At 64.9% G+C, this 55,137-nt stretch carries 56 protein-coding genes and 1 pseudogene (2 of these 57 only partly in view); 21 read left to right on the plus strand and 36 right to left on the minus strand.

The genetic code is table 11. The annotated features are described in order from the left end of the window. On the minus strand, positions 1-314 hold the 5' portion of the coding sequence (locus N0B31_RS18635) for a site-specific integrase (protein WP_260593114.1). Its footprint begins 280 nt before the window's first position; the window shows 314 of its 594 coding nt (coding positions 1-314); the start codon lies at positions 312-314; the stop codon falls past the left edge of the window. Between the two features lie 211 nt (positions 315-525). On the opposite strand from N0B31_RS18635, the gene N0B31_RS18640 reads away from it, so the two are divergent. Continuing rightward, the gene (locus N0B31_RS18640; protein ID WP_260593115.1) at positions 526-1,554 is read left to right on the plus strand and encodes a PD-(D/E)XK nuclease domain-containing protein; all 1,029 of its coding nucleotides are present in this window, start codon (positions 526-528) and stop codon (positions 1,552-1,554) included. Between the two features lie 143 nt (positions 1,555-1,697). Here N0B31_RS18640 and N0B31_RS18645 read toward each other — a convergent pair whose 3' ends face one another. After that, positions 1,698-2,621, minus strand: a complete 924-nt coding sequence (locus N0B31_RS18645) for a hypothetical protein (RefSeq protein ID WP_260593116.1) — start codon at positions 2,619-2,621, stop codon at positions 1,698-1,700. A gap of 458 nt (positions 2,622-3,079) precedes the next feature. On the opposite strand from N0B31_RS18645, the gene N0B31_RS18650 reads away from it, so the two are divergent. From N0B31_RS18650 to N0B31_RS18660, 3 genes are read left to right on the plus strand one after another with little or no spacing between them, the layout of a single operon-like run. Then, positions 3,080-5,071 (plus strand): type I restriction-modification system subunit M, encoded by a 1,992-nt coding sequence (locus N0B31_RS18650; protein WP_260593117.1) that lies wholly within the window; start codon positions 3,080-3,082, stop codon positions 5,069-5,071. Then, positions 5,068-6,384, plus strand: coding sequence for a restriction endonuclease subunit S (locus N0B31_RS18655; protein ID WP_260593118.1), 1,317 nt, complete (start codon positions 5,068-5,070; stop codon positions 6,382-6,384). Before N0B31_RS18650 ends, N0B31_RS18655 begins: the two co-directional genes overlap by 4 nt. Further along, positions 6,381-9,344 (plus strand): type I restriction endonuclease subunit R, encoded by a 2,964-nt coding sequence (locus N0B31_RS18660; protein WP_260593119.1) that lies wholly within the window; start codon positions 6,381-6,383, stop codon positions 9,342-9,344. Before N0B31_RS18655 ends, N0B31_RS18660 begins: the two co-directional genes overlap by 4 nt. Positions 9,345-9,435: 91 nt before the next feature. Here N0B31_RS18660 and N0B31_RS18665 read toward each other — a convergent pair whose 3' ends face one another. From N0B31_RS18665 to N0B31_RS18690, 6 genes are all read right to left on the minus strand, one after another. Next, on the minus strand, positions 9,436-9,726 hold the full coding sequence (locus N0B31_RS18665; protein WP_260593120.1) for a hypothetical protein: 291 nt from the start codon (positions 9,724-9,726) through the stop codon (positions 9,436-9,438). Beyond that, positions 9,723-9,872: a hypothetical protein gene (locus N0B31_RS18670; protein WP_260593121.1), complete on the minus strand. Its 150-nt coding sequence runs from the start codon at positions 9,870-9,872 to the stop codon at positions 9,723-9,725. The genes N0B31_RS18665 and N0B31_RS18670 overlap by 4 nt, the downstream gene beginning before the upstream one ends. A gap of 486 nt (positions 9,873-10,358) precedes the next feature. Continuing rightward, positions 10,359-11,282 (minus strand): hypothetical protein, encoded by a 924-nt coding sequence (locus N0B31_RS18675; RefSeq protein ID WP_260593122.1) that lies wholly within the window; start codon positions 11,280-11,282, stop codon positions 10,359-10,361. 399 nt (positions 11,283-11,681) lie between these two features. Continuing rightward, positions 11,682-12,218 (minus strand): hypothetical protein, encoded by a 537-nt coding sequence (locus N0B31_RS18680; RefSeq protein ID WP_260593123.1) that lies wholly within the window; start codon positions 12,216-12,218, stop codon positions 11,682-11,684. 123 nt (positions 12,219-12,341) lie between these two features. After that, complete coding sequence (locus N0B31_RS18685; RefSeq protein ID WP_260593124.1) at positions 12,342-12,560, minus strand: hypothetical protein; 219 nt, start codon at positions 12,558-12,560, stop codon at positions 12,342-12,344. Positions 12,561-12,624: 64 nt separating this feature from the next. Continuing rightward, complete coding sequence (locus tag N0B31_RS18690; protein ID WP_260593125.1) at positions 12,625-13,584, minus strand: tyrosine-type recombinase/integrase; 960 nt, start codon at positions 13,582-13,584, stop codon at positions 12,625-12,627. A 461-nt stretch (positions 13,585-14,045) separates the two neighbouring features. Here N0B31_RS18690 and N0B31_RS18695 point away from each other — a divergent pair, with 461 nt between their 5' ends. Further along, the gene (locus tag N0B31_RS18695; protein WP_260593126.1) at positions 14,046-14,177 is read left to right on the plus strand and encodes a hypothetical protein; all 132 of its coding nucleotides are present in this window, start codon (positions 14,046-14,048) and stop codon (positions 14,175-14,177) included. Between the two features lie 481 nt (positions 14,178-14,658). Here the strand turns inward: N0B31_RS18695 and N0B31_RS18700 are convergent, their stop codons facing one another. The 7 genes from N0B31_RS18700 to N0B31_RS18730 form a co-directional block, all read right to left on the minus strand. Next, positions 14,659-15,750, minus strand: a complete 1,092-nt coding sequence (locus N0B31_RS18700; RefSeq protein ID WP_260593127.1) for an aminopeptidase — start codon at positions 15,748-15,750, stop codon at positions 14,659-14,661. Positions 15,751-15,808: 58 nt separating this feature from the next. After that, the gene (gene hemL, locus N0B31_RS18705; RefSeq protein ID WP_260593128.1) at positions 15,809-17,149 is read right to left on the minus strand and encodes a glutamate-1-semialdehyde 2,1-aminomutase; all 1,341 of its coding nucleotides are present in this window, start codon (positions 17,147-17,149) and stop codon (positions 15,809-15,811) included. Positions 17,150-17,694: 545 nt separating this feature from the next. After that, entirely contained in the window at positions 17,695-18,060 is a 366-nt protein-coding gene (gene glnK1, locus N0B31_RS18710; RefSeq protein ID WP_260593129.1) for a nitrogen regulatory protein GlnK1, read from the minus strand. 1 nt (position 18,061) lies between these two features. Continuing rightward, positions 18,062-19,381 (minus strand): ammonium transporter, encoded by a 1,320-nt coding sequence (locus tag N0B31_RS18715; protein WP_380628491.1) that lies wholly within the window; start codon positions 19,379-19,381, stop codon positions 18,062-18,064. Between the two features lie 500 nt (positions 19,382-19,881). Next, complete coding sequence (locus N0B31_RS18720; RefSeq protein ID WP_260593131.1) at positions 19,882-20,280, minus strand: Lrp/AsnC family transcriptional regulator; 399 nt, start codon at positions 20,278-20,280, stop codon at positions 19,882-19,884. Positions 20,281-20,282: 2 nt separating this feature from the next. Continuing rightward, a complete protein-coding gene (glnK1, locus tag N0B31_RS18725; protein WP_260593132.1) occupies positions 20,283-20,642 on the minus strand; it encodes a nitrogen regulatory protein GlnK1 in 360 nt (119 codons plus the stop codon). Then, positions 20,639-22,042, minus strand: coding sequence for an ammonium transporter (locus N0B31_RS18730; protein ID WP_260593133.1), 1,404 nt, complete (start codon positions 22,040-22,042; stop codon positions 20,639-20,641). Before N0B31_RS18730 ends, glnK1 (N0B31_RS18725) begins: the two co-directional genes overlap by 4 nt. Positions 22,043-22,536: 494 nt before the next feature. Between N0B31_RS18730 and N0B31_RS18735 the strand changes: the two genes are divergently transcribed. Further along, positions 22,537-23,559 (plus strand): sensor histidine kinase, encoded by a 1,023-nt coding sequence (locus N0B31_RS18735; RefSeq protein WP_260593134.1) that lies wholly within the window; start codon positions 22,537-22,539, stop codon positions 23,557-23,559. 7 nt (positions 23,560-23,566) lie between these two features. Here N0B31_RS18735 and hemB read toward each other — a convergent pair whose 3' ends face one another. Continuing rightward, positions 23,567-24,556, minus strand: coding sequence for a porphobilinogen synthase (gene hemB, locus N0B31_RS18740; RefSeq protein ID WP_260593135.1), 990 nt, complete (start codon positions 24,554-24,556; stop codon positions 23,567-23,569). 246 nt (positions 24,557-24,802) lie between these two features. Here hemB and N0B31_RS18745 point away from each other — a divergent pair, with 246 nt between their 5' ends. The 3 genes from N0B31_RS18745 (at position 24,803) to N0B31_RS18755 (ending at position 26,797) form a co-directional block, all read left to right on the plus strand. Beyond that, complete coding sequence (locus N0B31_RS18745) at positions 24,803-25,417, plus strand: DedA family protein (protein ID WP_260593136.1); 615 nt, start codon at positions 24,803-24,805, stop codon at positions 25,415-25,417. 54 nt (positions 25,418-25,471) lie between these two features. Further along, a complete protein-coding gene (locus N0B31_RS18750; protein WP_260593137.1) occupies positions 25,472-26,023 on the plus strand; it encodes a GNAT family N-acetyltransferase in 552 nt (183 codons plus the stop codon). Positions 26,024-26,104: 81 nt separating this feature from the next. After that, positions 26,105-26,797: a DUF502 domain-containing protein gene (locus N0B31_RS18755; RefSeq protein WP_260593138.1), complete on the plus strand. Its 693-nt coding sequence runs from the start codon at positions 26,105-26,107 to the stop codon at positions 26,795-26,797. Between the two features lie 53 nt (positions 26,798-26,850). Here N0B31_RS18755 and N0B31_RS22635 read toward each other — a convergent pair. Beyond that, a pseudogene (locus N0B31_RS22635) lies at positions 26,851-27,237 on the minus strand (gamma-glutamylcyclotransferase). 53 nt (positions 27,238-27,290) lie between these two features. On the opposite strand from N0B31_RS22635, the gene N0B31_RS18765 reads away from it, so the two are divergent. Continuing rightward, a complete protein-coding gene (locus N0B31_RS18765; protein WP_260593140.1) occupies positions 27,291-27,824 on the plus strand; it encodes a hypothetical protein in 534 nt (177 codons plus the stop codon). A 44-nt stretch (positions 27,825-27,868) separates the two neighbouring features. Here the strand turns inward: N0B31_RS18765 and citZ are convergent, their stop codons facing one another. Then, a complete protein-coding gene (citZ, locus tag N0B31_RS18770; RefSeq protein WP_260593141.1) occupies positions 27,869-29,002 on the minus strand; it encodes a citrate synthase in 1,134 nt (377 codons plus the stop codon). Between the two features lie 250 nt (positions 29,003-29,252). Here citZ and N0B31_RS18775 point away from each other — a divergent pair, with 250 nt between their 5' ends. Then, entirely contained in the window at positions 29,253-30,476 is a 1,224-nt protein-coding gene (locus N0B31_RS18775) for a potassium channel family protein (RefSeq protein WP_260593142.1), read from the plus strand. Between the two features lie 5 nt (positions 30,477-30,481). On the opposite strand, the gene N0B31_RS18780 is transcribed toward N0B31_RS18775, so the two are convergent. Further along, the gene (locus tag N0B31_RS18780; protein ID WP_260593143.1) at positions 30,482-30,775 is read right to left on the minus strand and encodes a DUF7536 family protein; all 294 of its coding nucleotides are present in this window, start codon (positions 30,773-30,775) and stop codon (positions 30,482-30,484) included. A 123-nt stretch (positions 30,776-30,898) separates the two neighbouring features. Between N0B31_RS18780 and N0B31_RS18785 the strand changes: the two genes are divergently transcribed. The 3 genes from N0B31_RS18785 (at position 30,899) to N0B31_RS18795 (ending at position 33,462) form a co-directional block, all read left to right on the plus strand. Further along, positions 30,899-31,855, plus strand: a complete 957-nt coding sequence (locus N0B31_RS18785) for a succinylglutamate desuccinylase/aspartoacylase family protein (RefSeq protein ID WP_260593144.1) — start codon at positions 30,899-30,901, stop codon at positions 31,853-31,855. A 253-nt stretch (positions 31,856-32,108) separates the two neighbouring features. Continuing rightward, positions 32,109-32,351, plus strand: a complete 243-nt coding sequence (locus tag N0B31_RS18790; protein WP_260593145.1) for a hypothetical protein — start codon at positions 32,109-32,111, stop codon at positions 32,349-32,351. Positions 32,352-32,400: 49 nt separating this feature from the next. Continuing rightward, positions 32,401-33,462, plus strand: a complete 1,062-nt coding sequence (locus N0B31_RS18795; RefSeq protein ID WP_260593146.1) for a pyridoxal-phosphate dependent enzyme — start codon at positions 32,401-32,403, stop codon at positions 33,460-33,462. 152 nt (positions 33,463-33,614) lie between these two features. Here N0B31_RS18795 and N0B31_RS18800 read toward each other — a convergent pair whose 3' ends face one another. The 3 genes from N0B31_RS18800 to N0B31_RS18810 all read right to left on the minus strand — a co-directional run bounded on the left by N0B31_RS18800 (position 33,615) and on the right by N0B31_RS18810 (position 35,244). Beyond that, positions 33,615-34,157 (minus strand): CDP-2,3-bis-(O-geranylgeranyl)-sn-glycerol synthase, encoded by a 543-nt coding sequence (locus N0B31_RS18800; protein ID WP_260593147.1) that lies wholly within the window; start codon positions 34,155-34,157, stop codon positions 33,615-33,617. Between the two features lie 88 nt (positions 34,158-34,245). Beyond that, on the minus strand, positions 34,246-34,524 hold the full coding sequence (locus tag N0B31_RS18805; RefSeq protein ID WP_368389256.1) for a YgaP family membrane protein: 279 nt from the start codon (positions 34,522-34,524) through the stop codon (positions 34,246-34,248). A 117-nt stretch (positions 34,525-34,641) separates the two neighbouring features. Further along, positions 34,642-35,244: a conditioned medium-induced protein 4 gene (locus N0B31_RS18810; RefSeq protein ID WP_260593149.1), complete on the minus strand. Its 603-nt coding sequence runs from the start codon at positions 35,242-35,244 to the stop codon at positions 34,642-34,644. Positions 35,245-35,360: 116 nt separating this feature from the next. On the opposite strand from N0B31_RS18810, the gene N0B31_RS18815 reads away from it, so the two are divergent. The 5 genes from N0B31_RS18815 to N0B31_RS18835 all read left to right on the plus strand — a co-directional run bounded on the left by N0B31_RS18815 (position 35,361) and on the right by N0B31_RS18835 (position 40,736). Beyond that, positions 35,361-35,948 carry a biotin transporter BioY gene (locus N0B31_RS18815; RefSeq protein WP_260593150.1) on the plus strand — a complete coding sequence of 196 codons (588 nt, stop codon included), beginning with the start codon at positions 35,361-35,363 and terminating at the stop codon, positions 35,946-35,948. Positions 35,949-35,958: 10 nt separating this feature from the next. Continuing rightward, positions 35,959-36,687 (plus strand): energy-coupling factor ABC transporter ATP-binding protein, encoded by a 729-nt coding sequence (locus N0B31_RS18820; RefSeq protein WP_260593151.1) that lies wholly within the window; start codon positions 35,959-35,961, stop codon positions 36,685-36,687. A gap of 1 nt (position 36,688) precedes the next feature. Next, entirely contained in the window at positions 36,689-37,417 is a 729-nt protein-coding gene (locus tag N0B31_RS18825) for an energy-coupling factor transporter transmembrane component T family protein (RefSeq protein ID WP_260593152.1), read from the plus strand. A gap of 129 nt (positions 37,418-37,546) precedes the next feature. After that, a complete protein-coding gene (locus tag N0B31_RS18830; RefSeq protein ID WP_260593153.1) occupies positions 37,547-39,784 on the plus strand; it encodes a heterodisulfide reductase-related iron-sulfur binding cluster in 2,238 nt (745 codons plus the stop codon). Positions 39,785-40,007: 223 nt separating this feature from the next. Continuing rightward, positions 40,008-40,736: a sporulation protein gene (locus N0B31_RS18835; protein ID WP_260593154.1), complete on the plus strand. Its 729-nt coding sequence runs from the start codon at positions 40,008-40,010 to the stop codon at positions 40,734-40,736. Between the two features lie 6 nt (positions 40,737-40,742). Here the strand turns inward: N0B31_RS18835 and N0B31_RS18840 are convergent, their stop codons facing one another. Next, complete coding sequence (locus N0B31_RS18840) at positions 40,743-41,402, minus strand: DUF4382 domain-containing protein (RefSeq protein WP_260593155.1); 660 nt, start codon at positions 41,400-41,402, stop codon at positions 40,743-40,745. A gap of 82 nt (positions 41,403-41,484) precedes the next feature. On the opposite strand from N0B31_RS18840, the gene N0B31_RS18845 reads away from it, so the two are divergent. Further along, on the plus strand, positions 41,485-42,135 hold the full coding sequence (locus tag N0B31_RS18845) for a CRISPR-associated protein Cas4 (protein WP_260593156.1): 651 nt from the start codon (positions 41,485-41,487) through the stop codon (positions 42,133-42,135). 2 nt (positions 42,136-42,137) lie between these two features. Here N0B31_RS18845 and N0B31_RS18850 read toward each other — a convergent pair whose 3' ends face one another. From N0B31_RS18850 to N0B31_RS18860, 3 genes are read right to left on the minus strand one after another with little or no spacing between them, the layout of a single operon-like run. Beyond that, a complete protein-coding gene (locus N0B31_RS18850) occupies positions 42,138-42,737 on the minus strand; it encodes an L-threonylcarbamoyladenylate synthase (RefSeq protein ID WP_260593157.1) in 600 nt (199 codons plus the stop codon). A 3-nt stretch (positions 42,738-42,740) separates the two neighbouring features. Continuing rightward, positions 42,741-43,259, minus strand: coding sequence for a redoxin domain-containing protein (locus N0B31_RS18855; protein WP_260593158.1), 519 nt, complete (start codon positions 43,257-43,259; stop codon positions 42,741-42,743). Then, complete coding sequence (locus N0B31_RS18860; RefSeq protein ID WP_260593159.1) at positions 43,256-43,558, minus strand: glutaredoxin family protein; 303 nt, start codon at positions 43,556-43,558, stop codon at positions 43,256-43,258. Before N0B31_RS18860 ends, N0B31_RS18855 begins: the two co-directional genes overlap by 4 nt. Before the next feature lie 164 nt (positions 43,559-43,722). On the opposite strand from N0B31_RS18860, the gene N0B31_RS18865 reads away from it, so the two are divergent. After that, positions 43,723-45,123 (plus strand): hemolysin family protein, encoded by a 1,401-nt coding sequence (locus N0B31_RS18865; protein WP_260593160.1) that lies wholly within the window; start codon positions 43,723-43,725, stop codon positions 45,121-45,123. Positions 45,124-45,136: 13 nt separating this feature from the next. Here N0B31_RS18865 and N0B31_RS18870 read toward each other — a convergent pair whose 3' ends face one another. The 10 genes from N0B31_RS18870 to N0B31_RS18915 all read right to left on the minus strand — a co-directional run. Then, positions 45,137-46,327 (minus strand): inorganic phosphate transporter, encoded by a 1,191-nt coding sequence (locus N0B31_RS18870; protein ID WP_260593161.1) that lies wholly within the window; start codon positions 46,325-46,327, stop codon positions 45,137-45,139. A 74-nt stretch (positions 46,328-46,401) separates the two neighbouring features. Beyond that, entirely contained in the window at positions 46,402-47,094 is a 693-nt protein-coding gene (locus N0B31_RS18875; RefSeq protein WP_260593162.1) for a DUF5828 family protein, read from the minus strand. Positions 47,095-47,199: 105 nt separating this feature from the next. After that, positions 47,200-48,489 carry a DUF7405 family protein gene (locus tag N0B31_RS18880; RefSeq protein ID WP_260593163.1) on the minus strand — a complete coding sequence of 430 codons (1,290 nt, stop codon included), beginning with the start codon at positions 48,487-48,489 and terminating at the stop codon, positions 47,200-47,202. Between the two features lie 64 nt (positions 48,490-48,553). Then, on the minus strand, positions 48,554-49,621 hold the full coding sequence (locus N0B31_RS18885; RefSeq protein ID WP_260593164.1) for a DUF7350 domain-containing protein: 1,068 nt from the start codon (positions 49,619-49,621) through the stop codon (positions 48,554-48,556). A 68-nt stretch (positions 49,622-49,689) separates the two neighbouring features. Beyond that, positions 49,690-50,193 (minus strand): winged helix-turn-helix transcriptional regulator, encoded by a 504-nt coding sequence (locus N0B31_RS18890; RefSeq protein ID WP_260593165.1) that lies wholly within the window; start codon positions 50,191-50,193, stop codon positions 49,690-49,692. Then, the gene (locus N0B31_RS18895; RefSeq protein WP_260593166.1) at positions 50,186-50,515 is read right to left on the minus strand and encodes a DUF7471 family protein; all 330 of its coding nucleotides are present in this window, start codon (positions 50,513-50,515) and stop codon (positions 50,186-50,188) included. The genes N0B31_RS18890 and N0B31_RS18895 overlap by 8 nt, the downstream gene beginning before the upstream one ends. A 57-nt stretch (positions 50,516-50,572) precedes the next feature. Continuing rightward, positions 50,573-51,583 carry a DUF7282 domain-containing protein gene (locus N0B31_RS18900; protein WP_260593167.1) on the minus strand — a complete coding sequence of 337 codons (1,011 nt, stop codon included), beginning with the start codon at positions 51,581-51,583 and terminating at the stop codon, positions 50,573-50,575. Positions 51,584-51,691: 108 nt separating this feature from the next. Next, positions 51,692-52,663 carry a DUF7282 domain-containing protein gene (locus N0B31_RS18905; protein WP_260593168.1) on the minus strand — a complete coding sequence of 324 codons (972 nt, stop codon included), beginning with the start codon at positions 52,661-52,663 and terminating at the stop codon, positions 51,692-51,694. A gap of 53 nt (positions 52,664-52,716) precedes the next feature. After that, positions 52,717-53,802, minus strand: coding sequence for a DUF7350 domain-containing protein (locus tag N0B31_RS18910; RefSeq protein WP_260593169.1), 1,086 nt, complete (start codon positions 53,800-53,802; stop codon positions 52,717-52,719). Positions 53,803-53,889: 87 nt separating this feature from the next. Next, positions 53,890-55,137, minus strand: the 3' portion of a protein-coding gene (locus N0B31_RS18915; protein ID WP_260593170.1) for a hypothetical protein. 144 nt of this gene lie beyond the right edge of the window; the window shows 1,248 of its 1,392 coding nt (coding positions 145-1,392); its start codon lies beyond the right edge, outside the window; the stop codon is at positions 53,890-53,892.

Consider the following 55,137-nt stretch of genomic DNA (forward strand, 5'->3'; position numbering starts at 1 on the left):
TCGTCTTGATGAAGGCTCTGCGCAGAAGTGAGAGCGTAGGCTGTTGTCTTGGTCGAAGCGGATACTGGACATTCTCTATGTCCCGTCTTCCCTTCTCGGATTGTCAGCATCCACCCTTCCTGTTCAGTCTCCATTCTGCGGAAGTCTTCTTTTCTAACTTGGATTACTTCATCAGCACGGAGACCGTCGAGGAGAAGCTCCACGGCAAGCTGTCGCTCTAAGTTTTCCGAGTAGTAGTTCTCAATCTGTTCTTGTTCGTCTTGGGAAAGCCAGCAGCGATAGCCAGCTTTCTCGTCGTAGGGTTCTAGTTGCATTCAATTATCCCTAGCTCTAGGTAGGTTCGCTTATTGCTTAAGATTTATGCGAAGACGAAATTCATCTTGCTCTGAGCGCTCAAACCCTACCCTTCAGGGAGGAGAAGTCGGGAAAACAGGGGTGTTTGAGAAGGTCGGTTCGTAGAATAGCCTACTCTCGGAAACACCGCCCTACACCACAATTATGTCTCTCGACCACAACCACAATCTGATGCATAAGCAGCTTTTCTCATTTGAAGAAGGGGGGAGTGAGAACGACAAGGGGACCGAAATTAATGTTAGTCTTTTTGAATTCGATAACGGCATCAGCCTTACAATTTCTCTCGAACACGTAGAAGACGAGTACGGTTCATTTTCAACAAAGTCTGAAGAAGAGATCGAGATTACAGGTTTGACTGAGGAGCAGCTTCATTCGATTCAAAACCTAATTGACGAGTTCCTTGAATCGGTGTCCAGAGCCACTATAATGGAATCTGTCCAAGGAATTGAAGGAGAGTATGTAGAACTAAATAACCTGTCGGGTCGGAATGGAAAGCCACGAGAACGAGATTTTCAGTTTGATGAGTTGCTAGTAAATGTAGGTGAGGTCTCTCTTAGTCTGAGTGGAAAAAAAGAGGACGGAGACTATGAGGGTGTGAAAGTACCTTCCGCTAAGAGACTTGAATCAGTCCCTCAGGATGTGGAAATTCTAAGAACAATCAATAATGTCTTCTATGAATTTCTTATTAACCGCTACTCTGGTGATATCACTGGCTTAGACATTGAACAGCCCGACGACATGGAAGTTGGTGCGGTCAGTCATGTCGAACTGATTTTCGATAGGTTTGGAGAGATATGTGACCAATTGAGGGAGCGAGACCGAGGTCGAGATCCCCTCACTATGGATGATGAATACGATGTTCAGTATCTCCTGCATGGGTTGCTCAGACTCTACTTTGATGATGTTAGAGACGAGACATACCTTTCGAGAGTAGCGACGAAATCACCGCGCATTGATTTCTTACTTGAGGAACACGATATTGGTATTGAGGTTAAACGAGCCTCGGAGACCCGTCCAGTACGACGGCTTCTCACGGAAATTTCAGAGGATAAGGAAGTGTACCGGAAAGACCCCCTCTGTGACACTCTATTAGTATTCATTTACGACCCTGAGCGCACGGAAACGAATCCAGCAGAAGTAGAGAAAGACCTCTCAGAAGCAACGAAGAACCTTACAACACGAGTCAAAGTAACTCGATAGAATCGACACTGCCGACAACGAAATACGAACCAGCCGGTGCGGGTCAGCGTAGATTGGCCACAACGCGGGCACTCCTTACCATTTGGAGGGACGCAAGCAAGATTTCTCGCGCTCGTTCAGAGACATAAGAGTACATCTCCTGATCAGTTTGGAGAACTGGACTCCCGATAGCGCAGTTTCCTCAGCGTCCAATCTAAATCACGCAGTTGATAGGGGTCGTATCCCCGCGTCTCTCCGAAGTGCTGCTGGCACAGTTTCCATTCCCCATCAGGATAGCCATTAGGGGCGGGGAGACCTCGAGATGCTACCGCTGTACACCCTTTTGCCTGACACACCGGCTCTGGGGATTGCTCAGGGAGGACAGTCTCGTCACCTCGGGCAGCATCTTCCACTTCTCTAGCGTAGTCCTCTTGACTAATTGGTGGGTGGTTACGTACGAAGTGGTGAAGGGCGGCGGAATGCTCGTCTGGTATCTGGTCTGGAGCATAAAACCGCCAGTTCGGTTCTGCCATCGGGCCACGTCTGCAATGGAGGCGGTAGTCACGGAGGCGTGATTTCACCACAGCTTCGGCATAAAGAATAGTCTCCTCCTTGTCCACCCAAGTCGTGAGTACCTCGATCTCGCAACCCAATGCCTCTGCGCGGCGAAGCAAACGTTGGCGCTTCATCATGACCGCTTCGCGAGATGCCTCAAATACCGACTGGTAGAAATCGTCGGGGACGGGCAGGAAACAGGGGGGCATCTCGTATTCAGTGACGGACTCTCCCGCTCCCATTTGGATTTCGTATGTACTGTACTCCTCCTCATTTTCTTGTACAATTGGATGCCCAGCCGGAAGCTCGGGGCGTGCCATCCACTCTCCTTCACTCCTGACCGTGGCCTCTGGCTCGACCGTCCCGTCAATGGATAAGCGACCTTCCAATTCGACAGCGGGCGCATTACTGGGCTTGGAGACGAGAACAACATCAATTTCGAATTCAACAGGGTGATCTCGCACTTGATACGCCGTCTCAAACGAGTCAATTTTTGTTCGTCCGTCAAGCCCATCGTCGTTCTTGGTAGACATCGTACAAACAAGTCGGAGATGTGGTAATATAATTGTTTCGGCTATCTGGGGTGAGAACTAATAGAATATGGTTCTCAGACGGGTTTTTGAGAACAATTCTGGGCACATTAAGTTGTTTTGCGTATTATATTTCGAATATTGTCGTCTTCACGTCTCCGCTAGAACTCCCGTCAACGAATATATGTCTGATTTAGAAAGGTTACTTCGAAAGCATATCCGAGCGATTCGTTTGGGTATTGCTACATCTCTCGTGATTTCGGATCCGAGCAATCCTACAACATCGATTCCCCCCAAGCTACGCCGCCGCGAACGGGAATCTGTAGCCGAGACGGGGTGGCTCAGAGCAGGCTTCTGCACAACGGACTATCCGTAGATGCGTCGAGTATCATCAGCTCAGTTTTCGGCTAAACCGAACTCTCCACACCACTTATGAGCCTCTCTTTCCACGTGTGCTGTAGATGGTCGATAACTTCAACGAGAAGGCTGATTTCATTTGGTCTATTGCGGATCTTCTCCGTGGGGATTACAAGCAGTCCGAGTATCAGAAGGTCATCCTCCCGCTGACGGTTCTGCGCCGTCTCGACTGCGTGACCGAGCCGAGCAAAGAAGAAGTGCTGGAGCGATACGAGATGCTCCAAGAGCAGGGTGTAGAGAACGTCGCCCCCTCGCTCAAGCGTGTCTCCGGGCAAGAGGTCTACAACACGAGCGAGTACACGTTCGAATCGCTCTGTAACGACCCGGACCAGATTGCCAGCAACCTCCAGTACTACATCAACTCCTACGACGAGGACACCAAGGAGATTTTCGAGAAGTTCGACTTCGGCCACCAGATCCAGCGCCTCGACGAGGCGGACCTACTCTACAAAGTCGTTCGGAACTTTGCCGAAATCGACCTCCACCCCGACGAAGTGCCGAACGAGGAGATGGGCTACATCTACGAGGAACTCGTTCGGAAGTTCAACGAACTCAGCAACGAGACTGCCGGGGAACACTTCACCCCGCGTGAGGTCATCGAGCTGATGGTGAACCTCATCTTCGACAAAGACGACGAAGTGTTGACCGAAGATGGGGTCGTTCGGACGGTGTACGACCCAGCCTGTGGGACTGGGGGGATGCTCAGTGTCGCAGAAGACCACGTCCGCAGCCTCAACGAGGGCGCGAAACTCCACGCATTCGGGCAGGAACTCAACCCCGAGACATACGCAGTCTGTAACTCGGATATGCTGATTAAGGGGCAGGACCCGGACAACATCGCGTATGGAAACTCGTTCACCGACGATGGATTTCCGAGCCGGACCTTCGACTACATGCTCTCTAATCCACCCTTCGGGGTTTCGTGGAAGAAGGTCAAGGACGAGATAGAGCGTGAACACGACGAGATGGGGTACGCCGGTCGCTTTGGCGCAGGGACCCCGCGAATCGACGATGGTGCATTACTATTCCTCCAACATATGATCGACAAAATGAAAAGTCCAGAGGAGGGCGGGTCACGAATTGCTATCGTGCTCAATGGCTCCCCGCTATTCACAGGAGGTCCTAATAGCGGTGAATCTGGCATTCGGAGATGGATAATTGAGAATGATTGGTTAGAATCGATTATCGGCTTACCTGACCAGCTCTTCTATAATACGGAGATCCACACATACCTTTGGATTATTAACAATAATAAGCCTAAGAATAGACGAGGAGAGGTTCAGCTTGTTGACGCCCGTGATATGTACGAGAAGATGGACGAAGGGTTGGGCAAAAAACGACATAGAATCTCTGACAAGCAGATCTCTAAAATCGTCTCAACAGTCGGGACTCACCAGACGGAAGAACGATCAAAAATATTCTCTAATGAATCGTTCGGCTATCGGCGGATTGTGATCGATAGACCATTACGGATGAGCTTCCGCGCAACTAAAGAGCGTATCAACAGCTTGGATGATGAGCGTGCCTTCACCAATCGTGATGAAGATATACAAGAGAGAGTGAAATCAGCACTTTCGGAAATTGACTCAGACAAGGTATGGATGAACCGGGACGAGTTTATCGACGAAGTAGAATTTCGGTTTAATATGGCGGGTCTTGACGTTCGGAAAAGTGTATATAACGCCGTTGAGAGGTCTCTTGGTGAACGAAATCCGGACGCAGATGTTGTTAGAGATAAGAATGGGAATCCAGAACATGATATCGATCGACGAACTAGAGAAAGAGTTCCACTAGAGCAAGATCCAGAAGAGTACTTTGCAAATGAAGTGAAACCTTATGCAAATAATGCTTGGATCAATGACTCAAAAAAATACTATGATGATGAGGATGGTCAACTGGGAGTTGTAGGATATGAAATAAACTTTGACAGGCATTTTTATCAATATGACTCACCCAGAGATCTTCAGGAGATAGACAGAGAACTCCAAAAGGTGAATCAAGAGATACGGAATTTACTTGATGAGGTGGCCAAGTGACCCCAAGCAGGAAGTTCGGAGAGACAGGGGCGCGTGACGTGACCGAGGTTCGTCTGAACTATGTAACGGAGATAAACCCTTCAAAATCTGAAGTTTCGTCACTACCTGATGAAACTGAGGTGTCATTCATACCGATGGAGGATTTTGGGAGGAGAAATTCAATCAACGGATCAACGACACGTCCGATTAAGGAAGTGTATGATGGCTATACCTATTTTGCAGAAGGAGATGTTGTAATTGCAAAAATAACTCCTTGCTTTGAGAATCAAAAAGGAGCTATTTGCAGGAATCTTACAAACGGAATCGGATTCGGCACAACGGAACTCTATGTCCTGCGTCCCAGCTCTGATCTCGAGCCACGATACCTCTGGTACGTATTGCGATCTAAGCCGTTCATGGATGACGGCGTGGCATCAATGAGAGGGGCAGCGGGTCAACAGCGAGTACCAAGTGAATTTGTAGAGAACTTTTCAATACCTCTCTATGAGCAAGAAACTCAAAGGGCAATTGCCGACTATCTGGATGAGCGGATAACCAAGATAGATACCTTGATTGATAAAAAATCAGAGCTTCTTGACTTGCTCGAAGACAAGAAAGAGTCAATCACTACTGAGTACACAACACGAGGGGTTGACTCCCAAAATACGCTGAAGAGCGTTGAACAAGAGTGGGTGGGGAAAGTACCATCTCATTGGGAAGAAACACGAATTGGAAGTTTGATTGAGGAGGTCAAAAACCCGGTTGATGTAGATGAGTCAGAGGAGTACCAAGAAATTGGGATACGCTCATATGGGAAGGGGATATTCCACAAAGAACCAGTTGAAGGTGAAGATATCGGGGACAAGCGTGTGTTCTGGGTCGAGAATAATGCACTTATCTTTAATATTGTGTTCGCTTGGGAGGGGGCAGTCGCCGTAACTTCAGAGGACGAAGTAGGTATGATTGCATCGCATCGATTTCCGATGTACGTCCCAAAGCAAGATGTATGTTTAGAGTATTTGAAATATTTCTTCACCCATGGATATGGGCAAGGGATCCTTGATTGGAACTCACCGGGTGCAGCGGGACGGAATCGGACCCTAAATAGGAGCGCAATGTTGAACGAACGATTTTGGTTTCCGTCTTTTGAGGAGCAGCAACGAATTGTAGAGTCAATTAGTAGGAAAGTGAATCTTATTGACGAATTATCGGGCAATATTGAAAAATCAATTGAACTTCTGAAGGAGAAAAGAGAGACCCTGATTACTGCAGCAGTCGCGGGGCAGATTGATGTCACAGAAGAGCAAGGTGAGGAACAAGAGTCCTTCGCATGAGCAGTAAGTACGACGAGCAGGCGTTTGAGACCCACATAGAACAGCACCTGCTTGATGGTCAGTACGAGCAGCTCGACTCCGACGAGTTTGATGCCGAGCGGGGACTGTTCCCCGACGTGCTTGTCTCGTTCGTCAAAGACACTCAACCTGATCGCTGGCATCAATTGGAGACTGCCTACAAGGGGAATGCCCGTCAGCGGTTCCTTCAGGAACTTACGAGTGCCCTTGAAAGACAAGGAGCGCTAGAACTCCTACGCCACGGTCTCAAAACCACGGGAACTGTAATCAAACTCGCCTTCTTCCAGCCTAACACCGGAAAGAACCCAGAGATTCAGAAGCAGTACGAAGCCAATCGGCTTGGGGTCACCCGGCAGTTCTACTACTCGGCGACGAAAGAGTCGCCCAGCATCGACCTCGCTTTGAGCGTCAACGGCATTCCTGTGGCGACAGCAGAGCTGAAGAACCCCGCTACTGGTCAGACTGTTGAAAACGCCAAACAGCAGTATAAACAGGACCGAGACCCCGGTGAACCGGTACTCAAATTCAAGCGCGGGTGCTTGGTCCACTTTGCGGTAGACCCGAACGAGGTTGAGTACACCACCGAGATAGACGGCGAAGACACGTACTTCCTCCCGTTCAACAAGGGTCACGACGGGGGTGCGGGAAACCCACCGAACGAGAACGGTCACCGGACAGCGTACCTCTGGGAGGAGGTTTGGGCGAAGGACTCGTGGATGGAAATTCTCCAGCGTTTCATACACATCGACGAGGAGGAGATCCGCAAGGACGGCGTAAAGGTGGAAGAAGAGGAGACGATGATCTTTCCCCGCTACCACCAACTGGAGTGCGTTCGTCAGCTGGTGGCCAGCACGCGTGAAGACGGGGCTGGAGAGGACTACCTTGTCCAGCACTCTACTGGGAGCGGTAAGAGCAAGTCTATCGCGTGGCTGGTCCACCGACTGGTCTCTCTCCACAACGATGCAGACGAAGCTGTGTTCGACGGGGTTGTCGTCGTCACTGACCGAACAGTCCTTGACGAGCAGCTCCGGAACACCATCTACGAACTCGATCACAAGACTGGCGTCGTCCACGCAATCAAGGGAGAGGGACAGTCGAAGTCGAAGGAACTCGCGGAGGCACTCGAAGCTGGGAAGCCAGTCGTCATCACCACTCTCCAGACGTTCCCCTACGTCATCGAGCACACGCAAGGACTACCAGACCGAGACTACGCCGTGGTTGTCGATGAGGCGCACAGTAGCCAGACTGGGGAGATGGCGAAGGAGATGAAGCAGATACTCGCGGGAGAAAACATCGAGGAGGATGACGACTGGGAGGACCTCCTCGCCAAGAGCGCCTCAGCGCGGGGGAAACAGGACAACCTCAGCTTCTTCGCTTTCACCGCGACGCCCAAGGGGAAGACGCTGGAGGCGTTCGGAGATGTCCCCGAGGGTGGAGACAAACCTGAACCGTTCCACGTCTACTCGATGCGACAGGCAATCGAGGAGGGATTCATCCTCGATCCTCTCCAGCACTACACCACCTACGACACGTTCTATAACATCGCCAAGGTCATCGAGGAAGACCCACAGGTGCCGCAAAAGAAGGCTGTCAAGGCGGTCTCGAAGTTCCTCAAGCTTCACCCCCACAACATTTCGCAGAAGGTGGAAATCATCGTCGAACACTTCCGCAATCACACTCAGCACAAGATAGGGGGAAAGGCGAAAGCGATGGTCGTCACGTCCTCGCGGCTCCACGCCGTGCGGTACAAGAAGGCGATAGACAAATACATCGAGGAGAACGGGTACGATATCGGTGCGCTAGTGGCCTTCTCTGGGACGGTTGACGACGATGGCATCGAGTACACAGAACAGGGAATGAACGACGGTATCAAGCAGTCAGAACTGCCCAACAAATTCAGCTCGTCGGACTACCAAGTGCTGGTCGTAGCGGACAAGTACCAGACTGGCTTCGACCAGCCACTCCTCCACACGATGTACGTGGACAAGAAGCTCTCTGGGGTGCAAGCGGTTCAGACCCTTTCCCGTCTCAACAGGACTCATCCGGGGAAAGAGGACACGTTCGTCCTCGACTTCGAGAACGATCAAGAGGACATCTACGACGCTTTCAAGCCCTACTACGAAACAACGACTGTCGAGGAGACGACCGACCCCCAGCACATCTACCAGCTGGAGTCGGAACTCGACGCGATGCAGATGTACAGCCGCGAGCAGGTAGACAAGTTCGCGGAAGCCTTCTTCAGTCCCGATAACCGAGCGACTGAGCAAGCCCATGCGAAATTGAGTAGTCTCGTCCAGCCCGCCCACGACAACTTCATCGTCGCGGATGAGGAGACGCAGGACGAATTCCGGTCGAAGCTTCGCTCATTCCTCCGTCTCTACAAGTTCCAGTCGCAGGTCGTGACCTACGAAGATACTCGGCTCGAGAAGCTGTACACGTTCGGACGGTTCCTCTACAAGGAACTGCCCCGCAAGTCTGGTGAGTCACGGGTCGAGTTCAACGATGAACTGGCACTCCAGTACTATCGGCTAGAGAAGTCTGGTGAGGGGAAAATCGAACTTGGTTCTGGAGGGGGAGAGGTCTCGGTGCCAACGGAGACTGGTACCGGTGGCAAAGACGACGAAGAAGTCGAACTGTCGTCCATCGTCGAGAAAATCAACGAGGCACTTGGGACCGACTTTACCGAGGCTGACCAGCTGTTCCTTGATCAACTGAAAGAAGACGCGCTGGAGGATGACCATCTGCGACGGTCCGCGCAGGTGAATAGCCCCGAGAATTTCGCGCTTGAATTTGACGACACGCTAACCGACATGTTCATCGACAGGATGGACCAGAATCAGGAACTCTTTGCGAAGTTTATGGACAACGACGAGGTGCAACAGGCGATTACGAAACACCTCCGTCGAGAGGTCTACGAGGAGAGCCAGACTGCCGACAGTTGATGAGATTCATTGGGGAGCCGCTGATTACAATATAATTCCGCTCGGTCCGTATCAGGACCCGGTAGCCAGAACAGCTATATCTGTACTTGTGTTACAAGTGCGCTCGCTCAAACGCTTCTTCAGCTTTATTCTGCATATCGTCAGTCATCGACTCAAACATCGCCCGATTATACCAGCGTAAGCAAGCCTCAAAGGTCTCTGCTCCCTCAAGTTCGAGCAACTCGGTGCCATTGATAAAACCAGTACCAAGCCGCTTCTTGCGCTCTATCTGCACGTCTCTGACCATCTTGTGCTTCATCTTACTCATCTCGCTCTCTGATGGAGGCGTAGCACCCTCATAGGCAATCTCCGCTGAGGTCGGCATCGCATCAAAAGTCGTCATTGCTTGTCACCCCGGATCTTAGCAGCCTGTTCCTCCAACTTCTCTGCCTGCTCTCGCAATCTCTCCGCTCCATCTTCCAATTCGTCAGCAACCGAATCATCGCGAAATGAGAGAGCAAATCCATCATCCAGTGGCTCGGTACGCATTACGTACCACCTCCAATCCGGGCGAGCAGCTTGAGTGCGTAAATCGCGTCATCAACGTTGAAATCCCTGAATTGAGTGTTGGTCAGTTGCTCACGTGCCCCTTCGAGCTTTTCAGCGACTCTTGATGCATCCTCTGGAGTCTCGCACAAGTCTGCAAACCGCCAGTACAGTTGCTCAGAGCGAGGAGTGATCCAATTCACCGACTGTTCCACATCGTGCTTCCGTGATTGGAAGCTGCAGTTACATCCTGTCATCGTTATCTAAAGGTTGATTACTATCTACACACTCGTAGGAAAAAATAACTTAAATATTTGTCGGCTATATGGGTCGAGAATTGGTCGTACGCACGTATATGGGGTGTCAAAATACGCAGAAACGCAATAAAAGCTACAAATTCGTAGCTCTCGCTCACTCAGCTGTTAGTTCCGTAGTAAGCGTCAACCCGACCAGCAAACACGATAAAATCGAGTTAAAACAGTCCACGAATCAAACCGGTGCTTCGTGGTTCTCTCTCCAGTTTGATTGGACATACTCCCGTAAGTCGTCATCCAGTAGACCCGCGTCATCGTAAGCCCGTAGGACACGCGTAGCCGTCTGATAACCTGCAAAATCATACGTGCTGACAACAGTCACGATCTTGCCAACGTCCTCCTGAACTTCAGTGCGCACCGGCTTGTCAATCAAGTTGTTTGACCCGATTTCTAGGCTGACACCAAGGTTGTCCTTGATTGACGACCCAAATTCTTCCTCGTACTTCCGACGGGCAGTAGCCTCCGAATCCTTCGAATTTTCCCCTATTGTATATCGCGCTCGGTGGTCGTTCTGCTGGATACCAGTTTCCACAACTGCATTAAGAAGGTCGTCTTCATCCACTATTTGATTAGTCTCGTACTTGATGTACTCCCGAGCGTACCGTCCGATAGTAGACCGCCCATAGCCAGCGATTTTGTACGCTTGCTCCACCGAGTCGCGGTCTGAAGTCTCCCAGAACCGGAGAATTCCAGTAATGAGGTCGTCCGCATCATAGGGAGATGCCCCACGACCAGACGCAGCTTCTAACGCTTCTTGACTCCAGTTGTCGGGATTGACTTCTACATCATCTTGCTCAAGATGGTCAGCAAGCTCAATGGTCTCCTCCGACCAGCTTTCAGATTGGGATGGAGAGGCATCCGCAGGAGGGTTAACAGTGTGTGTTGTATTTTCAGGTACACCCATCATCTCCGCGACCCACGAGTGGATATCGTCAACTTGGGATTCCATCGACCCGTCTGGATTGTACGACTGGACGATGCGGTCTAAGACCAAACCCTTCTTTTTTGACGTTCCATACCACTCTTCCTGCAATTCTTCTAAGATACGATTCGTTTCCGCGTCAACCGGTACGTTGACTGTCGTTTTCTCGTCTGACATGTCCAATTTGGCTCAGGAAATAGCACTATAAATAGTCTTTGGCAACTCGTATGTTTTATCTTATATATTATAAATAATAAATGTTAGTTAGTAAGTAGTGTATGTGTATATTGGTAATAGCAACAACCAATCAGCCTGTGTCAACCAACTCTAAACTTCTGCCAGAAGCCGTCTGTAACAGTATCTTGTTCAGCCGTGGTCCCCCCCGATGACAGACCACCGTCTAAATCAGAAACAAACACACACTCTCGTACTGGCTGTGCGGGGCTTATCCTTCTCGGCTGTTACTCATCCCGGTCAGCGGCAATCCTAACATCATAGAACCGAGGATTGGCTTCCAGTCGCTCCTCAGCTTTCTCCCAGTCGATATCCTGCTCAGATAGACATTGCAGCTTGGTCTCAATCGTCTTGTCGTCCATTGGAAGTCAGGACTGCCATCTCGACGTTCCGTCCCTCCACCTCTCCATCCAATAACTCAACAAGCCGCTCAATGCGAGTATGCGCAAGCTTGGCTCCGTCGTTGTTCGTTTCAACTCGCTCAGTGATCTCTCGCATCTTCTCCGGTAACGTCTGATTGATGTATTCCTTCACCTCTTCTAATTTTTCCTCATGCTCGCTTACCTGTTCGCTTAGGTCCTCTACCGCCAATTCTAATTCCTCAACCCGTTCGTTTCCAATGGAGAAGCGGGCTTGGCCACTCTCGGTCAGGGTGTAGTGGGCGACCTCGTTCCCATTGACCTCTCTACTGTATTCCTCGACTAGCCCTGTTTCTAACAGATGCTCGTTGACGGCGTGCCGGACTTGGTGCTTCTCTAAGCTCTGGACTCCGGCGTTACCCGAGGCGTCTGCTATCTGTTTTAGAGATGCTGGTCGGGGGTACTGACTGATTGTCTGCAGTACTCTATCGGCGTTGACACTGATTTTCTGTTGGCTCATACTCTGTACTACGTGTTTTCTGTTGCAAAGGGCTGTACCTGCGAGGGAGTGTCTGCACGCTCCGACTGCTGTCCTTGGGGGACTGCCAGCGATGCCGATTCCCGAGGAGGGGTGCAGAATGGATTACTCCTGCTCGACCCGCACCTTGATCTCCTGCTCATCTTCCTTTTGAGTGGACCCCCCGAAAGTCCCCAACACGAAGGCGAGTCCAAGGACTCCATACATCAATATATCTGTCATCAGTAAGTCAGCCAGCCAAGCGTAATCCATGCTCCAGTACAGGATGGCGATGTACACGATAGCAGCTCCAATAGCCGTCTTAATCCCGTCTGCTGCTCCCATACCTACCAAGACGGCAGAAGATCAGATAATCATACTTTAGACGACTCTGAAGATATCAACCCAGTCAGTCAGTGAAGAACTGCCTTCGCTGCTCCATCTTCGTTCGCTCATCTCTCCCATCATAGTGCTTCTCAAGAATCCGCTCAGACACCTGCGCTCTATCTGAAACCACCTCTTTGGGTTTATCTGACTCCAGCCAGTGAGTGATAGCTCCTCTCCTCCACGCATGCGCTCCTACGCTGTTCTCACATTCGTATTTGTAGTTCGTATTTTTCCCGCAGTCACACTCAGCGTAGAACTCCGGGCAAGTCACCCTGTATGACCACTTTCTGATAGTATTGGCTGCAATCCTACCGTTAGGTGTAGTCAACAAGGGATGACGACCGTGTTCATCCTGCGTGTCCAAGCGGTTCTCAGCGATGTAATCATCCAAGACAACACAGGTAGGGGATGAGAGGGAGACGAGCCGCTGTCCATTGTCTGCGTTCTTGAGAGGGGTAGAGTATTCAGGGCGGTGATGAAATTCGATATACTGCTGTTCAGCGTTGTAGTCTTCCACATCAAGCCCTCTAACCGCTCCAGTGCGAGCGGCAGTCTCCCAAAAAATCTGAAACAAAGCATGTTCCTTCGAAGCGTAGCGGAACTTGTCCAACTGATTCAGAATCTGCTCTGCTTTCTCTCTGGGAACGATATCATCTCGAACGTTCTCAGAGTCCGTCAGCGTGGGAGATTCAGCAACCTCATGGACTCCTTCCTCGGCAAAATCCAGCTTCTCAATATACCGGAGGCAGGCTCTCAGCGTGTCAGTATTGGCTTTGTAGGTGGTCTTAGCCAAGTCTTGCTTTCGGTGTTGGAGGAAGTCGTGAACGTCTTTTTTCGAGACGTTCTCAATCTCTTCGAGTCCGTTTTCCTCACACCACTCAACGAAGAAGCGGAGGCGGTATTCGTAAGCCTCGATGGTCTGTTGGCTAAGCTCTGAGCTTCGGTGTTCTACGTAAATCTGGATGGCGTTCTCTATTTTCATGGTCTCGGGTTCAGGTGTATTCGATTGTTGCCTGAATCACGAGATTTCGAACAGTTCGGGTGGGTGAGACCCTCTTTGAGTGGCGTTCGAATCCCACCGTGCTCGCTTCTGCGAGCGCCAGCGAGCAGAGCGAGCTACGGGACCCGAACCACGCGAGACGAGCGAAGCGAGTCTCGCCTCGGGTGAGAATCCCACCACGCTCGTCGGTCACTCGGTTCGCTCCTCGCACGGTGTCCCTCGCGAAGCCCGCGGCTTCGCTCGGTCCCACCGTGCTCGTCATCTCCGAGCGATAGCGAGACGGGTCCACGTGGCGCCGAGGCTCACGCTCGTCCAGCTGTCGGTGCAGAGATGGACGTTCGTGCTGTGGATTCGATATTGCCCAATTGCTCTAGATACTCGAAAGCGTATTAGGTGCATAGTAGACAAACGTTATGCGTCGAAACGCGGACGTTCGTACTGTGATGGCCGCAGCGAACAATCCGTCCGTCCGGTCCGCGAGCTACGCCCCCTGTTACGACTGCAACGAAGGCACCGTCGTCTGGGACCACGAGTCCCAGACGAGCCGGTGCCGCGAGTGTGGGAGCGACCTGTAGCCCGCCAGCATCGCCCGAAGAGGTCCACAGCGCCGTCGACGGTCTCCCGACCGTCTCTCTGTCTCGCAGCGTCGGCACGCCCACAGCCACGGCTCACTCGGCCGGCACGTGGGATTCCAGAAATAATCCGTCAGAGTATCTGTTCGTCTACCGAATCTGGTTGTTGATGTGGTATTGGATACTGAAATCCGTATAAGGTTGATTACAGGGAAGACTTATTACTCCGGGTCGACCAGACGTGAGTGTAATGTTCACGAGGAACGGTCCGACGGTCGCACCGGCCCGCGCGTTCGGGTCCGGCACCGGACGGGCGCCGACACGGGGGTGGTCCGCTGGAGACGGCTGAGCGACCCATGGCTCGAAGACCTGCGTGTGCTGCAGGCGACGCGGTCGCTCTCTGGCGTGGCTCCGTCGCCGCTCTCGTCCCACCTCGGGACGCCTGCTCTCTGTCGAAACCTGCCCGTCGAGAGACGTCGCGGGCCTACGCTTCGAAGCCCTCTTCGAAGCGGAACGTGCCGTTCCGCTGGACGACCTCGCCGTCGACCTCGATGTAGGAGTCCTCGCTCATGTCGACGATCATGTCGACGTGCTGGGCCGACTGGTTCGCCTCGTTGCCCTCGCCGACCGCGTCGTCGTAGGCCCGCCCCACCGCCATGTGGACGGTGTCGCCCATCTTCTCGTCGAACAGCATGTTGTAGGTGAACCGGTCGATGTCGCGGTTCATCCCGATGCCGAGCTCGCCCAGCCGGCGGGCGCCCTCGTCGGTGTCGAGGATGCCCGTCAGGACCGCCTCGTTCTTCTCGGCCGAGTGCTCGACGACGACGCCGTCCTCGAAGACGAGGCGGGCGCCGAGGATCTCGTGGCCCTGCTGGTAGACCGGCTTGTCGAACAGCACCTCGCCCTCGACGCTCTCGGGGACGGGGGTCGTGAACACCTCGCCGCCGGGGAGGTTGTGCTCGCCGTAGTCGTTCAGACAGGGGTTCCCCGCGACGGACATCGTGACGTCCGTGGTGTCGCCGCTGACGATGCGGACCTCGTCTGCGGGGTCGAGAATCTCCACCATCTGTTCCTGGTGCTCGCGCACCGCGTCCCAGTCCTTGTTGATGGCGTCCCAGACGAAGTTCTCGTAGCCCTCGCTGGAGAGTTCGGCGAGCTGGGCCTGCGCGGGCGACGGGAACTGCGTGACGCACCAGCGCTTCGAGAGGCGGGTCGACTGTACCGGCTGGTGGGCCTTGCTCCGGGCGGCCATCGTCTCGCTGTCCACGTCGCTCGTCTCCGTCGCGTTCTGGTTCGACCGGACGGCGATGTCCACGTCCGTCTCCTCGTACATGGCGAGTTCGTGGGTGGGCGTCTCGAAGTCCTCGGGGTCGCTCGCTCGGAGGTACGCCCGGCCGGCCCGGGCCGAGGAACCGACGTAGAGGGGGTTCGCCCCCCGGTCGCCGATGACCTCGTGGAGGGCGACGACGAGGTCCTCGGCGTGTGCGGGCGCGGTGATGAGCACGTTGTCGCCGGCCTGCACGTCGGTGGAGTGGTCGACGAGTATCTCCGCCTGTTCGCGGATGCGTGGGTCCATGTCCCGACGGTCGGTGAGCGACCGGAAACGGTTTTCGAAAGAATTGCCGGGTCGCGCCCTACAGACAGCGCTCGTACGCCTCGATGGTCCGGTCGATGTCGGCCTCGGTGTGCGCGTACGAGACGAACTGGCTCTCGAACTGGTTCGGCGTGAGGAAGACGCCCTCCTCCTTCATCGCGGGCCAGAACAGGCGCTCCCAGCGGTCGGTCTCGGCGTTCCCCACGTCGGCCCCGTTCTTCGGGCACTCGCCGAATCGCTCGCAGGCGGCGTCCTGCGTACAGCCCGCGGCACAGCACTCGCTCTGTGGGCCCGAGTCAGCCCGCGTGAACACGACCTTGAACATCGAGTCCGTGCCGACGACGGTGTACTCGGGGGCGCGGTCGGCGACCACCTCGGTCAGCCCCTCGCGCAGCCGGTCGCCGAGCGCGTTCACGTGGTCGTAGACGTCCTCCTCGGCGCAGAACTCGAGCGTGGCGAGGCCGGCCGCCATCGTCACCGGGTGGCCCGAGAAGGTGCCGGACTGGAAGACGTCGCCGGCTGGCGTGAAGTGCTCCAGTATCTCGGTCTTCCCGCCGATGGCGCCGACGGGGAACCCGCCGCCGACGATCTTGCCGAACGTGGTCACGTCCGGCGTGACGCCGAACCGCGATTGGGCACAGCCGAGGCCACCGACCCGGAAGCCGGTGATGACCTCGTCGAACACGAGCAGGGCGTCGTGGTCGTCGCACAGGTCTCGGAGGTGTTCGTGGTACCCCTCGACCGGCAGTACGATGCCGTTGTTCCCGAGGATGGGTTCGGTGAGGACGCAGGCGATCTCGTCGCCGTGCTCCTCGAACACCTCCGTGATGGCCTCGTGGTCGTTGAACGGCACGGGGACGGTGTGCTCGGCGAACGACTCTGGGATGCCGTTCGTCGAGGGGTGGACGTGGCCGGGTTCGCCCTCGACGAGCGTGGTCTCCTGGGCGCCGTGGTAGCCCCCCTGCATCACGACCACCTTGTCGTTGCCCGTGTAGCCCCGGGCGAGTCGAACCGCCGAGACGGTGGCCTCGGTCCCCGAGTTGACGAACCGTATCATCTCGACGCTCGGGACGTGCCGGGCGACGAACTCCGCGAGGTCGACCTCGACCTCCGTGGGGGCGCCGTACATCGGGCCGGCGCTGGCGTACGACTGCACCGCCGACTGCACCGACTCGGGCATGTCGTGACCCAGCAGGAGCGGGCCGTACCCCATCGCGTAGTCGAGGTAGCGGTTCCCGTCGGCGTCGACGACGTGCGCGCCGTCGCCTCGTTCGACGAAGAACGGGTACGGCCGGGGGGCCGCCCGCACCGAGGAGTTGACCCCGCCCGGCATGACGGAGAGGGCTCGGTCGTAGAGTTCGCGCGAGCGCTCGTGGTTCATGGACGGCGGTTCGACGGCGCCCCGAAAGTACCTTTCTGGTACCGCGGCGCCGTCCGTCGGGCGGTGGGTGTCGGAGCGATACGCTGGTTTCACAGTTCTGGTCGATATCAGTGCACGATTCTGGCTCGAAAATCGATACTGGTGAGTATATTGCCGTTCAGGACAGATATTTACCACCGCGTGTCTTACGATGTACTGTCGAGGCCCGAAGGTCTCGGACGTGCGGTGTCGAACAGTCCGCCAGGCAGTCACCTGCGCCGAACGAACCACATCGGCTGGCGCCGTGCACCACACGGCGAACGTTCCTTCGTTCCGGCCGTGCCGCTGTCCTCGGCACGGCCACTCGGGGACGGGCTGTCCCCCGTCCTCGGTTCGAACTCGAACTCGGGAGCGGTGCGGCTCGCCGAGTCGTCGCCGTCTCTCCCGCGAGTGGCGGTCGCCACGAGTGCGAGGACGTGACGCCGACGTCACCGCAGCAGCCGCTCGGCGGTCGATTCGTGCCGAGAGAGAAGTGGTGACCGGACGCGTGCGCGTCGCGGCCGTGTTCAGACCGCTTCGGTGCCGGTCTGGCCGGTCCGGATCTGCGTCGCGGACTCGACGGGCAGGACGAACACCTTGCCGTCACCCGGCTCGCCCGTGTGGGCGGCGTCGGCGATGGCAGCGACCACGTCCTCGGCCGGGATGTCGGCGACGATACACTCCACCTTCACCTTCTGGTGGAGGTCGACCGTGTACTCCTCGCCGCGCCACTGGCCCTTCTTGGCGGGCTGCGAGCCGCGGCCGGAGATGTTCGTCACCGTGATGCTGGGCGCGCCGACCTCGGCGAGCCCCTGTTTCACGTCGCTCAGTTTGTCGGGGCGGATCATCGCCATGACGAGCTTGATGCCGCCGTCGTTGGGTTCGTCGGACATGTCAGTTCACCTCTTCCTCGTCCACACCACCGTCCGTCTTCAGTCGCCCGCTCGGGACGCCGCCGTCCGTGGCGGTGTCCGGGCGGCCGAACTCGGGGTAGGTGTCGACGCCGTGTTCCGAGACGTCCAGCCCGTCGAGTTCGTGCTCGCGGGAGACGCGGATCTGGCCCATCGCCTTGAGGACGCCGAACACCAGCGCCGTCGCGAGGATGGTCCAGCCTGCGATGACCGCGACGAACACGACCTGGTTGACGAGGCTCACACCCGCTCCGGGGACCGTGAAGATGGGGATGCCGACCAGCAGCGCGCCCAGCACGCCCGCACTCCCGTGGACGGGGAACACCGCGCAGACGTCGTCGATCTTGAGGTACTTCTCGACCAGTTCGAAGACGATGGGGAGCTGCGCACCGGCGAGCCCGCCGATGACGAGCGCCGCCCACCACGTGATGATGTCGGTGTTCGAGGTGATACCGACGAGGCCGGCGAGCATCCCGTTGGCGACGTACAGCGTGTCGACCTTGCCGGTCTTGAGCGTCGCGACGCCCGCGGCGCCCAGCGCGCCGGCGGCCATCCCGAGGGTCGTGGTCAGCGCGACGCGGCCGACGTAGCCGAAGTCGGCGAGCGCGGTCGCGTCACCCGCGATGGGTGCAGCGGCCGTGCCGACGTTGAAGCCGTACCAGCCGAAACAGAGGATGAGCGTCCCCAGCACCGCGAAGGTGATCGAGTGCCCGGGGATGACGTTGGCGCTCCCGTCGTCGTTGAACCGGTCGAGGCGGGGACCGACGATGGCCGCCGCCGTCAGGCCGGCGATGCCGCCCATCCCGTGGACGATCATGCCGCCCGCGAAGTCGTGGAAGCCGAAGGCGTCGAGCGCCCCGCCGGCCCACGTCAGGCCCGTCACCACGGGGTAGATGACGCCCGCGAGGAAGATCGTGTACGTGACGTACGCACGCAGTTTCATCCGACCCGCCACCGCCCCGCTCACGATGGTCGCCGCCGTCATCGCGAAGACGGCGCCGAACAGCCAGTCGACCCAGCCGAGCGTCGACTCGGGGCTGAAGATGGCGAACAGGGAGTAGTTCCCACCCGTCGTCACTCCCGCGATGACCGCCTCGACGGTCGCGCCCACCAGGAAGAACATGATGACGCCCACGGACCACGTGAGCATGTTCTTCGTCAGCTGGTTCGCGACGTTCTTCGAGCGGACCTGGCCGGCCTCCAGCATCGCGAAGCCGGCGTGCATGAAGAAGATGAGGAACGTCACGGTCAGCACCCACACGTAGTTGATGCTGGTCGCGACGGACCCGGCGTCCACCTGCATCGGGAGGAGTTCGAGCATCAGTTACCCACCTCCTCCGTACGACTGTCCATTAGCTGGCACCATTCCGAAGCGTTCGTGTTCCGAATCACGGTAGAACCGTACTGAACTCCTCTACTTAACTGTTGGAGTCTATAACGTCAAGAAAGAAGGTGTGTATGTAGACGAACGACAGAAATTGGGTAGGATAATATCGATATAAGGTCGTCTATCGTCCAGATCCGTCGGTGTTCGTGGGGTCGTTCCCCGACGAACGTCCACGCCGTTCCGGTGGTCGCGGGGCCGATTCCTCCCTCGACGGCCCGCGCGCGGTCTCTCGTGCCGCTTCGCGGCAACCTTTGCTACCCGTCGGGGTGGCACGTGGGGCCGAGTAGCACGCTGTTCGGGTTCCGGAGCGCGTCAACCCCTCGAATTCGTGTGGTACGGTGCGTGGTTGGACGAACGTCGACCGCCGTCGCGACCGCTGGACGTTCGGTGAGTATTGCCGTGAAGAAGTGTCGGGGTCAGTCGAGCGGGGGGGCGTCGTACTCCAGCACCGTCCGCGAGACGACGTTCGCCGCTACCACCCCGACTCGGTCGTCGGTCGCCAGCCGCCCGAGGAACCGCTCGAGACCGCCCGCCTCCCTGAACCGGGTCACGAGCAGCGCGTCCCACGGACCGGTCGTCTCGTGCGCGTCGGTGATGGGACCCGCGTGGTCTGCGACCAGCGACTCCAGATCACCGTCGACGCGACAGAACACGAGCACCGTCTGGACGCCGAGGGCCGCGAGGTCCGCCCGCGGGACGAACCCCTCTATCCGCCCGGCGCGTTCGAGTTCACGCACCTGCTCGTCGGGGACCCACCCGCGTGGTTCGCGACCCCCACCCCCGCCGGAGACGTCCCGGTCGGGGGTGCCCGCCACCCTCAGACCGCCTCGGGCCCCGTCTTGTCCGTCCGGATCTGCGTCGCGGACTCGACGGGCAGGACGAACACCTTGCCGTCGCCGGGTTCGCCGGTCTTGGCGCCCTCGACGATGGCGGCGACCACGTCCTCGGCCGGGATGTCCGCGACGACACACTCCACCTTCGTCTTCTGGTGGAGGTCGACCGTGTACTCCTCGCCCCGGTACTGGCCCTTCCTGGCCGGCTGCGAGCCGCGGCCGGAGACCGAGGTGACCGTTATCGAGGGTGCGCCGACGTCGGCCAGCGCCTTCTTCACGTCGCCCAGTTTGTCCGGGCGGATGTACGCCATGACGAGCTTGACCTCGCCGTCGTTGGCGCTCATTCGTCCACCTCCTCGTCGTCGGCCGCGTCACCGAAGTGCGTGAACGCCGTGGTCACGCCACCGTCGGTCTCCACACGGACACCACCGTCCGCCAGCGCGCCGGGTTCGTCGCCCGCCGTGAACTCGGGGTACGTGTCGAGGCCGTGTTCGCCACGGTCCAGCCCGAGTTCCTCCTCCTCCTCGGAGACGCGCAGGCCGATGGTCGCCCCGATGACGCCGAGGACGACCATCGTCACGAGGACCGTCCACGTGCCGACGACGAGCGTGCCCGCGACCTGCATGAGCAGCTGGTTCAGCGAGAAGCCGGCCACGTCGAAGAACGGGATGAGCATCGTGCCGATGAACCCCGCGCTGCCGTGGACGGCGAAGACGCCACACACGTCGTCGATCTTCAGGTTGTCGACGACCCAGCGGTAGACCAGCGGGGTCTGCGCGCCGCCGACGATGCCGATGACGAGCGCGCCGGGCCACGAGACGTGGACACACGCGCCCGTGATGGCCACGAGACCGGCGAGCAGGCCGTTGGCCGCGAACAGCGGGTCCGGCTTGCCCTCCCAGAACGTGGTGACGAGCGTGGAGGCGACCATGCCGGCGCCCATCGCCAGCGTGGTGTTCAGCGCGACGCGACCGAGCGCCTCGCCGTTGAACGCGCCCTCGCCCGTGAGGACGGTGGCCTGCGTGCCGACGTTGAAGCCGTACCAGCCGAACGCGAGGATGAGCGTGCCGATGACCGCGAACAGCACGCTGTGCCCCGGAATCGGGCGGGCGTTCCCCTCGCTGTCGAAGCGACCCGTGCGCGGGCCGACCATGTACGCCGCCGTCAGGCCGGCGATGCCGCCCAGCGCGTGGACGACCGTCGCGCCCGCGAAGTCCTTGTAGCCGACGCCGCCGAGCGCCTGCCCGATGTAGCCGGCACTCGAGAGCAGGCCGTCACCGCCCCACGCGAACCCGGAGACGACCGGGTAGATGAACGCCACCATGGCGAACGCGTAGACGACGTACGCGGAGAACTTCATCCGCTCCGCGACCGCCCCCGAGACGATGGTCGCCGCCGTCATGGCGAACACCGCGCCGAAGAGCCAGCCGATCCACGCCCCTGGGCTGTTCACGTACGCGAACGCCGAGGAGACGTCGAGCGACGCCCCCGGCGTGGTCGCGTACCCGGCCAGCGCGGAGACGCCCGCGCCGACGAGGAAGAAGACCAGTACCCCCATCCCCCAGTCCATCATGTTCTTCATCACGACGTTGCCCGCGTTCTTCGCGCGGACCTGGCCGGCCTCCAGCAGCGCGAACCCCGGCTGCATGAAGAAGATGAGGAAGGTGACGGTGAGCACCCACACCGCGTTGATGCTGTCCGCGATGGCGGTGATGTCACCCTGAATCGGGAGTAACCCTAACATCCACGCACCTCTTCCGAACGAAGCTTCGATTCGTCCACTCGTTCCGCATTCTGCATGACGTTCGTCATCTGTGTCACGGGAGAGGCTGAACGCGAGGGGATACATAAATCTTGCAGTCACCAACGTCCACTCGTGGGTCAGAATACTGGTCGAACAGGCGATTTAACCAACAATATCGACAATATAAGGTCGTGATTCGTCAACTAATTCGGCGTTCGTCGTCTCGATTTCCGGACGTACGTCGGCCGCACCGCGTGCGTCGCACGGCGGCCCGCCACGGTCGCGTCCGTCGCGCGGTCGACCGCGGCAACCGTTGCACGAACTCCGGGTCGGGTGTGGCCGGTCGACGCTCCCCGAACGCGGATAGACGGTTCGAGCGTACCGATGCCGACGGTCTGGGACATCCGTGGACGAACGGTCACCGGCCCAGCCCCTCGAGTTCACTCACGTGTGGCGGCTCGGGTTTATTACGCCGGGGGGACTCTCGCCGCGGTATGGCAGGGGAGAGCGGCTCCGCCTTCTCCGAGGAGATGGTGGAGGCGGTGGGCGTCGGGGTGGCTATCTACGGGGGCGACGGGCGCTACCGGTACGTGAACGACGCGTACGCGGACCTGCTCGGGACCGACCGCGAGGCGCTGGTCGGCCGGGCGCTCTGGGACGTGAACCCGTCGCTGGAGCGCGAGCGGTTCGCGGACTACTGGGCGTCGTTCGCGGACGGCGAGACCCGGACCGCGGAGACCGAACACGAGTTCGCGGGGACGTGCGTCCCCGTCACCACGGTGACGACCCGGCGGTCCATCGACGGGACGCCGTACCACTTCGGTACCATCCGCGACATCACCGAGCGGCGAGCGCGCGAGCGCGAACTCGAGCGGCAGAACGAGCGACTCGACTCGTTCGCGGGGATCGTCAGCCACGACCTGCGCAACCCGCTCGGCGTGGCGAAGGCGTACCTCGATATCGCGCGCGAGGAGCGCGAGTCGGCCGAACTCGACATGGTCGGGAGCGCGCTCGACCGGATGGAGATACTCGTCGGGGACCTGCTGACCCTCGCGCGGAAGGGGGTCGCCGTCGAGGACCCGGAGCCGGTGTCGCTCCGCGGGGTGGCGACGGCCGCGTGGCGGAGCGTCGACACGGGCGAGGCGGCGTTCGAGGCGACGACCGACCGGCTCCTGCTCGCCAGCGAGAGCCGTCTCCAGCAACTGCTGGAGAACCTCTACCGGAACGCTGTCGAGCACGGCTCTGCGGACGGTTCGCTCACCGTCCGCGTCGGGCCGCTGGAGGCGGGAGCCGACGCGGGTGCGGGCTTCTACGTCGCCGACGACGGCCCCGGCATCCCGGCCGAAGACCGCGACGCCGTGTTCGCCGCCGGCGAGACCACCCACGAGGACGGCACCGGCTTCGGCCTCGCCATCGTGAAGGGTATCGCCGAGGCCCACGGCTGGACGGTCGAACTCACAGAGTCGGCCGCCGGCGGTGCCCGCTTCGAGTTCACGGGCGTCGCGTTCGAGGGCTGACCGCCACTCAGAGCCGGTCGGCGACCGTCTCCGCCCAGTAGGTCATGATGAGGTCCGCCCCCGCCCGCTTGATGGAGAGCAGCGACTCGTAGGCCGTCTCCTCCAGGTCGAGCCACCCCTTCTCGGCGGCGGCGTGGAGCATCGCGTACTCGCCGCTGACGTTGTAGGCCGCGACGGGGTGGTCGAACTCCTCGCGCACCGCTCGCACGATGTCGAGGTACGGGAGCGCGGGCTTGACCATCAGGACGTCCGCCCCCTGTTCCACGTCGAGCCGCACCTCGCGCATGGCCTCGCGGGCGTTCGCGGGGTCCATCTGGTAGTGTCGGCGGTCCCCGAACGCCGGTGCACCGTCCGCGGCGTCGCGGAACGGGCCGTAGAACGCCGACTGGTACTTCGCGGCGTAGCTCATCACCGGCACGTCGTCGAACCCCGACGCGTCGAGTCCCTCGCGGATGGCACCCACCATCCCGTCGGTCATCGAGGAGGGGGCCACCATGTCCGCGCCGGCCTCCGCGTGCGAGACGGCGGTCCGGGCGAGGTTCTCGAGGGTGGGGTCGTTGTCGACGGTGAGCCCCTCGCCGGCCTCGGCGCCGGGTTCGAGCACCCCGCAGTGGCCGTGGTCGGTGTACTCACAGAAGCAGACGTCCGTGACGACGTAGGCGTCGGTCTCCTCGGTCACCGCGCGGGTTGCCCGCTGGACGACACCGTCGGGGGCCCACGCACGGCTCCCGACCTCGTCTTTCGACTCGGGGATGCCGAACAGCATCACCGCCTCGACGCCGGTGTCGAGTATCTCTCGCACGCGGGCGACGGCCTCGGAGACGGGGACCCGTTCGTGGCCCGGCATCGAGTCGATGGGGACCCGTTCGTCGGCCGTGGCGTCGACGAACACCGGGGCCATCAGGTCGCTTGCCCGGACCTCGGTCTCGCTGACGAGGCCGCGGACCCCGTCCCGCCGCAGGCGCCGCGGGCGGTCCGTGAGGTCGTGGTCGCTCATACGAGCGACTCGGAGTGGCCCCGGCAAAGGTCCGTCGTTAGGGGTCCGCTGGTGCGCCGTGGTCGGCGCTCTCGTCGGTGCGTTCGAGCGGGAATGCCGTCGTGGTACACTGGAACCACACCGTGGTCCGTCACGGTCCACCGCCGGCACCGTGGCCGCTGTGTGGGTCACGCCGTCGGCACCGTCCAGCCGTCCCCTTCGACCGTGCCACAACGCCTATGCCCGTCCCTGCCTCACCAACGAGCGATGGCAGAGGCCACCGCCACGTCCTCCCCGCTCCGCGCGTTCCTGCGGGACTACGGCGTCTTCCTCGTGGTCGGCGTGGTACTCCTCGCGGCCGGCATCGCTGTCGGCCTGTTCGTCTTCGGCGACACTGAACTCGCCCGGTCGCTCATCGACCGCTACGGCCTGTACGCGCTGTTCTGCATCCTCGTCCTCGAGGGGGCGATGCTGCTCTACTTCGCGCCGAGCGAGGCGCTGGTCCCCGCCGGGGTGGCGCTCCTCGCCGAGACGACGTCGGAGGTGGCCGCCGTGATACTCGTCGCCGTCGCGGGCGCGACGGTGGGACAGTTCCTCCTGTTCTCGTTCGCCAAGCGCGCGGGCCGGGAGTACCTCCTCGAACGGCCGTGGTTCCGGGTCGACGAGTCCCGACTGGAGCGGTTCGACCGGTGGTTCGACCGCTGGGGGCCGGTCGTCGTCCCCGTCTCGAACGCCCTGCTGTTCACCCGCGGGATGCTGACGGTGCCGGCGGGGTTCGCCGAGATGCGTGACTGGCAGTTCGTCGTCCTCTCGGCGTTCGGGTCGCTCGTCTTCCAGACGTGGCTGGCGCTGGCGGCGCTCGGTCTGCTGGGGCGGCTCTGAGCCTCGATCACACGCCACCAGAAACGCTTTCGCCCGGCCCGTCCCGCTTCGGGTATGCCCGGTCTAGTCTTCCTGCACACGGACGACGACGCCGTCGCCCTCCGGACCGTCGAGGAGGAGGACCTGCCGTTCCTCCAGCGCAACTGGAACGACCCGGACGTGCGGCGACTGCTCCGGTCGCCCACGCCCCGTAACGGGAAACAGACCGACGAGGCGTTCGAGGAGTGGCTCAGCGACGACGACAGCGTGAACCTCCTCGTCAGCGACGAGTCCGACGGTGGCGACGACCCCGAGCCGGTGGGGACGGTGTCGCTGTTCCGCATCGACGAGCAGGCCGGCGTCGGCACGCTCGCCTGCTGGATCACGCCCGACGCCCACGGCGAGGGGTACGCCACGCTCGCCACGGAAGCGATGGTCGCCCACGCGTTCGAGGAACGGCGGCTCCACAAGGTGGTCGGCGAGGCCTACGCGCACAACGCGGCCTCCCGGCGGGTGCTGGAGAAGGTGGGGCTGCGCGAGGAGGGGGTCCTCCGCGACGAGAAGTTCGTCGACGGTGACCACGTCGACGTCCATCGGTACGGCCTGCTCGCGGACGAGTGGGCCTGAGTCCGTCGTCGCGCTACGAAAGTTTCACCTTCACCGAGCCGTAGCCTCCGAGTAGAGCCGCCACGCGGCCCCCACCAATCGATGCTCCCCAACTCCTGGAAACGAGACATCGCCAGCGGTCTCGTCGTGCTGGTGCCCATCCTCCTCACCGCCTACGTCGTCGCCTTCGTGTTCCAGGCACTGGCACAGATCCCGTTCCTGCAGGACGCCTTCCCCGGCCTGGAGGCCTACCAGGTCGCCGTCGCCCGCGTCGTCATCATCCTCGTCATCTTCGCCCTCCTCGTCCTCTCGGTGGGCTACCTGATGCGGACGACGCTGGGCGACGTCTTCGAGAACGCGCTCGACGGCGTGATGAACCGCCTCCCGGGCCTCCGTATCGTCTACAACGCCTCGAAGATGGCCGTCGAGACGGCCCTCTCGGGCACCGACGACCTCCAGACACCCGTGAAACTCGAGACGTGGAACGGGATGCGGATGACCGCGTTCAAGACCGGCAAGTCGACCGACGACGGCCGGGACGTCCTGTTCCTGCCCACCGCTCCGAACATCACCACCGGGTTCGTCGTCGAGGTGGAACCCGACGACTACCACGAGACCGAGGAGACCGTCGAGGACGCGCTGACCCGCGTGCTCTCGGCTGGCTTCGGCGAGTCACGCGAGAACCGTGGCATCGCCATCGACGTCGTGGAGGAGATGAACGGGGGCAGTGACGGCGACGGTGACGGCGGGGAGACGGGTCCGAGCGACCCGGCGCCGGCCCGGAACGACGACTGACGGTCACTGCTCACACCTCCTCGGCACTCGACGTGGACGTGCTGGCCTTCTGCTCAGTCGAGCGTCCGAACGACGACCCGCTCGTTCTCGACGTAGGTGCGCACGCGCTCGGCGAACGCCCCCTCGCCGGGCCACTCGGTGGCCACACCCAGCCGCGACGGGTCGCCCACGTACGTCTCGACGGTCCCCCCGGATTCCCGTGGGACCGAGACCCGGACGTACAGCCCCGAGTCGACCCCTTCGTAGGCGTCGAGGGCGGCGACGTGGTCGGTGTGGAGGAGTCGGCCCTAGACGGCGCCACCGGGGGCGAGCGTCGGGTAGCGCCCGTCGACGGGGTGCAGGCCGGTGAGGCGGGCATCGGGACCGTACTCGGAGGCGTCACCGAGGACGCGCGTGGCCACGTCCGAGTCGGTGAGCGTCCCGTAGACGAACACGTCCATACCGGGTCACGCGCCCCCCGAACGCTTAGGTGCCACCTCTCGCAACGGTGGCTGTGGACCGACGTGCCCTCCTCGCGTCGCTCGCGGCGGGAACGACCGCACTCGCCGGCTGTGCATCGCTCACTGGTCCCGGCCCCACCGAGAACGTCCGGCTCGCTCGTGGACAGAGCACCGTCAGACCGCTGGCGGACCCCCTGATCCGTGGGGCCCCGAGCACCGCCGACGCACCGTACTTCTTCGCCAGCACCTACGCCCCCGGCGACACGCTGGCGGTGACCGACACCGAGCGTGCGGAGGGGTACGCCGATTCGGTGGCGGACCTCTCGGACCGGCAGTTCGCGGTCCTGACCTACCTCCGGGTGGCCGGCGCCGCCCCGGCCTCTCTGTTCCCGGAACCCAGCGGTCCCCGGGAGAGCGAGGACGGCCGTGTCGAACTCTCGCTCCGCCGCGATACCGTAGGGGACCCGCTGGAGAGCGACGAGGCCATCGGTGTCTCGCTCGCGGTGTTCGAGTACGAGGGCGGGACGCCCGAGTCCGTCGTGGTGGAACTCCCGGGCGGTGCGACGTTCGAGCTGGCGGGACCGTAGCTGCTGCTCGGGGGTGGGGCAGAAGTCGCGAGGGGCGACGGTCGCTACCGCTCGTCGACCGGGACGAACTCCTCGTCCTTCGGGCCGACGTAGCGGGCGCGGGGCCGGATGAGGCGGTTGTCCTCGAACATCTCGATGACGTGGGCGATCCACCCGCCGACGCGGCTCATCGCGAAGATGGGGGTGTAGATGTCGATGGGGATGCCCATCTGGTAGTAGGTGGAGGCGGAGTAGAAGTCGACGTTCGGGGCGAGCCCCTTCTGCTCGCCGAGGTACTCCTCGATGGTGCGGGACATCTCGTACCACTTCATCTCGCCGGCCTCGCCGAGGGCCTTCGACTTCTCACTCAGGATGCGCGCACGTGGGTCCTTCACGTTGTAGACGCGGTGGCCGAAGCCGGGGACGCGCCGGCCGCGGTCGAGGGCGTCGACGACCCAGTCCAGCGGGTCCTTGCCGGAGTCGTCGACCTCCTTCAGCATCTCCATCACGTCCTGGTTGGCGCCGCCGTGGAGGCTCCCGGAGAGGGTGCCGACGGCGCTCGTGACGCCGCTGTGGAGGTCCGCGAGCGTAGAGCAGGTGACCATCGCGGAGAAGGTGGAGGCGTTCAGGCCGTGGTCGGCGTGGAGCACGAGCGCCATGTCGAACGTCTCGGCGAGGACGTCGTCCGGCTCCTCGCCGTTGAGCATGTAGAGGAAGTTCGCGGCGTGGCTCAGATCCTCGCGCGGCGCGACCGGGTCGTCGCCCTCGCGCTGGCGGGCGAACGCGGCGAGCGCCGTCGGGATCTTCGCGGTGAGGCGGCGGGCCTTCCGGAGGTTCGCGGCCTCGTCGGTCGGGTCCGCGTCGGCGTCCGGGTCGTACGCCGAGAGCGTCGAGACGATGGTCCGGAGCGCGGCCATCGGTTCCTCGTCGGCCTCGGCGAGGCGTGTGACGGTCTCGTGGACGCCGTCGGCGAGTTCGCGCTCGGCGACCATCGCGTCGGTGTACTCGGCCAGCTCGGCCTCGTCCGGGAGGTGACCGTGCCAGAGCAGGTAGACCGTCTCCTCGTAACTCGCCTCGCGGGCGAGGTCGTCGATGGAGTATCCCCGGTAGATCAGTTCACCCTCGTCGCCGTCGATGAACGACAGCGCGGATTCCGCGACGAGGACACCCTCAAGGCCCTTCTTCAGTTCCTCGGTCATACCACACGGTTTTCCGTGGGGTTGGGAAAAGGATTGTCGTTCGTGCATGCGACCCTCACACGTCGCGCGGTTTGCCGGTTCCTCGACCCCCGGTTGGCCACCGGCAGCGAGGCGGTTATCTCCGCTGGGGGTCCGCGGACGGTATGGAGACGCGAGTCCAGCCGCCGGCGGGACGGAGCGTGGCCTGATGCGGTTGCGTCCTCCCCGTCGGGGAACGTTTTTGTCCGGTCCCGCGAAATCCCGGGCCAGTATGGCCGTCGACGACGTCGAGTACGAACCGGTCTCGGTGAAGGCGGTGCTGGCGGAGATGAAAGACACCGCCGAACTCCTCATCGACCTGTCGTACTCGGCGGTGTTGCTCGGCTCCGACGCGGTCGCCGAGGAGGTGCTCGAACTCGAGGAGCGGATGGACGTCCTCCAGTTACAGGCCCGGATGAGCCTGCTGATGGCCGCGCGCAACCCCGAGGACGCCGAGGCACTCGCGCCCGTCCTCGGCGTGGTCGGGGCGGCCGAGAAGATCTCCGACGCGGCCGGCGACATCGCGAAGGTCGTCCTCGAGGACATCGGGCTGCCCGAGGCGATGCGAGCGGCGCTCCCGGAGGCCGTCGAGACCATCGTCAGGGTCGGTGTCGACAGCGAGTCCGCACTCGCCGGTCGGACGCTTGGCGAGACGAACCTCGAGACCGAGACCGGCGTGCGGGTCATCGCCATCCGGCGCGCGGGCGACTGGCTGACGAACCCCGACTACACGACGACCCTCGACGTCGGCGACGTGGTCCTCCTCCGGGGGACGGAACTCGGCGTCGCGGCGGTGTACGAGGACCTCTCGGGCGCGGAGTACGAGGCGCCCGACGCCCCCGACCCGACCGTCGAGGACCTCGAACGCGCGGTCGACTCGGTCGTGCTGATGAAGAACATGTCCGAACTCGCCGTGGACCTCGCGTACGGGTCGGTGCTGTTCGACTCCGACGGCATCGCCGAGGAGGTGCTCGAACTGGAGGCCGAGGTGGACGCGCTGGAGGACCGCTTCGAGGCGTGGATCCTCCGTGCCGCCGCGGACATGGAGGACCCCGTCCGGTTGCGGGGGCTGATGCACCTCGCCAGCGCGACGGAGGTCATCTCCGACGCCGCCCTCGAGATCAGCGAGGGGGTGTTGCGGGGGCTGGGTGCCCACCCCGTCATCGCGGAGGCGGTCCGCGAGTCGGACGAGGTCATCGTCCGCCTGCAGGTCGCCGACGGGTCGCGACTCGACGGGGCGACGCTGGCCGAGGAGATGGTCAAGACGGAGACGGGGATGCGCGTCATCGCGGTGCGCCGAGCGCGCGAACCCGGCACCACGCGCGTCGGCGACTGGGTGGTCTCGCCCGGTCCGACGACGGAACTCCACGCGGGCGACGTGCTCGTGGCGAAGGGGACCCGCGACGGCAGCGAGCGACTGGCCGGGCTGGCAGGTGTGGCGTCGACCGAGCCCTGAGCCGGTCAGTCCAGCTCTCGGACCTTCCTGACCAGCGACCCGACGGTGAACACCATCGTCAGCAACAGCCCCACGCCCGTCGCGAGGACGAACGCCAGTCCGGCGTAGTAGAAGACGGGGTAGTCGGAACTGCCGGCGTTGCTGACGATGAGCGCGAGCAACCCGAGGGCGAGGACGACGCCGATGCCGAACCCCGCCTTCGCGTTGCGCTGGACGTTGATGGCCCGGAAGAAGTTCGCGGTGCCGCCAGGGCGGTCGGGGACGTCCTCGCCCGGTCCGGAGTGGGTGTCCTCGCTCACATCCCACCGTAGGCGGGCCGACGGCATAGGACTGTCCGTCCGCCCTCGGCGATTCGTGCCGGAATCCCGCCTGCTGTGCCGATACCGAACGGTCTATAGGCGTCCCCGGTCCGAGTTCGTGTAATGACGACCCTCGGTACCGCCAGCGCGGCCCCCGGTGAGACGTCCGTGGGGCGGCTGCCGGTCGGGCAGGCCCGTGACGGCTCCGAGGTCGCGCTCCCCGTCTGCGTCATCAACGGCGCGAGCGAGGGACGCACCCTCTACGTGCAGGCGGTCTCGGACGGCGACGAACTGAACGGTCTCGGCGTCGTCCAGCGGTTCGTCCCGCGCATCGACCCCACCGACCTCGCCGGCCAGATACTCGTCGTCGGCATCGTGAACCACTACGGCTTCCAGGTCGCCGAACACCGCAACCCCATCGACGACACGAAGCTCAACCGAACCTACCCCGGGAACGAGAACGGCACCGCCTCCGAGCGCATCGCCCACGCGACGTTCCAGGCCGCCTCCTCGGCGGACCTCGTCCTCGACCTGCACCAGGGCTCTACCTCCCGGATGATTAACGAGGCTCGCGTCCGCTGTGGGAAGCGCCACCGCCTCCACCGCGAGTGTCTCGAACTCGCCAAGGTGTTCGGCTGTGGGCACGTCCTCGACCAGAAGGGGCCGGACGGCCAGCTCGCCCGTGCCGCCCCCGACGAGGGCGTCCCGACCATCGACCCCGAACTCGGCGGCGCGGTGGGCTGGGACGAGGAGTCCATCCGCATCGGCGTTCGCGGCGTGATGAACGTCCTCACATACTACGACTTCCTCGAGGGGACCGTCTCGCCCGAGACCCAGACCCGCGCGACGGGCTTCGACCAGTACGGCTCGCCCGCCGGCGGGCTCGTCGACTTCACCGCCGACCTCGGCGACCGGGTCTCGCGGGGCGACGTGCTGTTCCGCATCACGGACCCGTTCGGCACCGTCCAGTCGACGGTGAAGGCCGAGTCCTCGGGCATCTTCTGGCGGACGCGGCGGCTGCCGCAGGTGGCGACGGGGGAGTACGTCTGTTCGGTCGGCACCGACATCGACACCTACTAGGACCCACTTTTACTCCTCGGGTGCGCTCGCTGCGCTCGCGCACCGCTCGTCGCAAAAACGTCCTCAGAAGTCGAAGACTTCTGATGGGCTGCGGTAGAGCTCTGCTCTACCGAACGTGGGGAAAAACTGCGCCCCTCGCTGCACTCGCGCCGGGTGGGTGCACTGGTGCCTACCGCACCGCGGCGGCCAGTACACGCTTGCTCGTCCGCGTCGGCCCCAAAGACCTATCAACGGAGGTGTAAGACTCGCTGCCATGCGCATCGACCGTGCCGCCAAGTTCGGTGTCGTCGCGACAGCCCTCCTCCTCCCCATCTCGGTGGCCGCCGTGCTGATCTCGCGGCCCGTGCTCGAGAGTTCCATCACCGACAACACCGTCGTCGTCTTCGTCGCCATCGGGGCGTCGGTGGTGAACATGACGTTCCTGTTCGCACTGGTCGGGCTCTACCTCGACCGGGAACTGGCAGCGCGGGGACTCGCCAGTTCCGACGGGGAGTGACGACTCCCGACATCGAAACCCACACCCTCCCCGCCCGCCTCCCCCCGCCATGCTCCGCTGTCCCGCCTGCGACGCCACCTACGCGGACCGCTGGCGCTGTACCTGCGGCCACCCGCTGGAGTTCGCCGAGCGACCGCTCCCCGAGGCCGACTCGCCGGCCGACGTCGACCCGCGGGACGGCCTCTGGGCCGTCGCCGAGTTCCTGCCCGTCGACCGGCACGTCTCGCTCGGCGAGGGGTGGACGCCGCTCGTCGACGCGCCCGACTGGGACGCCGCGTTCAAACTCGACTACGTGTTCCCGACGGGGTCGTTCAAGGACCGCGGTGCGGCGCTGACTCTCTCGCGGGCCGCCGAACTCGGCGTCGAGACGGTCGTCGAGGACTCCTCGGGCAACGCCGGCGCGGCCATCGCGACCTACGCCGCACGCGCCGGTATCGACGCCCGCATCTTCGTCCCCACGGGGGTGAAGGAGCGCAAGGTCCGGGCCATCGAACGGGCCGGCGCGACCGTCGAACGCGTCGAGGGCTCACGCGAGGCCGTCACCGATGCGTGTCTCGAGGCGGTCGAGGCCGGAGCGGGCTGGTACGCGAGCCACGCGTGGAACCCCGCGTTCTTCGCGGGGACGGCAACGATGGCGTACGAGATCGCCGCCCAGTTCGACTGGGCGGTCCCGGACGCCGTCGTCCTCCCGCTCGGCCACGGGACGATGTTCCTCGGTGCGTACCGCGGGTTCACCGCGCTTCGCGACGCCGGGTGGACCGACCGGGTCCCGCGGCTCCTCGGGGCACAGGCCGAGGGCTACGCGCCCATCGCGGACGAACTCCACGCCTCGACGGGCGCACAGAACGACCTCGCGGACGGCATCCAGATCCGTGAGCCGGTGCGCCGCGACGAGATTCTCGATGCCATCGAGGCCACGGACGGGGACGCCATCGCGGTCTCCAGCGAGGCCACCGAGCGCGAACTCGACCGACTCCACCGCGCGGGGTTCTACACAGAACCGACATGCGCCGTCGCTCCAGCCGCCCTCGCCGAGTACCGCGAGCGCGGAGTTCTCGACGAGGGGGCGGACGTGGTGGTCGCGCTGTCTGGGTCCGGACTGAAGGGGTAGCGGTGCTGTGGCGGAGCGGTCGCGGTGCTGTCGTAGCACCAGCGCACCTACCCGCCACGAGGCGCGCTCGCGCGCCGGGTGGCGCCTTTTTCACCCATGTCTTTGCGCAAGCGGTTCGCGCCGTAGGCGCGAACCCGAGCGGAAAATGATGGTTAGTAAGGTTCGTCTTTCAGTCCCAGCAGATACGCTCCCGCGTTCGTCCCGAGGTGGAGCAGCGGCGTCAGTACCAGGACGACCGCCAGGACAGGGAGCGTGAGAACCCCGAGGAGCCACGCGGGTGCGACCACGAGCGTCAGGACGAACGCGCCGACGACGAAGTCGAGCTGGTCGACGACGGGGAACGCCGCCCCGCGCTCGCGGCCGGTGCGCCGCTTGAGGAACGACGCGGTGACGTCTCCCAGCATCGCGCCGAGGGGGAGCGAGAGGATGGCTGCGGGAGGGAACAGGGGGAGGGCGAACCCCGAGACGGAGACTGCGGGGTCGTGGAGGAGGTTGAGTGCGAGCGCGACCAGCGCGCCGGCGAGCGTCCCCACGAGCGTGCCGCGCCACGTCTTGCCGTCGCCGAGCAGTCGCCGGCCGTCACGGGTCCGTCCGCCGTCGATAGGTGCCCCACCACCCGCGAGGACGGCCGCGTTGTTCGGGATGTACGCGGGGAGCATCACCCAGAACGCGACGGCCACCGCCTCGGCTATCATTGTCTGCGAGGTTGGCGGGGACGGGCTTAATTTCGGTGGGTTCGAGCCGGGTACGTTCTCACCCGGCAGCAGGAAACGGGACGGGCGTTCAGGCGGTCCGACCGACGTCGCCCTCGGTGGTCGACTCGGTCGTCTCCTTCCCGCGGTAGGTGTTCATCCCGAGCGCGTTGTTCAGCGGGCACTTCTGGGTGACCGCCGTGACGCTCAGCACCAGTCCGACCAGCACCGCGAGCCCCGCGATGGCGAGGCCGAGCGTGCCGGCCGCGATGGTGAACAGTCCGAGCAGGGCCGCCGCTCCGACGATGATCAGTACAGGTCCGAGGACGAACCGGGCGATTCGGTCGTAGCCGCCGACGTTCTTCTCCATGAATCTTTCACCGTCCATCGATACACCGGCTCGGGTCTCAATCGTGCCGCTGGTTCCCACACCACGAGAACGCTCACGGCGGGAGGAGTACGTCCCCGAGCGGCGCCGGACGCCGGGTCACATCGAGACGTTCGACTCGCTCTCGGCGTCCTCGGTGGCGTCCTCCAGCCCGCTCTCTTTCACGTCGGCCGTGAGTTGCTCGGCGGCCGCGTCGGTGAACAAATCCTCGAACTCAGCGCGGAAGCGCCCGGACACCCGGCGCTCCTCGGCCTGCGCGTCGAGGACGCGCCGGTAACGCCGCACCGTCGACTCGCTCACGTCGAGTTCGGCGGCCGCGTCGGCTACCGACCCGTCCGCGAGCAGCGAGCGAAGGCGTTCCAGGTCGAACGGGGCGTCGGTGTCGCGGTCACGGAGGAGGTGGAGCGCGAGGCGGGCGCGGACGACGGTCCGGCGGTCCTCGTCGAGGGCCGCGGCGATGTCGGTGTCGGACTCCCCCTCGAAGAAGCCGACGACGACCGTGACGAGGGCGTCGTCGTCGAGCGTGGTGTCGAACGCACAGCGCTCGCGCAGCTCGGCGATGGTCTCGTGGATGCGCTCCTCGCGGTCCTCGGGGACGTCCCCCGCGAGCGAGCCACGAGCTTCCTCCTGTCGCTCTGTCACCGTCTCCGACTCGGTGACGTTCACGAAGATGTCACGGAGTTCGGCCGTCTTCTCGTCCATCTGACCGCGGAGATACGTGCCCCCGGTATTTAAACTGTGTGTCTCCGTGACACGCGGTCGCGGCCGGCGTTTCGTCAACCGGTAGCTTGAGTATAGTTGACGACGCGCCTCGGGGCGTGAGCACCACCACCTCGGACGTCGACCTCGTCGGCGACGAAGTCGTCGGAAACGTGGCCCGTGCGGCGCTGCTGGCGGCGTTGACGGGTGCGTTCGCCTACGTATCGTTCCCCAATCCCCTCCCCGCCGCGGGGGTCCCGGTCACCCTGCAGGTGCTCGGCGTGTTCCTCGCGGGCATCTTCCTCGGGCCCGTCTGGGGCGGCCTCTCGCTGGTGTTCTACCTCGCCGCGGGGGCGCTCGGCGCGCCCGTCTTCGCCAGCGGGAGCGCCGGCTTCGAGGCCCTCGTCGGCTCCTCGGCGGGCTACCTCTGGTCGTACCCGGTGGCGGCGGCCGCCATCGGCCTCGTCGTCCACGACGGCCTCTCGCTCCGGTCGCCGTCGGCCGCCGGCCTGCCCCGACTCGTCGGTGCGATGGTCCTCGGCACCGGCGTCATCTACGCGATGGGCGTCGCGGGCCTGATGCTCGTCCTCGGTCTCGGCCTGCCGGAGGCGTTCGCCGCCGGCGCCGCCTCGTTCATCCCGGCCGAGGTGTTCAAGATCGCCGCCGCCGTCGGCATCGTCCGCTCGGACGCCGTCGTCGCGGAGTAGCCGCTCGCCGATGATAGAGACGCGGGACCTCGTCTTCACCCACGACGGTGCGACCCGCCCCGCCCTCGACGGCGTCTCGCTGACCATCCCGGACGGCGAGAGCGTCGTCCTCGCGGGCGCCAACGGCGCAGGCAAGACCACCCTCGTCCGGCACTTCAACGGTCTGCTGGCCCCCGACGCGGGCGAGGTGCTCGTCGACGGGGACCCCGTCGACGAACACCCCGTGCACGCCCGGACCCGCGTGGGGATGACCTTCCAGGACCCGCGCGACGCGTTCGTCTCCGCGACGGTGGGTGCCGACGTGGCGTTCGGTCCGGAGAACCTCGGCCTCCCGCACGCGACGATCGACCGCCGGGTCGAGGTGTCGCTCGCGGCGGTCGGGATGGACGGCCGCGAGGACGAGCGCATCGACGCCCTCTCGGGCGGCGAGCAGGCCCGCGTCGCCATCGCGGGGGCACTGGCGATGGACCCGGCCCACCTCGTGCTGGACGAACCGTTCGCCGGCCTCGACTGGCCCGCCCGCCGGTCGGTGCTCGCCCACCTCCGCGACCTGCACGCCGACGGGACGGGGCTGGTCGTCGTCACCCACGACCTGCGTGACCTCGCGTGGGTCGACCGCTGGGTCGTGTTGCGCGAGGGCCACGTGGCGGCCGACGGCGACCCCGAGGCGGTCCGCCAGCGCCTCGAGTCGCTCGACGTCCGTCCGCCGGACGGCCCTGCCGGCGCTCCCGAACCCTGAGATGGTCCTCCAGTACACCCCCGGCGAGTCGCTGGCACACGCGCTCGACCCGCGCTCGAAACTCGCGGTCCAGGCGGGGTTCGTGGCCGCGGCGTTCGCCTACACCACCCCGTCCGGGCTGGCCACGATGACCGTCCTCGCCGCCGGGGTGCTCGCGGTCGCCCGGACCTCGCCGCTCGCGACGCTCCGCGAGGTGTGGGTCGTCCTCCCGCTGCTCGTCGCCGCGCCGTTGTTGCAGGGACTGACCCTCTCGGCGCCGTACTTCTCCGTCGCCGAGGCGCGGTTCCCGGCGCTGGCGGCCTACCGGACGCTCCTCGTGCTGCTCGTCGCCGCCGCGTACGTCCGGACCACGCCGGCCCGTGACTCGCGGGCGGCCGTCCAGCACACCGTCCCCGGTCGACCCGGCCAACTGCTCGGGATGGGCGTCGCGTTCGTGTTCCGCTTCCTCCCGGTGCTCCAGCGCGACCTCTCGCGCATCCGAGACGCCTCGCGGGCACGGCTCGGTGACCAGCGGCGACTCGACGAGCGGATGCGGACGGTCGCGCTCGTCGGTCTGAACCGCGCGTTCTCGCGCTCCGACGCGTTCTCGCTCGCCCTCCGTGCCCGGTGTTTCTCGTGGAATCCCACCCTCCCACGACTGCGGTTGGGCCGGGCCGACTGGGCCGCGCTGGCGTTCGCCGCCGGCCTGTTCGGGGCAGCGCTCTGGCCCCGGATATCCACCGTCATATGAACGCCCCGTCACTGGCCGGTGAGACGTGTAAGTTACGGTGAGGAAACGACCGGTATCGGCCGCCGAAACCGCCCGAGGCGGCCGATTTCGATACCAAGACTTAAGCGCTTAGGTTCCCCGCAACGCGGTATGGCACCGACACTCCCACTCCAGGCGGGAGACACGATCACGCGAGAGACCTTCTGGGGTATCTCGCACACGGGCGAGGTGGTGTTCTACTACCTCGCGTTCGTGACGATCGTCGTCTTCGCGTGGGGGGTCTACGACCGTTTCGCCCGCTACTCCGAAGGGACCGAGGACTGGTTCGAGCGACTCGACGACCTGCCCGGACGCATCAGCAGGGCCGCCAAGGTGGTCGGCTCCAACGAGAAACAGTTCAACCGCGACCTGGTCGGCGGCATCATGCACTCGTTCATCCTGTGGGGCTTCCTCACGCTCCTCATCGGGACGACCATCATCGCCATCGACATCGACATCTTCCGGAACGTCACCCAGTTGTTGACCGGCGAGCGCCAGTCGTTCTTCGTCGGTGATTTCTACCTCTCGTACTCGCTGGTGATGGACTTCATGGGACTGCTGTTCGTCGTCGGCGTGGGCATCGCCATCTACCGGCGCTACGTCTCGCAGAAGGAGCGACTCCGTGGCCCCCACAGTAGCCGCGAGGACGACTTCCTCGTCTGGTCGCTGTTCCTGCTCGGCGTCGGCGGCTACGTCCAGGAGGGCCTGCGCATCCTCGGCACCGCCGACGTCACCGCCAGCGGCGTCCAGTTCATCGAGTTCGAGAAGGTCTCGTTCGTCGGCTGGTTCGTCGCCGACGTGATGAACGCTGTCGGGATGACCCCCGGCATGGCCGAGGCGGCCTACCCCGTGATGTGGTGGAGCCACGCACTACTCGCGTTCGTCTTCATCGCGGCCATCCCGTACGCCAAGCCGTTCCACATGATCTCCTCGTTCGCGAACGTCGTCACGGCCGACGAGAAGGCCGGCAAGCGCCTCCCCGGCATCCCGGCGGACCTCGACCACACCAACGCCGAGTCCATCGAGGACTTCACGTGGAAGGAACTGCTCGACCAGGACGCCTGCACGAAGTGTGGCCGCTGTTCCTCGGTCTGCCCGGCCAACGCCTCCGGGCGCGACCTGAACCCGCGCGACGTCATCCTCGACCTGAAGGCCTACCGGGAGGACCTGGACGCGGGCGGCGACGAGAAGCCCATCATCGCCGATGGCTCCGGCGGCGTCATCAAGGCCCAGACGATGGAGTCCTGCATGGCCTGCATGGCCTGCATGGACGCCTGCCCGGTCGAGATCGAACACCTCAGCAGTTTCACCCGGCTGAACCGCCAGCTCGCCGACCAGGGTGACATCCCGCCGAGCCTGCAGGACGTGTTCCAGAACGTGATGCAGAAGGACAACACGTTCGGCGACGCCAACCGGACCCGCGGCGACTGGACCGAGGACCTCGAGTTCGAGGTCACCGACGCCCGCGAGACGGAGGTGGACTACCTCTGGTACGTCGGTGACTACCCGAGTTTCGACGACCGGAACAAGCAGGTCGCCCGCTCGCTCGCCAAGATATTCCAGCACGCCGACGTCGACGTCGGCATCCTCTACGAGGACGAGGTCTACGACGCCAACGACATCCGTCGCGTGGGCGAGGAGTTCCTCTTCCTCGAACAGGCCGGCACGCTCGTCGAGACGTTCGAGGAGTGCGAGTTCTCGAAGATCGTCTGTACCGACCCCCACTCGTACAACACGTTCAAGAACGAGTACCCGGAGGTCGACTTCGAGGAGTACGCCGACGACCCGATGATGCCGTTCGAGCTGACCGAGCGGTGGAACGCCGACGAGAGCATCGAGGTGCTCCACTGGACGCAGGTCGTCGAGGAGCTCACGAACTCCGGGGCGCTCGGCCTGCGTGGCAACGAACTCGACTACACGGTCACCTACCACGACCCGTGTCACCTCGGCCGCTTCAACGACGAGTACGAGGCGCCCCGCGAACTCGTGCGGGCGACGGGCTGTGACCTCCACGAGATGCCGCGCAACCGCGCCAACTCCTACTGCTGCGGCGGCGGTGGCGGTGGCCTCTGGATCGACCAGGAGGAGGACGAGAAGCCCAGCGAGGAGCGACTCCGCGAGGCGCTCGAGGACACCGAGGCCGGCAGCGCGGTCGAGAAGTTCGTCGTCGCCTGCCCGATGTGCATGACCATGTACGAGGACGGCCGCAAGACCGGCGGCTTCGAGGACGACATCGAGATCGTCGACATCGCCGAACTCATCGTCGAGGCACTGGAGACCGGCGGGAAGATCAGCGCCGGTGCGACGAGCGAAGACGATGGCGACGCGGCGGCGCCCGCCGACGACTAACCACCTCTTACCCCTCGGGTGCGCGCTCCGCGCGCACCACGCGCTGCTCACGGTCGCTACGCGCTCGTCCGCACGGTAGGTGGCGGCTCGGCCGCCACGCGAGTCGCGACGACGTGGGGGAACACTGTGGCGCTCACTCCGTTCGCGCCGGGTGAACCTCGTCTCCCGCGACCGCTCCGGGGCCCCCAGATTCTTCACCGAAGCGACCGGACCCCTTCGTGCGATGAAGAAGGTCCTCGCGACAATCGGCATCGGCAACGCCAGCGTCGACACCGTCCTCCCCTCCACCACCGTCCGCCCCGGCGAGAGCGTCGAGGCGGAGGTCAGGATGCAGGGCGGCAACGCCGAACAGGACGTCAGCCGCATCGAACTGGAGGTCGAGACGCGGTTCCTGACCGACGACGGCTACCGCGACGGCACGGTCGGCCGGATGCACCTCTCCGACGGGTTCACCCTCGACCCGGACGAGGAGCGCGTCGAGACGACCACCATCGAGGTCCCGTGGGACACGCCCGTCACCGTCGGCAGCGTGGACGTCTGGGTCGAGACGGAACTGGACGTGACGGGGGTGGACCCGGAGGACGTCGACTACCTCGACGTCCAGCCGACAGCGCGCCTGCAGGCCGTCTTCGACGCGCTCGAGGAACTCGGCCTGTCGCTCTACCAGAGCGAGTGCTCGCGCGACCCGTACAGCCGCTACGGCGGGGGTATCGTCCAGGAGTTCGAGTTCCGACCCTCGGGCGGCCCGTTCGCGGGCGACCTGGACGAGCTGGAGGTCGTCGCCCGCGAGTCGGCCGAGGAACTCGTCGTCTACCTCGAGGTCGACCGGCGCGGTGGCCTGCTCAGCGAGATGGCCGACACCGACGAGTCACACACCTCGCTGACGGTGACGAGTACCGATCCGACGGTGGTCCGCGAGGACCTGCGCCGGGTCGTCGAGAAGTACGTCTGAGCCGCCTCAGGCCGTCGAGTTCTCGGGGTCGTCCGTGCCGTTCTCCGAGGGTTCGGGCGTCGGCGTGGCCGTCGACTCGTCCTCGTACGTGACCTCCACCTCGTCGGCGACGGGCTGGAGGATGTAGCCGCCACTCTGGCCCTGCTCGACCGGCGTGAAGTCCGCGAGGAACGAGGTCGTCTCGCCGGCGCGGATCTCGAACGACTCGTTGAACTTCAGCGGGGCCTCGCCCGGCGTCTGGACGGTGGCCTCGCCACCGTCGGCCAGCGACGCGTCGACGACCTCGCCGACCTCCAGCTGGAGGTAGGCGTACTCACCGGTCTCCAGTTCCCCGGAGCCGATGGTCTCGGAGGCGTCGCCCTGCAGTTCCACGAGGTCGACCTCCGTAGCCTCGATGTCGACCGTCGTGCGTTCGCTCTCGCCGCTCGAGTCGTCGTCGGACTCGTTCCCGTCGCCGTCGTCGCTGTCCTCGCCGCCGCTGCTGCCCTCCCCAGCGTAGACCGTCGTTATCTCGAGCACCAGCGTCTCGAAGTCGGTGATGTCACCGGGCTGGTCAGAGACGGCGGTCTGGAGGGTGCCGGTCTCGGCGCCGGTGATGGCACTACAGCCGGCGAGGCCGGCCGTGGCTGCCGCTCCCGTGGCTGCGATAAACTCTCGTCGTCGCATACTCCGAAAAATAGCCGACGCGCCCGTAAGGGTCTGGTGGCCGACACGAGGGTCTTTACCACATGAGGCGGCCAGACTCGCCGTGTTCGCGTTCACCGACCTCGCCACGGCCGCCTACTGTCCCCGACAGCTCTACTACCGACGCAAGCACGACGACGTCGGTCGCTCGCCCGAGGCCGCCCGGGTCCGGGAGTCGGCCTTCCGGTACCCCGAGTTGCTGGACGAACGGACCGACCTGCCGCCCGACGTCACGGTGACGCCGACGCAGTTCCGGACGAACCTCGCGTGTGCGAGCGAGCGGCTGGACGCGTGGGACGGGCTCGCCGACCCGCCCGCCCGCGACGTGCTGCTGGAGGGCCGCGAGGCCCGCGGCATCGCGCACAAGGTGCTGGAGGAGCCGCTCGCCCCCTCGCTCGTCTTCGCCGGCGACCCGCCGCCACGGGGCTTGTGGGTGCCCGCTACGGTCCGACTCGTCGCCGCCTGCAAGGCGCTCTCGTGGGAGCGCGAGCGGCCGGTCCAGCGCGGGTTCGCGGAGTTCCCGACGCACGGCGTGGTCCGGGAGATACGGCTCACGACGCGACGGAAGGCGCACTACCGCCGGACCGTCAGGGCCGTCGAGGCGATGGACGGCCCACCGGCCCGCGTCGAGAACGACGAGAAGTGCGTGCCGTGCGAGTACCGGGGAGAGTGCGGGACGAGGGCACGGTCGCTCCGGTCGTTGCTGGGGTTGTAGTCCTACTCCGCCTCCAGCCACTCCACGATGGCCCCGGCGAACGCCCCCTCGCGGACGACGCGGTTCTCGCGCACGTCGACGACGGTGCTCTCGGTGCCGGGGGTCTCCCCTCCGTCGACGACCGTCGCCCGCTCCCGGATAGCGGGGCTCACCTCGTCGACGGTGCGACTGCTGGATTCGCCCGAGCGGTTCGCCGAGGTGGCGGTGACGGGCGTCTCGGCCGCCTCGAACAGCGCCAGCGCCACCTCGTGGTCGGGGACCCGGACCCCCACCTTCTCGCGGCCGCCGGTCAGCACGTCCGGGACGACGTCGCGCTTCGGGACGACGACGGTGACGGGGCCGGGGAGGAACGCCCGCATGAACCGCAGTTCGCGGTCGTTCGGGGTGGTGAACTCCAGTGCGGCGTCGACGCTCGGGACCCCCAGCGAGAGGGGCTTGTCGCGGTCGCGCCCCTTCGCCTCGAACACCGACTCGACGGCGGCGGGGTTCAGCGCGTCCGCCCCCAGACCGTAGACCGTCTCGGTCGGGTAGACGACGAGGCCCCCCTCGCGGATGGTGCGGGCGGCGGCCTCGATTCCGGGGTCGGTGTCTGCGGGGGACATGGCCTACAGGGACTCGACGGCTTCGCGGACCTCGCTGTACGGTGGGAACGCCGGGAACTCCTCGGCGACCCACGCGTACTGCACCGTGCCGTCGGTGTCGACGACGAACGCCGCGGGGCGGTGCTCGGTGATGCTCATCCCGTCGAGGTCGTGCGTGACGCCGTAGGCCTCGCCTACCTCACACGCGGGGTCGGAGAAGAACCGGAACGCCTCGAAGCCGGTCCACTCGCGCTGGAACTCCCGGTGCTCGTACGGCGTGGAGATGCTGACGCCGACGACCTCGCACTCCTCCCACTCGCCCCAGCCGTCGTCGCGGATGGACTGGAAGGTGTAGGTGGCGGGGAAGTCACCGTCCATCGAGTGGAATATCAGGACGACCGGGCCGTCGTCGAGGAGTTCCGAGAGTGAGACGTCCTCCCAGAACTCGTCGTTCACGAGTGGCTTCGTGAACTCGGGGGCCGTCTCGCCCACCTCGACGTGGTCGGCGGCGGGGAGTTCCGTGACGTCGAACCCGAGGTTCACGCGTCACCACCGTCCGTTCGAGCGGCGGCGCGGGCCTCGGCGCTCGCGTCGGCGCCGTAGGTGCCCTCGAGGTACTCGACGATGTTGCCGGACTCGGCCATCGTCACGCCCGTCTCCTCGTCGACGAGGACGGGGACGGTCCGGACGCCGGCGACGCGCTTGACCACGTCACGGCGTGAGTGGCGTGCCTCGACGAACCGGGAGTCGTACTCCAGTCCCAGGTCGTCGAGCTTGCGAACCACTCGCTCGCAGAACGGACAGGCCTGCAGTCGGTAGACGGTCAGATGCGGCGCTGACATGGCTGGAACTTCGGGCGTGAGTGCGGTAAAACTTCGGCTCTCGGGTGCCGGCCGCGCCGGAGCGTCGCACCCGCCCGAGCACGCGGTTCGGCGCCGTGGCCATCGATTCGACGGGTTCGCATGGTAACTCTTAATCCCAGGGGCGGCCTACTCCGATTGTCATAATGGGGTTACCGGCGTCAGCGCCGCTCCGGCCGTCCGCGCTCGTGCAGGCTCAGGTGGACGTGCTGGGCCTGTTCACGTTGAGCGAGAGTGCCTTCCTGTGGATCGGTGCGCTCACTATCGTGGTGCTCATCGGCCTCTCGGCGTTCTTCTCCTCCTCCGAGATAGCGATGTTCTCGCTCGCCGAGCACCGGGTGGAGTCGCTCGTCGAGGAGGGCAGCCGTAGCAGCCAGGTGCTCAAGGCGCTCAAGTCCGACCCCCACCGCCTGCTCGTCACCATCCTCGTCGGCAACAACCTCGTCAACATCGCGATGTCCTCCATCGCGACCGGGTTGCTCGCCATCCTGCTGGACAACCAGGGACTCGCGGTGGTCGCCTCCACGTTCGGCATCACCGCGCTGGTCCTCCTGTTCGGTGAGTCCGCACCGAAGTCCTACGCCGTCGAGAACACCGAGTCGTGGGCGCTGCGCATCTCGAAGCCCCTGAAGTTCGCCGAGCAGATCCTCCTCCCGCTGGTCGTCCTGTTCGACTACCTCACCCGGCAGGTGAACAAGGTCACGGGTGGTCGCGGCGCCATCGAGACGTCCTACGTCACCCGCGAGGAGATACGGGACATCATCGAGACGGGCGAGCGCGAGGGCGTCATCGAGGAGGACGAGCGCGAACTCCTCCAGCGCGTCTTCCGGTTCAACAACACCATCGCCAAGGAGGTGATGACCCCGCGCCTCGACATGGACGCCATCCCGAAGGACGCGACCATCGACGACGCCATCACGACCTGTATCGAGTCCGGGCACGCCCGCATCCCGGTCTACGAGGGGTCGCTCGACAACATCGTCGGCGTCGTCCACATCCGTGACCTCGTCCGGGACCTGAACTACGGGGAACGCGACGGCGAGGACCTGAAACTGGAGGACATCATCCAGCCGACGCTGCACGTCCCCGAGTCCAAGAACGTCGACGAACTGCTGGCGGAGATGCGCCAGAACCGGATGCCGATGGTCATCGTCATCGACGAGTTCGGGACCACCGAGGGGCTGGTGACGATGGAGGACCTCACCGAGGAGATCGTCGGCGAGATACTCGAGGGCGAGGAGGAGGAGCCCATCGAGTTCGTCGACGACGACACCGCGCTCGTCCGCGGCGAGGTCAACATCGAGGAGGTCAACGAGGCACTCGACATCGAACTCCCGGAGGGCGAGGAGTTCGAGACCATCGCCGGCTTCATCTTCAACCGCGCCGGCCGCCTCGTCGAGGAGGGCGAGGTCATCACCTTCGACAGCGTCGACATCCGCGTCGAGGAGGTCCAGAACACGCGCATCATGAAGGCCCGCATCTCGAAGGTCGAGCGGGGGGAGGTCGAGGAGGAGCTGGAGGCCGGCGAGGTCGAGACGGACGACTAGGACCGGCGTCCCGTCACAGCACGGCGTCCACCGCGAGGAACAGCCCGTAACTCACCGTCCCGGCGAGTATCAGCGACCCGAGCCACGCGAGCACCGTGTACCCCATCTTCCGCCCGGAGACGCCGGCACCGCCCGCCGCGTAGCCCGACCCGACGATGGCGCTGACGATGATCTCGTTGAACGAGACGGGCACCCCGAAGAAGACGGCCGTCTGCGCGATGGCGAACGAGGGGATGAGCGCGGCGATGGAGCGCCGTGGCCCGAGCGCCGAGTAGTCCTGTGCGAGCGCCTTTATCATCCGCGGCGCGCCGGTCCACGACCCGGCGAGCAGGCCGAGCCCGCCACCGAGCAACAGGAGTGTGAGCGGTAGCGTGAACGCCTGGTCGTCCAGGAGCGGGAGCATCGGCCCGAGCGCCAGTCCCACCTGCGACCCGCCGGCGGAGAACGCGACGAGGCCGCCGAGGACGAGGAGGAACCGGCGCTGGCCCCGCGCCTCGTCGGCGACCATCTCGCGGTAGAGCGCGCTCCCGACGAGGCCGGCGGCGAGGAGCGAGACGCCTGCGCGAGCGGCGAGCGCACCGTTCCCGGAGAGGCCGGCGGCGGCCTGCCCGGCGACGCTCGCGGCCTCACCGGCCGGCCCGAGCAGGACGAACTCCACGTTGACGAGGATGACGCCGACAATGCCCGCGAGCGCCGGGACCGCGAGCCGTTCGGCGACACGCTCGTCGCGCAGGAGGCGGGCCGTGGCGTAGGCGATGCCGCCGCCGACGAACGGCACGGAGACCCAGAGCGTGACGATCTCTCGGTACTTGGGCCACGCGGGGTCACCACCCAGTGCGAGCCCGACGCCGACGACGGCCCCCGTGACGGTGAACGCCGTAGCGATGGGGTAGCCGGTGAACACGCCGATGGCGACGAGGACGGCCGCGGTGAGCAGGCCGACCACCGCCGCGGTCGGCGAGAGCGTGACGTTCAGGATGAGTTCTCGACCGACGGCCTCGGTGACGTTCGCGCCCTGCAGGACGGCGCCCATGAGACCGAGGATCCCGACGACGAAGCCGGCGCGCATCACGCCGATGGCGTTCGCGCCGACGGCGGGGGCGAACGGCGTCGACCCCGAGGATCCGGCGCCGATGGCCCACGCCATGAACAGGCTGGCGAACGCCGCGACGAGGAGTGTCGCCGCTGTCGAGAACGCGACCATGTGGCTGAACCGCGCGTGGGAGAGGGATGCCTGTTACGGTCGGCGCGTGGCGTTGCCGCGGTCCGGTCGCCGCCTCAGTTCGTGTGCGGTCGCGAGCGGCCGTCGGTCCCGGCCTCCTCCGTGGCGTCGGGGACGCCCTCGGCCACCTCCACCGCCTCGGTGTCCTTCTCGGTGTCGACATGCCAGCGGTCGACGGTCTGTTCGAGGTCGGCCAGCGCGTTCGACACCCGTATCTTCAGGTCGTCGTCGTTGACGTTGACCTCGAACACGTAGTCGTCCTGCCCCGCGCGCCGGAGGTTCGCACTCACCAGTTCGTTGTCGAAGTAGTACGGCGACACCTGCGTCATCACCGACTTGTAGACGGCCCCCTCGACCTTCCGTATCGCCTTGCGGCCCGCGCTGTCGACCGCCCGCTTCAGGTGCTCGATGGACTCCTTCGCCTCCTCGACGGCCTTGTCCGGTTCGTCGAGATGCTCGTAGGACTCGCTGAGCTTCTCGCCGGCGGTCTGGACGTCCTCGTCGGGTGCCTTGCCGGCCTTCTCGCCCTCGCCCTCGGCGACGGCGGCCTTCTCGGCCGTCTTCTCCGAGACGTCCTCGTCCAGTCGCTCCTCGACCTTCGGACGCCACTCGTCCCACTCCGCGAGGGGGCCGTCGGGCACCTCGGCCTCCTCGGCCACGTCCTTCAGCGCCCGCGTGACTCGCTCGCCGTGTTCGACGATGTCGACCCACGACCCCCGTTCTTTGAACCCCGCGACGCTCTCTTCCATCCGGTTGAGACGGCGCTACGTGTTGCTCGCTCTTACGTGTTGGCAGTCGTCCGCCGCTCGTCTGTCGGGTGTCTGCCCGGACGGGACCGGACGACGGGTCGCCGCCTACTCCGCCTCACCGGTCGGCGTCGGCAGCGCCCGCAGCGACCGCGGCACGACGAGGAAGTTCCCCCGCTTCTTCGTGAAGATGTACTCGAGGATGCCGTTGTTCACGCGCTGTCGGACGGCCGGCGTTATCTGTGGGATGTCCTCGCCGTTCATCGCCCGCCGGACGGCCTCGAACTGCGAGATGCCGGTCTGGAGCGACGGGAAGTGGAGGCTGGCGATGTCGTCGTCGGCGCTCTCGAAGTGCCGGCGCAAGAGGAGCGGGTTCCCGTCGGCGTCACGGTTGGCGCGGGCGGCCTTCTGGGCGTGGCCGACCCGGCCGTACTCGCGCGCGTGGATCTCGATGTCGTCTACGAACTGGTCGATACCGGAGTCGTCGCCGAGGTTCTCGCCGACGCCCTCGACGAGCCCCTGCTCGACGTGGCCCGGCGAGAACATCTCCATCACGCGCTCCTCGTAGGACTGCTCGCCGTACCAGTCGGCGAGGCGCTGGCGGATGTTCGAGACGTGCTTGGTCGTGCCACCGGCGAACGGCCCCGAGTCGAGCGTGACGTAGTCCTCGGTGGCCTGGTTCTTCGCGAACCCGGCCTTGAACCCCATGAACAGCGGACTCGCCTCGGGGATGGGGTTGCCCTCGGGCACGCCCTCGATCTGGTCGCCACGCTCGTGGGGCATCCCGGCGCCGACGAACCCCGTCCGGCGCTCGTCCACCTCGAACACGTCCGTGAGCGCGGCCTCCACGCTGGTGCCGTTGAGCGTGTCGCGCTCGCCGGTCAGGGCCTCCTCCACGCGGAGGAGGAGGTCCGGCTTGTCCGTCGCGAGGTGGAGCAGGGCGTCCTGCCGGTCGAGTTCGGGGTCCTCGAACGAGGAGAGCGCCCGCGGTTCCGGCAGGTCGAGGTCCTCGGGCAGCGACTCGTCGTAGTGCCGGTCGAAGTACGCCGGGGAGTAGCCGATGGAGTGGAGCAGCCCCTCGTGGTTCCGGGCGAGCGCCCGGTCGAGCGTGGAGAGGGCGGCCTCGACCGTGTCTCGAGCGTCGGCGTTCGGCTCCTCGGTCAGGTTCAGGTAGAGCAGCGTCTGGTGGCGTGGGAGCGCCTCGTTGCCGAACTCGTCCTCGCGGACGCGGCCCTTCCAGGCGTGCTGGCGCTCGGGGAGCGTCGAGAGGTCGTCCGGGCCGGCGGGGGCGCTCGACTCGCCGCCGATGGCGTCGACGCACGCCGAGAGGCCCACTGCCCCGCCCACGGCTACGGCCGCCTTCACCACCTCGCGTCGAGTGGGACCGGTGTCGCTCATCTGTTCGACGCTCGTTCTCGCGACACCAAAGGTCGCTCGTTCGCCCGGTCGGCCGTTCGGACGCTCACGAGAGCGTCACCTCCGTGTCCGGCATCTCGACGAACGCCGTCTCGTAGCCCTCGTGTCGGGCCACCTGCGGGGGAACCGTCACCGACAGGCCGAGCGTGTCGCCCGACTCGACGCTCGGGACCGCCGCCCCGTAGTGGTACTTCGCCTCGGGGTGGAGCGTGCGGGTCAGTTCCCCCTCGAACACCGTCTCGCCGTCGCGGGTGAGCGTCCCCTCCAGTCCCATCGCCGGCACCACCATCCGGTTGTACGGGGTGCGGGCCGAGACGTAGAGGTACTGCGCGCCCTCGCCGTCGACGCCCGACGGCACCGTGTCGAGCGACTGGACGACGAGTGTCGCGTCGCCCGTACTCGTCTCGCCGCGGGTGGTCCCCGGCAGGTCGTCGGCTTCGGGGAGCACCGACAGTGGCATCATCCCCATCTCCATCGGTGGGCGCGCCGCGGCCTCGCCCGCGCGGTCCATCGTCCGCTCGAACAGTATCTCGTCGCGGGCCGACTGCGCGTACTCGAACGCGATGTCGGCGCTCGCGGGGTCGGCGAACCGGCCCTCGAACCCGCCCACCCGGCGCGTGTTCACCCCACCGACGCTGACCGTCACGGTGTAGGTGCCGTCGCCGTCCAGCCCGAAGTTCGCGCCGTAGTGGAACCCCATCGGCTGCGAGAGCATCGGGTAGATGACCTCCTCGCTGACGAGCTCGCCCCCCCTCGAGATCTCGATGGTGAGGCCCGTGTCGGGCAGGACGGTCCCGGTCTCGGGGTCCCACACCGAGGCCATCAGGTGCACGTCGTCGTCCTCCTGTATCTCGGTCATCGAGGTGCTCGTCCCGTTGACGTTCCAGAACCGGTGTGGGTACGAGTACATCAGCCCGAACTGGTACTCGCCGGACTTGCCCATCCCGGACATCGACATCCCCTCCACGTGGGTGGGGAAGTAGACCGCACTCGGGCGGTTCGAGAGGACCGGTGGGGAGGAGGGTATCGCTCGTGTCTCGACGATGCCGGAACACCCGGCGAGCGCCGCCGCCCCTGCGCCCGCGAGGCCAGTCAGGTACGTCCGTCGTCTCATTGGTGTCCCTAGTGGACTGCCGGAAAAGGGGATTCTGGTCCGACCGTCGAAACCCCCGTGTCACCGACTCACTCGGCCAGTAACGAGTCGACCAGCCGCGTGAACCGGTCGACCAGCCGCCCCGGTGTGGAGGGCTCGGCCCGGCGCAACAGCCGGGCGGTCCCTTCGGGGTCGACCAGCGAGAGCACGACCCGGTTGCGGGCGTCCCGGTCATCGCGCACCAGTTCGGCCTCGGTGAGTCGGTCGAGGTGCCACGAGAGCGTGCTCCGGGCGATGCCGACCCGCTCGGCCACGTCGGTCGCCGGGAGCGCCCCCGCCTCCAGCAGGACCGCCACCACGTCCGCCGCCGTCTCCCGGCGGAGGAGCGCCAGCGCCCGCCGTTCGTCCGCGTCGTACCCCGGCGGGTAGTAGTGGGTCTGCCCGTAGAGGTCGGCCGCCACAACCCACTCCAGCCGACGGAGGTGGTACTGGACCTGTCCCGGCGCGAGGTCGAGCGCCCGGACGAGTTCGTTGAAGTGGACCCCGGGATCCGCGCGAACGCGAGCGGCGATCAGGTCGCGGGTCTCAGTCATCCTCCCCACCTCCGTAGCCACGGTCGGCCGCGGCCGCCGACCGCCGGGCGCTCCGGGCGGTGTAGACGGCCGCGATGACCAGCCCCGCCATCAGCACGTCCAGCAGGTGCTCGGCGGTGTGGTGTGTCGGTATCGAGAGCATGCCCAGCAGCGAGAACGCGCCGACGACGGCCCGCGCGCCGAGCGTCACGAGCGCCAGCGTCACCAGCAGGTAGGGCACCGACCGGCGCTGGACGAGCGCCACGAGCGCCAGCCCGACGATGCCGGCGCTCCCCACCCCACCGAGCGCGAGCACCACCGCCAGCACCCACTCGTTCGCCATCGGCCCTCCTAGCGGCCCTGACGGTAAGCCGATTGTGGTCCGGGCGTCGCGGGGCGGTCATCGCTCCCCTCCGCGGCGGCCGCGGCGTCGGGCCAGCAGCGCGGTCCCTGCCAGTCCGGCGACAGCCGCGACGAGGCCGAAGCCGGGGCCGTCACCGGCGGTGTCGGTCCCGCCGACCGTGTCCCCGGGGGTGCCGTCGGCGGCGGTCGGCGTCGGCGACGCCGTCGGTGTGTTGACGAACGACTCGGTCGGCGTGGGGGTCCCCGCTCCGGTCGCCGTCCCCGCACCGACCGAGGTGGTCGGTGGGACCGTCCCCGTCGCGAGGCCCGACCGACGGACCCGGAACCGCGTCGAGACGACGGTCCCGTTGGCCGTCACGCCGGGGTCGCTCGCCCGATAGGTGTCGTCGCCGTCGTCGCCGTGGAGGGTCGCCCGCAGGCGGTAGTCCCCGTCGCCGTCGAACGCGGCCGCCTCGTCCAGCGTCACGTTCACCGACTCGTGGGTGCCGGCGGCGAGCGCGGTGCTCCCCAGCACGGTCCCCGTCGAGGCGTTCCGGACGACGACGTGGCCCGCCTCGGGGAGCGTGACGCGACGCAACTCGAGCGTGCTCTCGTTCACCCAGTCGGGGGCGAACGCCTCCTCGGTGACCAGCGCCCGCGGTCCCTTCCGGAGCGGGACGGCCTCGCTCGCCTGCCGTCCGAACGTCGTCAGTACCTGGTCGTCCTCGCCGGGTTCGAACTCGCCGTCGTCGTCGCTGCCGAGCAGGGCGACGTGGACGGTCCGCTCGTCGAACTCGGCCCAGTGCTCCGCGTCGATGGTGACGGTGACGTCCGTCTGGAAGCCGTCGGCAGCGAGCTTCCGGAAGCCGAGCACCTCCGTGTGGTCGGCGTCGGCGAACACGGCGATCCAGCCGTCGCTGGCGACGTAGGCCGACTCGGCGACGACGGTCCCGTCGGGCGATACCTGCGCGTCGGCGCTCACGTCGTTGATGTGGGCGCTCGCGGGGGTCACGGCCACCAGCGACAGCACGAGGAGGGCGGCGAGGACGAGCGCGCCGGACCGTTGCATACCACGGCTTGCAGTCGCTCGTCCAAGAGGGTTGTTCCAATTTCCGCCCGAATCGGGGGACTGCTCGGTGGCTCCCGGCAGTTCCAGCCGGGAGCGACGGCTCGGGACTCACCGGCGGTTCCAGCCGAGCGCGACGGCGAGCGCGACGAGTGCGGCGAGCGTCACCACGAGGCCGAAGCCGGCGCCGTCCTCGGCCGTCGGGGTCCGGGTCTCCGTCGCTGTCGGCGTGGTCGGCCTGTCGGTCGACGTGGGCGTCTCCGTCGCCGTCGGCGTGTTCACCAGCGCCGGCGTGGGCGTCCCGTCCGTCGGCCCCTCGCTCGGCCTGACGCTGAACCGGGTGGCGACCAGCGACCCGTTCGCCCTGACGGGCCGGTCGTCGGCGTCGAGGACGCCGTCACCGTCGTCGGCGTAGACCGTCGCGAACACGGCGAACGTGTCGTTCTGGCTCGCGAGGAACGAGCGGTCCAGTTCCACCCGGAGGTCCTCGTGGGTGCCGGCGTCGAGCGAGACGTGCCCGAGCGTCCGGCCCGGTTCGCCCCCCTCCGAGAGCGACAGGACGAGGTGGCCGGGGTCGGCGAGTGCCGCCTCCCGTACCGTCACCTCGCCGGCCGAGCGCTGGGCGCCGAGCCCGGCCGCGGAGACGTACGCCGGGGCCTCGCCGCGGGCCACGTCGAACGTCGCCTGCGTCACCCGGCCGAACGACACCTGCGGGTCGTCCGTGGCCGGGTCGAACGTCCCGTCGTCGTCGGTGTCCGCGTAGAGCACCGCCGTCACCGTGGCGTTCCCGTCGACGGCGTCCCACGCCGCGTCGTCCACGCCCACGGGGACCTCCGTCACGTCGACGCGCGAGGCGGAGAACGGCGTGACACCGACCACCTCGCCCGAGCGGCCGTCCCACCCCCGGTAGAGGACGACGAACCCGTCGCTCGTGGCGTAGGCCGACTCGAGGACGACCGTACCGTCGGCCGACACCTGGGGGTCGGCCGAGAGGTGGTTCACGTCGTGGGCGAGGGCGGGGGCCGCGAGCGTCGCGAGACAGGCGAGGAGCGCCAGCGCGACGGCGGGGAGGGACCGTCCCATACCCCGACTCCGCACGCGAGGGCGAAAAGCGTGTTCCAGTCCGGGTCGTCCGCTCAGACCCCGAACTCGACGGGATCCATCTGGAGGAACGCCCGCTCGTACCCCTCGTGTCGCGCGACCTGCGGGGGGACGGTCGGTTCGAGCGTGACCGTGTCGCCGGCCTCGACGCGGCCGTCGATGGCCGCGCCGTAGTGGTAGCCGAGGGCCGGGTCGAACGTCCGGACGAGCGGCCCCTCGTAGGTGGTGCCGCCGCTCCCCTCGACGACGGCGTCCAGCCCCATCGCCGGCAGGACGAGCCCGTTGTAGGGGGTGCGCGCCGAGACGTAGAGGTACTCGCCGCTCCCCTCGACTCCCTCGGGCACCCCGCTCGTGCCCGTGAGGAGGACGGCGTCGTCGCTCTTCGGCTTCCCGAGTACGTTCGGGAGCTCGGCCTCCGGCAGCGCGGTGGCCTGTGGCATCATCCCCATCTCCATCGGCTTGACGGCGCCGCGCTCGCCGTAGGCGTCGAGTTCGGTGACGGTCACCTTCTCGCGTTCCGCCTCGTCGAACACGAACGGAATCTCGACGGTCGCCGACTCGCCGAACCGCCCCCGGAAGGCGCCGGTCCGCCGGACGTTCATCCCGCCGATGGAGACGCGCCCGACGTACTCGCCGTCGCTCGGGAGCGTGAAGTTGCCGCCGTAGTGGAAGCCCATCCGCTGGGAGAGCATCGGGTAGATGACCTCCTGACTGACCAGCTCGTCGTCCTGCAGTATCTCGACGGTGACGCCCGTCTCCGGGAGGACGGTGCTCGTCTCGGGGTCCCAGACCACGGCCATCAGGTGGATGGAGCCGGTCCGTGGGGTCTTCTGGAGGTCGGTCCCGTTGACGTTCCAGAACGCGTGCGGGGCGGCGTACATGAGGCCGGCGGCGAACTCGCCGCTCTGGGCGGTCCCCTGCATCGCCATCGACTCGCGGAAACTCTGGACGTAGACGCCGTCGGGCAGGTCCGACTCCGAGCCGGTCGGGGTGGCGGTGGAGGTGTCGGTCGGCTCCGCGGTGGCCGTCGGGGTCGGGTCACCGGTCCCCCCCAGCGAGGTACAGCCCGCGAGTCCCGCGAGGCCGACGGCCCCGGCCGCGAGGAACGTGCGTCGTCTCATTGCATCCCGGTTGTGCGTATCCGCGCAAAAGGCGTCTGGTACGACCGTCGAATCGACGGCCGCAGCGACCCGTCGATGTCCGGGGGTTCAGGCCACGACCGGCCGGGAGATGACGAACAGCGAGACGAGCGTGTACGCCACCATCACGAGCGTGAGTGGGACGTGTGCGCGCCCGACCGTTCCGCCCGTGTCGCGTCGCCCGATGGCCCCCCGCCGGAGGACGGCGTGGGCCGCCACGACGGCCACGACGTGCCCGAGGACGACCAGCGCGACCTGCAGTCCCCAGTAGACAGGCAACGAGAGCCACGCGGTGGGATCCACCGAGAGTGACAGGCCCACGCGGCCGGCCACGAGCGTGCCGAACTGCCCGGCGTTGACGAGCAGGTAGTCGACGTTGTGGGCCACCTCGTAGGCGGCGGCGATGGGGAGCACGGTCGGGGCGAGTCGGCCGGTGGTCCGACCGGGGTCGGCGTCGAGCAGCGTCGCCGTCAGCCACGTGGCGGCGACGAACACGACGAGGAACAGCACGGCACCGAGGCCGTAGACGGGGAGCGCCGCGCCGAGGCCGGGCCCGAAGGTCTCGCGGAAGACGCCGGCGACCGACTGGAACTCGGGCGTCTCGCGGAACCCGTCGAAACTCACCGTGAACACCGCGAGGACGACGACGGCCGCCTCCGCCGGAGGTACCGGCGCGAGCGTGCCGCGCCACGGCGGCCGGAGCGACAGGGCGTACCCGCCGCGGTCGGTCCGTTCGACGTCGAGCACGCGGACCCGGCCGAACAGCCGGTAGAGCACCGCGAGCGTGTCGGCGCGGTCGAACCACGTCGGGCCGAACGCGACCCCACCGAGCAGCATCGCGAGTGCGTAGCTCGCCAGCAGCGCCGCCGTCAGGAGCGGGTCACGCGGCAGGACGGTGAGGTTCTCGACGAACCCGAGCGCGAGCACACCCAGCAGGGCCGGCCACGCGCCGAGCCACGCGGGGTACTCGCGCAGCGCGACGGTGTCACCCTCGAGTCGACAGAGCCCGCGATAGAGCGTGTGCCACGGCGAGAGGACACGCCACGGGCTCCCCGCCAGCACCGAGACGAGCGCGACCCCCTTCAGCCAGAGCGGCCAGACGAAGACGGTGGCGAGGTTCTCCAGCTGGACCTGCCGGCCGAAGGCGCCGTCGGCCAGCGCGGCGACGAACAGCACGAGGAAGCCGCCGGCGCCGAGTGTCCGGAGCGCGCGGCCGGTGCCGGGGCCGAGCCGGCCGAGGGCGCGCTCGCCGGTCCGGACCTCACGTTCTCCGACGGCGAGGTAGCCGGCCGTCGCGGCGACGGTCAGCCCCGCCCC

Source organism: Salinirubellus salinus, assembly GCF_025231485.1.
Classification (GTDB): Archaea; Halobacteriota; Halobacteria; order Halobacteriales; family Haloarculaceae; genus Salinirubellus; species Salinirubellus salinus.

Excerpts from the sequence above, each read along its gene's own strand:
- N0B31_RS18640 (WP_260593115.1), top strand. The coding sequence starts at position 526 with ATGCATAAGCAGCTTTTCTCATTTGAAGAAGGGGGGAGTGAGAACGAC.
- N0B31_RS18645 (WP_260593116.1), bottom strand. The coding sequence starts at position 2,621 with ATGTCTACCAAGAACGACGATGGGCTTGACGGACGAACAAAAATTGAC.
- N0B31_RS18650 (WP_260593117.1), top strand. The coding sequence starts at position 3,080 with ATGGTCGATAACTTCAACGAGAAGGCTGATTTCATTTGGTCTATTGCG.
- N0B31_RS18660 (WP_260593119.1), top strand. The coding sequence starts at position 6,381 with ATGAGCAGTAAGTACGACGAGCAGGCGTTTGAGACCCACATAGAACAG.
- N0B31_RS18665 (WP_260593120.1), bottom strand. The coding sequence starts at position 9,726 with ATGACGACTTTTGATGCGATGCCGACCTCAGCGGAGATTGCCTATGAG.
- N0B31_RS18670 (WP_260593121.1), bottom strand. The coding sequence starts at position 9,872 with ATGCGTACCGAGCCACTGGATGATGGATTTGCTCTCTCATTTCGCGAT.
- N0B31_RS18675 (WP_260593122.1), bottom strand. The coding sequence starts at position 11,282 with ATGTCAGACGAGAAAACGACAGTCAACGTACCGGTTGACGCGGAAACG.
- N0B31_RS18680 (WP_260593123.1), bottom strand. The coding sequence starts at position 12,218 with ATGAGCCAACAGAAAATCAGTGTCAACGCCGATAGAGTACTGCAGACA.
- N0B31_RS18685 (WP_260593124.1), bottom strand. The coding sequence starts at position 12,560 with ATGGGAGCAGCAGACGGGATTAAGACGGCTATTGGAGCTGCTATCGTG.
- N0B31_RS18690 (WP_260593125.1), bottom strand. The coding sequence starts at position 13,584 with ATGAAAATAGAGAACGCCATCCAGATTTACGTAGAACACCGAAGCTCA.
- N0B31_RS18695 (WP_260593126.1), top strand. The coding sequence starts at position 14,046 with ATGGCCGCAGCGAACAATCCGTCCGTCCGGTCCGCGAGCTACGCCCCC.
- N0B31_RS18700 (WP_260593127.1), bottom strand. The coding sequence starts at position 15,750 with ATGGACCCACGCATCCGCGAACAGGCGGAGATACTCGTCGACCACTCC.
- hemL (WP_260593128.1), bottom strand. The coding sequence starts at position 17,149 with ATGAACCACGAGCGCTCGCGCGAACTCTACGACCGAGCCCTCTCCGTC.
- glnK1 (WP_260593129.1), bottom strand. The coding sequence starts at position 18,060 with ATGTCCGACGAACCCAACGACGGCGGCATCAAGCTCGTCATGGCGATG.
- N0B31_RS18715 (WP_380628491.1), bottom strand. The coding sequence starts at position 19,381 with ATGCAGGTGGACGCCGGGTCCGTCGCGACCAGCATCAACTACGTGTGG.
- glnK1 (WP_260593132.1), bottom strand. The coding sequence starts at position 20,642 with ATGAGCGCCAACGACGGCGAGGTCAAGCTCGTCATGGCGTACATCCGC.
- N0B31_RS18730 (WP_260593133.1), bottom strand. The coding sequence starts at position 22,042 with ATGTTAGGGTTACTCCCGATTCAGGGTGACATCACCGCCATCGCGGAC.
- N0B31_RS18735 (WP_260593134.1), top strand. The coding sequence starts at position 22,537 with ATGGCAGGGGAGAGCGGCTCCGCCTTCTCCGAGGAGATGGTGGAGGCG.
- hemB (WP_260593135.1), bottom strand. The coding sequence starts at position 24,556 with ATGAGCGACCACGACCTCACGGACCGCCCGCGGCGCCTGCGGCGGGAC.
- N0B31_RS18745 (WP_260593136.1), top strand. The coding sequence starts at position 24,803 with ATGGCAGAGGCCACCGCCACGTCCTCCCCGCTCCGCGCGTTCCTGCGG.
- N0B31_RS18750 (WP_260593137.1), top strand. The coding sequence starts at position 25,472 with ATGCCCGGTCTAGTCTTCCTGCACACGGACGACGACGCCGTCGCCCTC.
- N0B31_RS18755 (WP_260593138.1), top strand. The coding sequence starts at position 26,105 with ATGCTCCCCAACTCCTGGAAACGAGACATCGCCAGCGGTCTCGTCGTG.
- citZ (WP_260593141.1), bottom strand. The coding sequence starts at position 29,002 with ATGACCGAGGAACTGAAGAAGGGCCTTGAGGGTGTCCTCGTCGCGGAA.
- N0B31_RS18775 (WP_260593142.1), top strand. The coding sequence starts at position 29,253 with ATGGCCGTCGACGACGTCGAGTACGAACCGGTCTCGGTGAAGGCGGTG.
- N0B31_RS18785 (WP_260593144.1), top strand. The coding sequence starts at position 30,899 with ATGACGACCCTCGGTACCGCCAGCGCGGCCCCCGGTGAGACGTCCGTG.
- N0B31_RS18790 (WP_260593145.1), top strand. The coding sequence starts at position 32,109 with ATGCGCATCGACCGTGCCGCCAAGTTCGGTGTCGTCGCGACAGCCCTC.
- N0B31_RS18795 (WP_260593146.1), top strand. The coding sequence starts at position 32,401 with ATGCTCCGCTGTCCCGCCTGCGACGCCACCTACGCGGACCGCTGGCGC.
- N0B31_RS18800 (WP_260593147.1), bottom strand. The coding sequence starts at position 34,157 with ATGATAGCCGAGGCGGTGGCCGTCGCGTTCTGGGTGATGCTCCCCGCG.
- N0B31_RS18805 (WP_368389256.1), bottom strand. The coding sequence starts at position 34,524 with ATGGAGAAGAACGTCGGCGGCTACGACCGAATCGCCCGGTTCGTCCTC.
- N0B31_RS18810 (WP_260593149.1), bottom strand. The coding sequence starts at position 35,244 with ATGGACGAGAAGACGGCCGAACTCCGTGACATCTTCGTGAACGTCACC.
- N0B31_RS18820 (WP_260593151.1), top strand. The coding sequence starts at position 35,959 with ATGATAGAGACGCGGGACCTCGTCTTCACCCACGACGGTGCGACCCGC.
- N0B31_RS18825 (WP_260593152.1), top strand. The coding sequence starts at position 36,689 with ATGGTCCTCCAGTACACCCCCGGCGAGTCGCTGGCACACGCGCTCGAC.
- N0B31_RS18830 (WP_260593153.1), top strand. The coding sequence starts at position 37,547 with ATGGCACCGACACTCCCACTCCAGGCGGGAGACACGATCACGCGAGAG.
- N0B31_RS18835 (WP_260593154.1), top strand. The coding sequence starts at position 40,008 with ATGAAGAAGGTCCTCGCGACAATCGGCATCGGCAACGCCAGCGTCGAC.
- N0B31_RS18840 (WP_260593155.1), bottom strand. The coding sequence starts at position 41,402 with ATGCGACGACGAGAGTTTATCGCAGCCACGGGAGCGGCAGCCACGGCC.
- N0B31_RS18850 (WP_260593157.1), bottom strand. The coding sequence starts at position 42,737 with ATGTCCCCCGCAGACACCGACCCCGGAATCGAGGCCGCCGCCCGCACC.
- N0B31_RS18860 (WP_260593159.1), bottom strand. The coding sequence starts at position 43,558 with ATGTCAGCGCCGCATCTGACCGTCTACCGACTGCAGGCCTGTCCGTTC.
- N0B31_RS18865 (WP_260593160.1), top strand. The coding sequence starts at position 43,723 with ATGGGGTTACCGGCGTCAGCGCCGCTCCGGCCGTCCGCGCTCGTGCAG.
- N0B31_RS18870 (WP_260593161.1), bottom strand. The coding sequence starts at position 46,327 with ATGGTCGCGTTCTCGACAGCGGCGACACTCCTCGTCGCGGCGTTCGCC.
- N0B31_RS18875 (WP_260593162.1), bottom strand. The coding sequence starts at position 47,094 with ATGGAAGAGAGCGTCGCGGGGTTCAAAGAACGGGGGTCGTGGGTCGAC.
- N0B31_RS18880 (WP_260593163.1), bottom strand. The coding sequence starts at position 48,489 with ATGAGCGACACCGGTCCCACTCGACGCGAGGTGGTGAAGGCGGCCGTA.
- N0B31_RS18885 (WP_260593164.1), bottom strand. The coding sequence starts at position 49,621 with ATGAGACGACGGACGTACCTGACTGGCCTCGCGGGCGCAGGGGCGGCG.
- N0B31_RS18890 (WP_260593165.1), bottom strand. The coding sequence starts at position 50,193 with ATGACTGAGACCCGCGACCTGATCGCCGCTCGCGTTCGCGCGGATCCC.
- N0B31_RS18895 (WP_260593166.1), bottom strand. The coding sequence starts at position 50,515 with ATGGCGAACGAGTGGGTGCTGGCGGTGGTGCTCGCGCTCGGTGGGGTG.
- N0B31_RS18900 (WP_260593167.1), bottom strand. The coding sequence starts at position 51,583 with ATGCAACGGTCCGGCGCGCTCGTCCTCGCCGCCCTCCTCGTGCTGTCG.
- N0B31_RS18905 (WP_260593168.1), bottom strand. The coding sequence starts at position 52,663 with ATGGGACGGTCCCTCCCCGCCGTCGCGCTGGCGCTCCTCGCCTGTCTC.
- N0B31_RS18910 (WP_260593169.1), bottom strand. The coding sequence starts at position 53,802 with ATGAGACGACGCACGTTCCTCGCGGCCGGGGCCGTCGGCCTCGCGGGA.